Origin of the sequence: Streptomyces sp. NPDC012794 (genome assembly GCF_042901085.1) — a bacterium.
Classification (GTDB): Bacteria; Actinomycetota; Actinomycetes; order Streptomycetales; family Streptomycetaceae; genus Streptomyces.
This window is the reverse complement of record NZ_JBIBCI010000009.1, coordinates 57,672-115,128: the sequence shown is the minus strand read 5'-3', so window position 1 is coordinate 115,128 and position 57,457 is coordinate 57,672. Positions and strand designations below refer to the sequence as shown.

Here is a 57,457-nt window from a genome sequence, read left to right as displayed (position 1 = left end):
TCCGCCGCTTCGAGGCGCCGCGGCCCGCGTCCGCCGCCCCCGGCAGCGGGCCCGCCGCCGCGCTGGGCACCACCCTGTGCCTGCTGGGCGTCCTGGGCCTGTCCACGACCGGCCTCGGCGGCCTCCTGGAGGGGCACAGCGCCACCCTGATCGCCCTCCCGGTCACCGCGCCCGCCGCCATCGGCATGGCAGTGGGGGGCGCCTGGCTGGTGGAACGTTCCGCCTCCGTCCGGAGGGTTAGGCTGAGGGGCTGATCCACACCCTTTCCCTGGAGCGCGTCTGATGGCCGTCAATCTGGTCAATGTCGAGGCAGTCAGCAAGGTGTACGGCACCCGTACCCTGCTCGACGGCATCTCCCTCGGCGTGTCCGAGGGAGACCGGATCGGCGTCGTCGGCCGCAACGGCGACGGCAAGACCACCCTCATCCGGATGCTGGCCAAGCTGGAGGAGCCCGACTCCGGCCGGGTCACCCAGAACAGCGGCCTGCAGATGGGCGTGCTCACCCAGCACGACTCCCTCGACCCGTCCGCCACCGTCCGGCACGAGATCATCGGTGACATGGCCGACCACGAGTGGGCCGGCAACGCCAAGATCCGCGACGTCCTCACCGGTCTCTTCGGCGGCCTCGACCTGCCCGGCTTCGGCCAGGGCCTCGACACCGTCATCGGCCCGCTCTCCGGCGGCGAGCGCCGCCGCATCGCGCTCGCCAAGCTGCTCATCGCCGACCAGGACCTCCTCGTCCTCGACGAGCCCACCAACCACCTCGACGTCGAGGGCATCTCCTGGCTGGCCGGCCACCTCCAGGCCCGCCGCTCCGCCCTCGTCTGCGTCACCCACGACCGCTGGTTCCTCGACCAGGTCTGCACCCGCATGTGGGACGTGCAGCGCGGTTCCGTCTACGAGTACGAGGGCGGCTACAGCGACTACGTCTTCGCCCGCGCCGAGCGCGACCGGATCGCCGCCACCGAGGAGGCCAAGCGGCAGAACCTGATGCGCAAGGAGCTGGCTTGGCTGCGCCGCGGCGCCCCCGCCCGGACCTCCAAGCCGCGCTACCGCATCGAGGCCGCCAACGAGCTGATCGCCGACGTGCCGCCGCCGCGCGACAAGTCCGAGCTGATGAAGTTCGCCAACGCCCGCCTCGGCAAGACGGTCTTCGACCTGGAGGACGTCACCGTCCAGGCCGGTCCCAAGACCCTGCTCAAGCACCTCACCTGGCACCTGGGCCCGGGGGACCGCGTCGGCCTGGTCGGCGTCAACGGCGCCGGCAAGACCTCCCTGCTGCGGGCCCTGGCCGAGGCCGCCCGCACCCAGGGCGAGGTGCAGCCCGCCGAGGGCTCCGTGACGGTCGGCAAGACGGTGCGCCTGGCCTACCTCTCCCAGGAGGTCGGCGAGCTCGACCCGTCGCTGCGCGTCCTGGAGGCCGTCCAGCGCGTCCGCGACCGCGTCGACCTCGGCAAGGGCCGCGAAATGACGGCGGGGCAGCTGTGCGAGCAGTTCGGGTTCACCAAGGAGAAGCAGTGGACGCCGGTCGGGGACCTCTCCGGCGGTGAGCGGCGCCGGCTGCAGATCCTGCGCCTGCTGATGGACGAGCCGAACGTCCTCTTCCTCGACGAGCCCACCAACGACCTCGACATCGAGACCCTCACCCAGCTGGAGGACCTCCTCGACGGCTGGCCGGGCTCGATGATCGTGATCTCCCACGACCGGTTCTTCATCGAGCGCACCACCGACACGGTGATGGCCCTGCTCGGCGACGCCAGCCTGCGGATGCTGCCGCGCGGCCTGGACGAGTACCTGGAGCGCCGCCGGCGGATGATCGAGGCCGCCGCCCCGGCGCCGGCCCCGGCCGCCGCCGTCAAGTCGACGGCCTCGGGCGACTCGCGCGCCGCGAAGAAGGAGCTCCAGAAGATCGAGCGCCAGCTCAACAAGATGTCGGACCGCGAGACGAGCCTGCACGCGCAGATCGCCGAGCACTCCACCGACTACGACAAGGTCGCCAAGCTCGACGCGGAGCTGCGGGAACTGATCTCCGAGCGCGACGACTTGGAGATGCGCTGGCTGGAACTGGCCGAAGAGGCCTGAGTCCGGCGCCGCCCCGCGGCCCCCGGAAAACGCCGGCCGGGCGGATAACGGCCGTGTCACGGGCCGGTCCTCCCTTGGGAACAGGGGTGCGACCGGCCCGTTGAGTGTCGGCCACGGGTGATAGAAAGGGTCGGTTCTTCGTCGGTCCCCGGACCGCCCCCACCGCCCGAACCCGAAGGTATGCGCTGATGACCGAGCCGCCCCAGCCGCCGAACCAGCCGCCGTCCCCTTCCGGTTACGGTCACCTGCCCGGGCCGCCGCAGCAGGGCTACGGCTACCCGCCGCAGGGCGCCAACCCGTACGCGCAGCAGCCGCCGACGGTGCCGCAGCCGCTCGCCCAGCACGGCGGGTACGGCTTCCCGCCCGGGCCGGGCATGCCCCCCGGCCCGCCGGCGCCGGGCGGACCGGGCCGGCGCAAGGGCGCGGTCGTCGTCGCGGCGGCGGTCGCGGGTGTCCTCGTACTGGGCACCGGCGCCTACTTCGCCTTCCTGAGCGGTGACGACGGTTCCAAAACGCCCGTCGCGCAGGGCTCGACGCCCGCCGACCCCAAGCCCTCGGGCTCCCCGTCCGTGGACAAGGGCGACGGCAGCGGCAACGGCGGCGCGGAGCAGACCGACCTCAACGCGGGCCGCAAGCCCGGCGAGGACAAGGTCATGTGGTTCAAGACGGCCAAGCTCACCGGTCCCGGGGCCGGCATCCCGACGCAGGGGCAGTGGGTCGTGGGCGACACCGTCGTCAAGACGATCGACAAGTCCGTCGTGGGCTATGCCGTCACCGACGGCAAGGAGAAGTGGAAGATCGACGTCCGCGCCGAGATCTGCGGGCTCACCGACCAGACCACCGCCGAGGGCAAGACCGTCATCGTCGTCAAGGACGGCGGCGGATCCAACGCCGACTGCAACCAGATGAAGCTGATCGACCTCAAGGCGGGCAAGGAGGGCTGGACGAAGCCGGTCGACAAGGAGAACCTCTTCGACGGCGGCGGCGTCGACGTCGGGCTGGCCCTCACCGGCGACACCGTCGCCGTGAACCGGATGGCCGCCACCAGCGCCTACCGCGTCAGCACCGGCGAGAAGCTCTTCTCCGGCAGCGGCCCCGAGGGCTGCCAGCCCAGCCAGTACGCCGCCGGCAACGGCAAGATGCTCGGCATCGCCCTGTGCATGGACGCCGACAAGACCATCGAGGTGCAGGACGCCGACCCGGTCACCGGCAAGAAGACCTGGTCCTACCGGCTGCCCAAGGGCTGGCGCGTCACCGGCGTGTACTCCGTCTCCCCGATCGTCCTCGACATCGGCAACCGCGAGACCAAGGAGCGGGCCGTCATCGCCCTGACCCCGGACGGCAAGAAGCGCTCCAGCATGGCCGCCGAGGGGAACTTCCAGGTCAACTGCGGCGCCGGCAGCAGCGACAACCTCCAGGGCTGCGGCGCCTCCGCCGTCGACGGCGACACGCTCTACCTGAACACGCTGACGGACAAGGGCACCAACAACGAGGTCGTCGCCTTCGACCTCGCGACCGGCAAGGCCAAGTGGCGCCGCGCCGCCGGGGACCAGCGCATGTTCCACCCGCTCAAGGCGGCGAACGGACAGCTGACCGTCTACCGCGCCGGCCTGCGCGACGAGCCCGGCGAGATCCTCTCCGTGCCCGCCGCCGGCGGCGAGCCCAAGACGCTGCTGCGCATGCCGTCCGGTCCCGCAGCGAAGGTCGAGGGATCCTTCCTCTCCAACGGGCGGCGGGCCTTCGAGGACGGCCGGTTCATCACCTCCGCCGCCTCGCTGACCGGCAACGGCCAGGACGAGAGGCTCCTGATGGTCTTCGGCAAGTGAACGAGTCCACCGAGCGCCCCACCGAGAGGCAGTAGCAAGCGATGAGTACCCCGCCGCCCCCCAGCCAGCCGCCCTCCGGCGGTTTCGGCGGCCCCCCGCCGCCGCCCGGCCCCCCGCAGCCCCCGGCCCAGCCGCCCACGGTCCCGGCCCCCCAGGCCGGCTACGGCTACCCGCAGCCCCAGGCCCAGGCCGGCTACGGCCACCCGCAGCAGGCCCCGGCCCAGCCGCAGTACGCCGCCCCCGGCGGCGGGAACAACGACAAGCGCAACCAGCTGGCGATCGTCGGCGCGGCCCTGCTGGCCATGGCCCTCATCATCGGCGGCGGCTTCTGGTACGTCTCCGGCGACGACGGCGGAGCCCAGCCCACCGCGAACGGCGCCAGCGGCTCGCCCGAGGGCGACAAGGGCGGCCCCGCGGGCACCCCCGGCAGCGAGAAGGTCCCCTCCAACCCCAAGTCGAAGACGCTGGTCAACGTCCCCAGCCCGACCCCGCCCGACGTGGTCTCCGTCGACGGCTCCTGGCTGACCGACACCACCTACGCCAAGTCCGACGTGGCCAAGGTCGTCGGCTACAACCTGGTCGACGGCGGCAAGAAGTGGGAACTCCCGCTCCCCGCCAACGTCTGCGGCGCCACCAAGCACATCAGCGACAACAAGACCGCCATCCTCTTCGAGGAGGGCCTGGCGACCAACGAGAAGAAGTACCCCCAGTGCACCCAGGTCGGCGTCCTCGACCTGAACACCGGCAAGCTCCTCTGGTCCGCCACCGCCAAGTCCGCCACCGGCGGCGACAAGCCGGTCGCCTTCAGCGAGGTCACCATCAGCGGCCAGACCGTCGCCGCGGGCGGCCTGTACGGCGGCGCCGCCTGGAACCTCGCCGACGGCAAGTCCCTGTGGACCCCGAAGACCGACGGCGAAGGCTGCTACGACCTCGGCTACGCCGGCGGCGAGGCCCTCGCCGCCCTGCGCAAGTGCGGCCGCGGCTCCAGCCCGACCCTGTACGCGCAGGCCCTCGACCCCGCCACCGGCGCGCCGAAGTACCAGTACAAGCTGTCCGCGGGCATCGAGTGGGCCGGCATCATCTCCACCAAGCCGCTCATCGTCGCCGCCAACGTCGGCAACACCGCCAAGAACGCCACCAACGTCAGCGACCTCTTCGTCGTCGACGACGCGGGCCAGCTCAAGACCCGCATCGGGCTCGCCGGCGGCAGCTACGCCCCCAGGTGCCCCGCCACCGAGGTCGAGCAGTGTTCGAGCATGGTCGTCGGCAACGGCAAGGTCTACCTGCCGTCGTACGAGCACCAGGGCTCGGCCTCCGTCGGCCGGACCAACGAGATCGTCTCCTTCGACCTGGAGACCGGCAAGGCCACCAGCGACCGCGCCGACGCGGGCGAGCGGTACACCATGTTCCCGCTGCGCATGGACGGGTCGAACATCATCGCCTACAAGGTGCCCCCGTACGACGGAGGCGGCCAGGTCGTCAGCATCGACGGCAAGACGATGAAGGAGACCCTGCTGATGCAGAACCCGGTCGAGAAGGCGAGCCAGCGCATGGAGACCGGCTTCTCGAAGGACCACTCCGAGTACCGCTACCACAACGGGCGCCTGTTCATCTCCCGTACCACGGTGCGCAAGCCGTACTCGGAGAAGTCCACGCCCGAGTACCTCTTCGTCTCCTTCGCGGCGAACTGAGGCCGGGCCACGCCCCACGCCGAAAGCCCCCGGACGGTACCCACCGATCGGGGGCTTTCGCACGGTAACCGGCACGCCCCGTCGAACAAGCGTGTAGCTTGCCGGGTCAGATGGATCTGGGGTGGGAGCCTTGATGGGCGTACGGGTCGTGGTGGTCGACGAGCACCGGCTGCTGGCCGAGGCGCTCGCCTCGGCCCTGAAACTGCGCGGGCACCGCGTGCTCGCGGCGGCGGCACCGGCGGCCGGCGCCGCCGAGCTGGTCATCGGCCGTGCCCCGGAGGTGTGCCTGTTCGGCACCGCCACCCCGGCGGAGCCCGGCGTCTTCGAGCCGGTGGTGCGGATCAAGCGCGAGCGCCCGCAGATCGCCGTGGTGGTCCTGGGGCCCGTCCCGAGCCCGCGCGGGATAGCCGCCGCCTTCGCCGCCGGGGCCTCGGGATACGTCCGCCAGGACGAGCGCATCGAAGGCGTCGAGCGGGCCCTGGCGAAGGCCCGGTCCGGGGAGGTCGCGATCGCCCCGCAGCTGCTCCAGGGCGCCTTCGCGGAGCTCCTCAACCCCGCCGCGCAGCCCGACGACGAGGCCGGCCGGCTGCTGCGGCTGCTGACCCCGCGCGAGGCCGAGGTACTGGTCCGGGTCGCGGAGGGCGAGGACACCCGGCTCATCGCCGCCGGCATGGCCATCGCGCCGAGCACGGCCCGTACGCACGTGCAGCGGGTCCTGATGAAGCTCGGCGTGGGATCGAGGCTGGAGGCCGCCGCGCTGGCCGCCCGCACCGGGCTGCTGGACCGGGCCGCGCTGCCCGCCCGGCAGCGGCCGCAGGGGCCCGGGGAGCCGTCCGAGGGCTGAGCCCCGCCGCGTGGGGGCACCCGCCCGGCCCCCCGGGGCCACCCCTGCCCCGCCCGGCCGGACGCGGGCCGGTCCCGGCCGTCCGGGTACGGTATTCGAACGGCCGCGATTTCCCCGGAAGCGCGGAATCCGGTAAGCCAGTCACCAGGGCACGCGCATCCGCGTGCTTCCGCGAGATGTAGGAGTGCGAGTGAGCAAGTACCTGGTCACCGGCGGTGCCGGATACGTGGGCAGCGTCGTGGCCGCCCATCTGCTGGAGGCCGGACACGAGGTGGCCATCCTCGACAACCTCTCCACCGGCTTCGCCGAGGGCGTCCCCGCCGGCGCCACCCTGATCACCGGCCGGATCCAGGACGCCGCCGACCACCTGGACTCCTCCTACGACGCGGTGCTGCACTTCGCGGCCTCCTCGCAGGTCGGCGAGTCCGTCGTGAACCCCGGCAAGTACTGGGACAACAACGTCGGCGGCACCCTCGCCCTGCTGACCGCGATGCGCGAGGCCGGGGTGCGCCGGCTCGTCTTCTCCTCCACCGCCGCCACCTACGGGGAGCCGTCCGGCGGGGTGCTGACGGAGACCTCGGTGACCGCGCCGACCAACCCGTACGGGGCCTCGAAGCTGGCCGTCGACCACATGATCGCGGGGGAGTGCGCGGCGCACGGCCTCGCGGCGGTCTCGCTGCGCTACTTCAACGTGGCCGGCGCCTACCGGGAGTTCGGCGAGCGCCACGACCCCGAGACGCACCTGATCCCGCTGGTGCTCCAGGTCGCCCTCGGCGAGCGCGAGGCCATCTCGGTGTTCGGCGACGACTACCCGACCCCCGACGGGACCTGCGTCCGCGACTACATCCACGTCGCCGACCTGGCGGAGGCCCACCTGTCCGCGCTGCGCGTCGCGGCCGAGGGCGAGCACCTGGTGTGCAACCTCGGCAACGGCAGCGGCTTCTCGGTCCGCGAGGTGATCGAGACGGTCCGCAAGGTCACCGGCCGGGAGATCCCCGAGGTGGTCGCCCCGCGCCGCGCCGGAGACCCCGCGGTCCTCGTCGCCTCCGCCCGCACGGCGCACGAGCGCCTCGGCTGGACCCCCACCCGCTCGGACCTCACCAACATCGTGACCGACGCCTGGAACTTCGCCCGCGGGCAGCGCTCCTGACGCTTCGGCTCCTTCCGTGCGCCCCCCCCCGCAGCCCGACGGCGCGGGGGGCGCACGCGTAAGGGCCGGGCGCGGGCCGCAGGCGCCGCGCGCGGGCGCCCGGCGTGCGTACGCCGGGTGAAATGCACCCCGTGCAACTGCCCGCGGCACGCGCCCGTCGGGAATCCGCCTCCCCAGCCCTCCGGACAGACGAAATCAGGCCACCGGGAAGGCCGTTGCGGACCTCGCCGCCGGAAATCGGGGCGAAAAACTTCTGCTATTCGGCCAACCGCGAGACGCCGCCCCCTCTACGCTGATGCGTGACACCGGTGGGGGCCGGTGTTGTTTCAGGGGTCGAGACGCGCCGGGTACGGCGTTCGGTCCGGGGTAGTGCACAGATGTCGCGGCGGCGGCCGCGGGCCTGTGGCCCACCCGGCCGGGCGCCGTACCCGTAGTCGTCCGTTCCCCGACCCTTGGGGGTTTTGTGGTTCGTATCCGGGTCCTGGTGGTCGATGGCCACCGCATCTTCGCCGAGTCTCTGGCGGCCGCGCTCGCGGCCGAGCCGGACGTGGACGTGTCCGCGGCCGGCAGCGGTCCGGCGGCCTCGCGCTGCCTCGAGCGCGCGGTGGCCGAAGGCCGGCGCTACGACGTGCTCCTCGTCGACGCCGACCTCGGCGTCGGCGCGGCCGCGCCGCAGGCCGTTCCGGGCCAGCGGGAAGCGGGTTCCGGCCCGGCCCCGCCGGCCGACGGGATCGCCCTCGTCGCCGGGGTACGGGGCGCGCACCCCGGCGTGCGCACCGTGGTCCTCGCCGAACGCGACGATCCGCGCCGGGCCGCGCTCGCCCTGCAGGCGGGGGCGTCGGGGTGGGTGGCGAAGGACTGCTCGCTCCAGCGCCTGCTGGCCGTGATCCGCGGGGTGCTGCGCGAGGAGACCCACCTGCCGCCCGCGCTGCTCACCGGGGTGCTGCGGGAGCTGACGGCCGCCCGCAAGCACCGTACGGACAGCGAGCGGCTCGTGGAGTCCCTCACCCCGCGCGAGCACGAGGTGCTGCGCTGCATGGTGGCGGGCCTGGGCCGCAAGGACGTGGCCGCGCGGCTGTTCCTGTCCCCGCACACCGTGCGCACCCACATGCAGAACGTGCTGGGCAAGCTCGGGGTCCACTCCACCCTGGCCGCCGTGGCGCTGGCCCGGCGGGCCGGCGTACGTCCCGCGGAGCTAGCCGGGGATGTTGTCGAACGGAGCGGTCAACTGGCGTAGCAGCCCTGCGAGCTCGCCCCGCTGCGTCGTGGAGAGCTGGGCCAGGATGGCGCGTTCCTGGGCCAGCAGTCCCGCCAGGGACTGGTCGGCGCGGTCGCGCCCTTCGGGGGTCAGCCGGACCAGCACTCCGCGCCGGTCGCTGGGGTCGGGAAGCCGCTCGACGAGGCCCTTCTTGGCGAGCCGGTCGATGCGGTTGGTCATGGTGCCGGAGGTGACGAGCGTCTGCGTCAGCAACTGTCCGGGGGAGAGCTGATAGGGCGCGCCCGCGCGCCGCAGGGAGGTGAGCACGTCGAACTCCCACGGTTCCAGGCCGTGCTCGGAGAAGGCGAGCCTGCGGGCCCGGTCGAGGTGGCGCGCGAGCCGGCTGACGCGGCTGAGCACTTCGAGCGGTTCCACGTCGAGGTCAGGGCGCTCTCGCCGCCATGCCGCGACCAGTCGGTCGACCTCGTCCTCCATGCCGATCAGTGTACGGGGTCTGTCGACGTGAAGTCTCTTCGGATCAAGAATCTTGACATCGAGATATACTCCGGCCGAGCATGGGGCATGGACGTGGCCGGAACGGCTTCCGCTTCCGATCGCCCCACGAGTAGGGAGGCTCGAACATGCATTTCGATATCGCGCCGGCCGTGCGCACCCACACGCGCGACGGCTCCGCACCCGTCTGGGACCCCCAGCAGTACCTCCACCACGCCGGGCACCGCACGCGCCCTTTCCTCGACCTGATGAACCGCATACCCGAGCTCCCCTCCAGCGCCCCCCGCATCGCCGACCTCGGCTGCGGCCCCGGCAACGTCACCGCCCTCCTCGCCGACCGCTGGCCCGAGGCCCGCATCACCGGTTTCGACCTCTCCCCGCAGATGCTCCAGCGTGCCTCCGACGACTACGCGGGCCCCACCCCCGGCGGTGGCCGTATCGACTTCCGCCCCGCCGACCTCGCGGACTGGATGCCCGAGGAGACCTACGACCTGATCGTGTCCAACGCGGCCCTCCAGTGGGTGCCCAGCCACCCCGGCTCCTTCGCCGCCTGGATCAACGGCCTGCGCCCCGGCGGCACCTTCGCCTTCCAGATCCCCGGCAACTTCACCGCCCCCAGCCACCGGCTGCTCGCCGAACTGTGCGACACCCCGCGCTGGCACGACCGCCTCGCCGGGCTCGGGGCGCGCTACATCCACCTGCTCGAACCCGCCGAGTACCTCGCCCGGTTCACCGAGCTGGGCTGCGCCGTCGACGTCTGGGAGACCACGTACTCCCAGCTCCTCCAGGGCACCGACCCCGTCCTCGCCTGGGTCAAGGGCACCGCGCTGCGGCCCGTCCTCACCGCCCTCGGCGACGACCGGGAGGCCGTCGACCGCTTCATCGCCGAATACCGCGAGATCCTGCGCGCCGCCTACCCGCCGGGCCCCCGGGGCACCGTCTTCCCGTTCCGCCGGATCTTCGCCGTCGCCCACAAGGAGGCATGACCGTGCTGACCGCCGTCGACCACGTGCAGCTCGCCGCCCCGCCCGGATCCGAGGACACGCTGCGCGCGTACTACCAAGACGTCCTCGGCATGCGGGAGATCTCCAAACCGCCCGTCCTCGCCGCGCGCGGGGGCTGCTGGTTCGCGGCCGGAGGCGTACGGCTGCACCTCGGCGTGGAGGACCACTTCCGGCCCGCCCGCAAGGCCCACCCCGGGCTGAGGGTGACCGGGATCGAGGAGTACGCGGACAGATTCCGCGAACGCGGCGCCGACGTCGTCTGGGACGACAACCTGCCGGGCCACCGCCGCTTCTACTCCCACGACCCGGTCGGCAACCGGCTGGAGTTCCTGGAACCGCACGCCCCCGGGGCCGACGGGCCGCCGGCGGGCTGACGCCGGCCGACCCGGATCCGCACGGCCCGGGCCGGTACCGCCCCGCACGGGCCGGCACCGCCCCGCCCGGGCCGGCACCGCCCCGCACGGCCGCGGACCCGTACGACGCGACGGCGCCCCGTCACCGGAACGTCCGGTGACGGGGCGCCGTCGCACGTCGTTCGTACGCGCTCAGCTCTTGCGGTGTCCCACCAGCCGCGGCTTCGCCTCCAGGTTCTCCAGACCGTGCCAGGCCAGGTTCACCAGGTGCGCCGCCACCTCGGGCTTCTTGGGCCGCCGCGTCTCCAGCCACCACTGGCCCGTCAGCGCCACCATCCCGACCAGCGCCTGCGCGTACAGCGGGGCCAGCTTCGGATCGAAGCCCCGGGCCTTGAACTCCAGCCCCAGGATGTCCTCCACCTGCGTGGCGATGTCACTGATCAGCGACGCGAAGGTGCCCGTCGACTGCGCCACGGGCGAATCCCGCACCAGGATCCGGAAACCGTCCGTGTAGTTCTCGATGTAGTCCAGCAGCGCGAACGCCGCCTGCTCCAGCAGCTCCCGCGGATGCCCGGCCGTCAGCGCGCCCGTCACCCCGTCCAGCAGCTGGCGCATCTCACGGTCCACGACGACCGCGTACAGCCCCTCCTTGCCCCCGAAGTGTTCGTACACCACCGGCTTGGACACCCCGGCCTTGGCCGCGATCTCCTCCACCGACGTGCCCTCGAAACCCTTCGCGGCGAACAGGGTGCGGCCGATGTCCAGCAGTTGCTGACGCCGCTCGGCGCCCGTCATCCGGACCCGGCGGCCTCGCCTGGGTTTGTCGCTGCTGGAACTGCTGCCGTCGATCGCCACGTCCCCCATCATGCCGGGTTCGGCGTCTCTTCCTTGCGCCGGGCGTCGACCCTCGCCCCGGACGGCCACCGCACGTCGGAGGCCCACCCCAGCAGCTCGAACCAGCGGATCAGCCGCGCGCTGGAATCCACCTGACCGCGCAGCACGCCGTGCCGCGCCGACGTCGGGTCGGCGTGGTGCAGGTTGTGCCAGGACTCCCCGCACGACAGCACCGCCAGCCACCACACGTTGCCCGAGCGGTCCCGCGACTTGAACGGCCGCTTGCCCACCGCGTGACAGATCGAGTTGATCGACCACGTCACGTGGTGCAGCAGCGCCACGCGCACCAGCGAACCCCAGAAGAACGCCGTGAAGGCGCCCCACCAGGACATCGTCACCAGACCGCCCACCAGCGGCGGGATCGCCAGCGACACCACCGTCCAGAGGACGAAGTCGCGGCTGATCCGCCGGATCGCCGGGTCCTTCACCAGGTCGGGGGCGTACTTCTGCTGATCGGTCTGCTCCTCGTCGAACAGCCAGCCGATGTGCGCCCACCAGAGGCCCTTCATCAGCGCCGGCACCGTCTCGCCGAACCGCCACGGCGAATGCGGGTCGCCCTCGTGGTCGGAGTACTTGTGGTGCTTGCGGTGATCGGCCACCCACCGCACCAGCGGCCCCTCCACCGCCATGGAGCCCATGACGGCCAGCGCGATCCGCAGCGGCCGCTTCGCCTTGAAGGAGCCGTGCGTGAAGTACCGGTGGAAGCCGATGGTGATGCCGTGGCAGGCCAGGAAGTACATGAACACCATCAGGCCCAGGTCGAGCCACGTCACCCCCCAGCCCCAGGCCAGCGGCACCGCCGCCAGCAGCGCCAGGAATGGCACGGTGATGAAGAGAAGCAGAGCGATCTGCTCCGCGGAGCGCTTCCGTTCGCCACCGCGCGTCGCGGAGGGCGCGGAAGGCGCCGAGGAGTCCTCGATCAGTTCCGGGCTGAGGGTCATGGGGTCCCCTGGGGGGTGAGAAGGCGGCAGGCGCGGCGCGCGCCTGACCTACGGAGCCGTAACCTACGGCAACGTAAGTATGGCAAATACGGCGCGCCCGGCAACAGGACCCGCGCGACGGGCCCCCGGCCTGCCCAAAGGGCGGGCACCCTGCCCGGGCACGGGGACGGGACACCTATCCTGGTGTCGTCGGACAGCGCGGTCCGCACGGGCAGCCCGGGCTGCGCAGCACGACCGGCATGGCCGCGCACCCCCGGGAGCCCACAGCCCAGTAGCGCTCGAACACTGCAAGGAGCCGCACCTGTGAGCAGTGCTGACCAGGCCGCCCAGGCCCCCGTCACCCAGCCCGCCGATCCCGCCGCCGCGACACGGACGGCGGAGACGGCGAACGCGGAGCTGCGCGCGGACATCCGCCGCCTCGGCGACCTCCTCGGCGAGACCCTCGTCCGCCAGGAGGGCCGGGAACTCCTCGACCTCGTCGAACGGGTCCGCGCCCTGACGCGCACCGACGGCGAGGCCGCGGCGGCCCTCCTCGGCGACACGGACCTGGAGACGGCCGCCAAGCTGGTGCGCGCCTTCTCCACCTACTTCCACCTCGCCAACGTCACCGAGCAGGTGCACCGCGGCAAGGAGCTGCGCGCCCACCGCGCCGCCGAGGGCGGGCTCCTCGCCCGCACCGCCGACATGCTCAAGGACGCCGACCCCGAGCACCTGCGCGAGACGGTCAAGAACCTCAACGTCCGCCCCGTCTTCACCGCCCACCCCACCGAGGCCGCCCGCCGCAGCGTGCTGAACAAGCTCCGCCGCATCGCCGCCCTCCTGGAGGAGCCCGTCACCGGCGCCGGCGACCGCCGCCGCCACGACCTGCGGCTCGCCGAGAACATCGACCTCGTCTGGCAGACCGACGAGCTGCGCGTCGTGCGCCCGGAGCCCGCGGACGAGGCCCGCAACGCCATCTACTACCTCGACGAGCTCCACGCCGGCGCCGTCGGCGACGTCCTCGAGGACCTCGCCGCCGAGCTCCAGCGCGTCGGCGTCGAGCTGCCCGCCGGCACCCGCCCGCTCACCTTCGGCACCTGGATCGGCGGCGACCGCGACGGCAACCCCAACGTCACCCCCGACGTGACCCGCGACGTGCTGATCCTCCAGCACGAGCACGGCATCACCGACGCCCTCGAACTCGTCGACTTCCTGCGCGGACTCCTCTCCAACTCCATCCGCTACACCGGAGCCACCGAGGAACTCCTCACCTCCCTCCAGGCCGACCTGGAACGCCTCCCCGAGATCAGCCCCCGCTACAAGCGGCTGAACGCCGAGGAGCCGTACCGCCTCAAGGCCACCTGCATCCGTCAGAAGCTCCTCAACACCCGCGAGCGCCTCGCCAAGGGCATCCCCCACGAGGAAGGCCGCGACTACCTCGGCACCGCCGAGCTCCTCGCCGACCTCACCCTCATCCAGACCTCCCTGCGCGAACACCGCGGCGCCCTCTTCGCCGACGGCCGCATGGACCGCACCATCCGCACCCTGGCCGCCTTCGGCCTCCAGCTCGCCACCATGGACGTACGCGAGCACGCGGACGCCCACCACCACGCCCTCGGACAGCTCTTCGACCGCCTCGGCGAGGAGTCCTGGCGCTACGCCGACATGCCGCGCGACTACCGGCAGAAGCTCCTCGCCAAGGAACTGCGCTCCCGCCGCCCCCTCGCGCCCACCCCGGCCCCCCTGGACGCGGCGGGACAGAAGACCCTCGGCGTCTTCACCGCCATCAAGGACGCCTTCGAGAAGTTCGGCCCCGAGGTCATCGAGTCCTACATCATCTCGATGTGCCAGGGCGCCGACGACGTCTTCGCCGCCGCCGTCCTCGCCCGTGAGGCGGGCCTCCTCGACCTCCACGCCGGCTGGGCCAAGATCGGCATCGTCCCGCTGCTGGAGACCACCGACGAGCTGCGCGCCGCCGACGTCATCCTCGACGAGATGCTCGCCGACCCCTCCTACCGGCGCCTGGTCTCCCTGCGCGGCGACGTCCAGGAGGTCATGCTCGGCTACTCCGACTCCAGCAAGTTCGGCGGCATCACCACCAGCCAGTGGGAGATCCACCGCGCCCAGCGCCGGCTGCGCGACGTGGCCCACCGCCACGGCGTCCGCCTGCGCCTCTTCCACGGCCGCGGCGGCACCGTCGGCCGCGGCGGCGGCCCCTCGCACGACGCGATCCTCGCCCAGCCCTGGGGCACCCTGGAGGGCGAGATCAAGGTCACCGAGCAGGGCGAGGTCATCTCCGACAAGTACCTCGTCCCGTCCCTGGCCCGCGAGAACCTGGAGCTGACCGTCGCGGCCACCCTCCAGGCCTCCGCCCTCCACACGGCCCCCCGCCAGTCCGACGACGCCCTCGCCCGCTGGGACGCGGCCATGGACATCGTCTCGGACGCCGCCCACGGCGCCTACCGCGCACTCGTCGAGGACCCCGACCTGCCCGCGTACTTCTTCGCGGCCACCCCCGTCGACCAGCTCGCCGACCTCCACCTGGGCTCCCGGCCCTCCCGCCGCCCCGACTCCGGCGCCGGCCTCGACGGCCTGCGCGCCATCCCGTGGGTCTTCGGCTGGACCCAGTCCCGCCAGATCGTCCCCGGCTGGTACGGCGTCGGGTCCGGCCTCAAGGCCCTGCGCGAAGCGGGGCAGGACACCGTCCTCACCGAGATGGGCGAGCGCTGGCACTTCTTCCGCAACTTCCTGTCCAACGTCGAGATGACGCTGGCCAAGACCGACCTGCGGATCGCCCGCCACTACGTGGACACCCTCGTCCCGGACGAGCTCAAGCACGTCTTCGACCGCATCGAGGCCGAGCACGAACTCACCGTCCGCGAGGTCCTGCGCATCACGGGCGGGGAGAAGCTGCTGGACTCCCAGCCCGTCCTCCAGCAGACCTTCGCCGTCCGCGACGCCTACCTGGACCCCATTTCCTACCTCCAGGTCTCCCTGCTGGCCCGCCAGCGCCAGGCCGCGGCCCGGGGCGAGGAGCCCGACCCGCTGCTCGCCCGCGCCCTGCTGCTCACCGTCAACGGCGTCGCCGCCGGCCTGCGCAACACCGGCTGACCGGTCCCGTACGCGCAGAAGCCCCCGCCGGAACCGAACCGGCGGGGGCTTCTGCGCGTCACGGGAAGGCAGGGGGGACCAGGAGTCCGGCAGCTCAGGAGTTGTAGGCCGACTGGGCGCGCTCCAGGCCCTCCTGGACCAGGCACTCCACCGCGTCCGCCGACCGGTCCACGAACCAGTCCAGCTCCTTGCGCTCCGTCGACGAGAAGTCCTTCAGCACGAAGTCCGCGACCTGCATCCGGCCCGGCGGGCGCCCGATGCCGCACCGCACCCGGTGGTAGTCCGCACCCATCGCCTTCGTCATCGACTTCAGCCCGTTGTGGCCGTTGTCCCCGCCGCCCAGCTTCAGCCGCAGCGTCGCGTACTCGATGTCCAGCTCGTCGTGGACCGCCACGATCCGCTCCAGCGGAACCTTGTAGAAGTCCCGCAGCGCCGTCACCGGCCCACCGGACAGGTTCATGAACGACATCGGCTTCGCGATCACCACCCGCCGGTTCAGCGGTCCCGGCGGACCCATCCGGCCCTCGACCACCTGCGCCCGCGCCTTGTGCGCCTTGAACTTCCCGCCGATCCGCTCCGCCAGCAGGTCCGCCACCATGAAACCGATGTTGTGGCGGTTGCCGGCGTACTCCGCCCCCGGGTTACCGAGACCGACGATCAGCCACGGCGCCGCGTCGTCCGACATCAAAAACTCCTTAAGCCCGTGAACGAGAACGACCGCCGTCCCGCTCCAGTGGAGCCGGACGGCGGTCGGTCAGCAACTGCTGAGGGGGTGGGGCGAGACTCAGGCCTCGGTGCCCTCGGCGGCCTCGGCGGCCGGCTCCTCGGCCTGCGGGGAGACGACCTGCAGGACGGCGGTCTCACCGTCGACGGCCAGCGTGGTGCCGGCCGGCAGGACCAGGTCCTTGGCGTGGATGGCGGCACCGGCCTCGAGGCCCTCGATGGAGACGGTGACCTCGGTCGGGATGTGGGTGGCCTCGGCCTCGACCGTGATGGTCGACAGCAGGGTCTCCAGCAGGTTGCCGCCGGGGGCGAGGTCGCCCTCGGTCACCACGGCGACCTCGACCGTGACCTTCTCGCCCTTCTGGACGATCAGGAAGTCGACGTGCTGGATGTTGCGGCGCAGCGGGTGACGCTGGACGGCCTTGGGGATGACCAGCTCGGTGCCGGCACCCTCGATGTCCAGGGAGAGCAGCGCGTTCGGGGTCTTCAGCGCCATCATCAGCGCGTGGGCCTCGACGCCGACGTGCTGCGGGGCGGTGCCGTGGCCGTAGATGACGCCCGGGGTCAGGGCGTCACGACGGGACTGGCGGGCAGAGCCCTTGCCGAAGGTGTCGCGGAGCTTCGCGGAAAGCTTGATCTCGGACATGTTCACTCCTCGTGGGGTGACGAAAACGGACAGAGGTCACCCGGCCGAAACGGCCTGCTACGAAGAGCGCGTCGATAACGGAGCGTCCGTACCGGAAAACGGGTACGGCCTCCCTCGCCGAGCAACTCATCGAGTGTACCCGGCGGGGAGGCCGTGCCCAAAAGGATCTAGCGGGAGGTCAGAGCAGGACCCTCAGGCCTACTGCTGCTCCTCGAACAGGCTGGTCACCGAGCCGTCCTCGAAGACCTCGCGCACCGCGCGCGCCACCATCGGGGCGATCGACAGGACCGTGATCTTGTCGAGCTCCAGGTCCGAGGGGTCCGGCAGCGTGTTGGTGAAGATGAACTCGCTCACCTTCGAGTTCTTCAGGCGGTCGGCGGCCGGACCCGACAGGATGCCGTGCGTCGCCGTCACGATGACGTCCTCCGCGCCGTGCGCGAAGAGCGCCTCGGCCGCGGCGCAGATCGTGCCACCGGTGTCGATCATGTCGTCGACCAGCACGCAGACACGGCCCTTGACCTCGCCGACAACCTCGTGGACGGTCACCTGGTTGGCGACGTCCTTGTCGCGGCGCTTGTGCACGATCGCCAGCGGCGCGTCCAGACGGTCGCACCAGCGGTCGGCCACGCGCACGCGGCCGGCGTCCGGGGAGACGATCGTCAGCTTGGTGCGGTCCACCTTGGCGCCCACGTAGTCCGCGAGGACCGGCAGGGCCGACAGGTGGTCCACGGGGCCGTCGAAGAAGCCCTGGATCTGGTCGGTGTGCAGATCCACCGTCAGGATCCGGTCCGCGCCCGCGGTCTTCAGCAGGTCCGCGACCAGGCGCGCCGAGATCGGCTCGCGCCCCTTGTGCTTCTTGTCCTGGCGGGCGTACCCGTAGGAGGGGATGATCACGGTGATGGAGCGTGCCGACGCGCGCTTCAGCGCGTCGATCATGATCAGCTGCTCCATGATCCACTTATTGATCGGAGCCGTGTGGCTCTGGATCAGGAAGCAGTCCGCGCCACGAGCCGACTCCTGGAAACGGACGTAGATCTCGCCGTTCGCGAAGTCGAAAGCCTTGGTCGGCACGAGGCCGACACCGAGCTGGTGCGCGACCTCCTCGGCCAGCTCGGGGTGGGCGCGGCCGGAGAAGAGCATCAGCTTCTTCTCGCCGGTCGTCTTGATCCCGGTCACAGCACTGTCTCCTCAGACGTGTGAAAGCTGCTCGCCCCCGTGTGCGTCCGTCCCGCACACGGTGAGCCAGCCGAATTGCGTGCACCTATCACGGTACGCCGTCCCGGGCGTACCTGTTTCCGGTCAGTTCACCTCAATGGCTGCCGGAGTCCTTCTCCGCCGACGACTGCGCGGCGCTCGCGGCCGCGCTGCCGGGACGCTTGCGGGCCACCCAACCCTCGATATTCCGCTGCTGGCCACGGGCCACGGCCAGCGCGCCGGGCGGCACGTCCTTCGTGATCACCGAGCCGGCGGCCGTGTAGGCGCCGTCCCCGATGGTGACGGGAGCCACAAACATGTTGTCCGAACCCGTCTTGCAGTGTGAGCCCACCGTGGTGTGGTGCTTGTGCTCGCCGTCGTAGTTGACGAACACGCTCGCCGCGCCGATGTTCGTGTACTCGCCGATGGTCGCGTCACCCACGTACGAGAGGTGCGGCACCTTCGTGCCCTCGCCGATCGTCGCGTTCTTCATCTCCACGTACGTACCGGCCTTCGCCTTCCGGCCGAGATCCGTACCCGGCCGCAGGTACGCGAACGGACCGACCGTCGCCCCGTCGCCGATCACCGCGCCGTCGGCCACCGTGTTGTCGACCCGCGCGCCCGCGCCCACGCGGGTGTCCTTCAGGCGGGTGTTCGGGCCGACCTCAGCCCCCTCGCCGATGTGCGTCGTGCCGAGCAGCTGCGTACCCGGGTGGATCAGGGCGTCCTGCCCGAACGTCACCGTCACGTCCACGAACGTGCCGGCCGGGTCCACGACCGTCACGCCCGCGAGCATCGCCCGCTCCAGCAGACGGGCGTTCAGCAGCGCCCGCGCCTCGGCCAGCTGCACCCGGTTGTTGATCCCGAGGATCTGGCGGTGGTCGCTGCCGACCGCCGCGCCGACCCGGTGCCCCGCCTCGCGCAGGATGCCGAGCACGTCGGTGAGGTACTCCTCGCCCTGGCTGTTGTCGGTGCGGACCTTGCCGAGGGCGTCCGCGAGGAGCGCGCCGTCGAAGGCGAAGACCCCGGAGTTGATCTCCCTGATCGCGCGCTGCGCGTCGGTGGCGTCCTTGTGCTCGACGATCGCGGTCACGGCGCCGGTGGCCGGGTCGCGGACGATGCGGCCGTAGCCGGTGGAGTCGGGGACCTCGGCGGTGAGCACGGTGACGGCGTTGCCGTCGGCCTCGTGCGTGGCCGCGAGGGCGCGCAGCGTCTCGCCGGTGAGCAGGGGGGTGTCGCCGCAGACGACGATGACGGTCCCGTCGACCGCTCCGCCGAGCTCTTCCAGGGCCATGCGGACGGCGTGGCCGGTGCCGTTCTGCTCGTACTGGACGGCGGTGCGGACGCCGGCGTCGATGCCGGCCAGGTGCGCGGCGACCTGCTCGCGGGCGTGACCCACGACGACCACGAGGTGGGTCGGGTCCAGTTCGCGGGAGGCCGCGACCACGTGACCGACGAGCGAGCGCCCGCAGATCTCGTGCAGAACCTTGGGTGTGGCCGACTTCATGCGGGTGCCCTCACCCGCTGCGAGTACGACGACGGCTGCCGGGCGGGTTGCGCTCACGGGTGGGCCCTTCGGCTTCGGGGGTGGACCCGTGAAGGATAGCGGGGGGTCACGGCCCGGAAACGAGGCCGGGTCCCGACCGCTGGGCCGGGACCCGTACGTGATGTGCTCCCCTGCCAGGACTCGAACCCGGTCTTAAGGTACCAAAAACCTCAGTGCTGCCGATTACACCACAGGGGACAGCCAACCAACTCAAACCGGACATTCGATCTTCCCGGTTCGGGTGGGACGCCCCTACTATGCCGCACCGGGCCCCCTCGACGCGACGGTGGATACCGGCGCTTCGGCCGTCGTAAATCACCCGGCAGCCTCGGCAGTTCCTCCCCGTGTTCCTGCGGCGATTCTTCCGGGTGGTCCGGGGGCCGCGCTTCTTGATTTCCGACCGGCGGCGTGCTGCGGCCGCTGCGTACGCTGGACCGCATGACCAGTACGGGGGAAGAGCGCGAGGGGACGGGCCGGGACGGGCCCTGGTGGTGGAAGCGGCGGCGGGCGGCCGTGCTCGACGTGGGGCTGGGGGTGGCGTCGGCCGTCGAGTGCGCCTTCGAGGGGGTGCCCACGGCCCGCGAGGCCGGGGTGCCGATGTGGGCCGGGGTGCTGTTCGGGGCGCTGGCGGGATCCGTGCTGGTGCTGCGCAGGCGCTGGCCGATCGCGGTGGTGCTGGTCGGGATCGCCGTCACGCCGGCCACGATGGGCTTCCTGCTGGGCGTGGTGGGGCTGTACACGCTGGCCGCCTGCGAGGTGCCCCGGCGGATCCTCGCGACGCTGGCCGCGATGTCGCTGGCCGGGACGTTCGTGGTGACGTACGTGCAGACGCGCCGGGACGTGGAGGCCGACGGCACGCTCGTGATCGTGCTGTCCGTGTTCATGGCGGTGGCGCTGACCGTGCCGCCGGTCCTGCTCGGGCTGTATGTCGGGGCGCGGCGGCGGTTGATGGAGAGCCTGCAGGAGCGGGCGGACTCGCTGGAGCGGGAGCTGTCGCTGCTGGCGGACCGGGCCGAGGAGCGGGCCGAGTGGGCGCGCCAGGAGGAGCGGACGCGCATCGCGCGGGAGATGCACGACGTGGTGGCGCACCGGGTGTCGCTGATGGTCGTGCACGCGGCGGCGCTCCAGGCGGTGGCCGCGAAGGATCCGGTCAAGGCGGCGCGTAACGCGGCGCTGGTGGGTGACATGGGGCGCCAGGCGTTGACGGAGCTGCGGGAGATGCTCGGGGTGCTGCGGGCTCCGGAGAAGCAGCGGCCGGTGTCCGAGCCGCGGCCGGTGCTGCCGGCGGGCGGTGCGGAGGAGGGGCCGTCGCTGGGGGAGCTGGAGGCGCTGGTGGGGCAGTCCCGGGCGGCCGGGATGGTGGTGGAGGTCGAGGTGCGGGGCGAGGGGAGCGGTTACCGGCCCGAGGTGGAGCAGACGGCCTACCGGGTGGTGCAGGAGGCGCTGACCAACTGCCACAAGCACGCTCCGGGCGCGCGGGTCGTCGTACGGCTGGCGCACCGGGAGGGCGAGGTCGCGATGCAGGTGGAGAACGGGCCGTGCGAAGGGGAGACGCGGAGCGCCGATCTGCCCAGCGGGGGGAACGGGCTGCTCGGCATGCGGGAACGGGTGCTGGGGCTGGGCGGGGTGTTCGTGTCCGGGCCGACGGACGGGGGCGGGTTCAGGGTGTCGGCGGTGCTGCCGGCCCGGTAGGGGGCCGGCGGATCAGGCCGGGGCCCGGGCGCGGCGGACGGCGCCCGGCGGCCGGGGCCGTCAGCCGGTGGTGAGGCGGGCGGGCTGGAGGCCGGTGAGCAGGAGGGTGAGGGCTTCGTCGAGTCCGGCGCCGAGGTACCAGTCACCGGTGTGGTCGATGAGGTAGACGCGGCCCTCGCGGTCGATGGCGAGGTGGGAGCCGCCGTCGGTGCCGGCGCCGAGCGGGCACAGCTCGGTGGACAGGGCGCGTCCGAGGTCGGCGAAGGTACGGGCGAGGTGGAGGCCGGTCAGCGGGTCCACGTGCACGGGTGTGGGCGCTATCTGCCGGCCGGGGCCCGGGGCGGTGAGGGTGAGGCCGCCGAACTCGGCCCAGGCCTCGACGGCGGCGGGGAAGACGGTGTGCCGGTGGCCCGCCGGGGTGGTGTGGTCGCGCAGGGAGTCGGCCCAGTACTCGGCCTGCTTGATGTCCCAGCGGCCCGGTTCCCATCCGGCGGTGCGCAGGGCGGAGTCCACGGGGCCGGGGAACCGGGTGGCCGAGGAGCGGTCGTAGGAGGCGGAGGACGCGGTCATGGCGGCTACTCGGGGTGGGTGAGGTCGACGGGGCGTACGCCGAAGTGGCTGAGGAGTGCGTCGCAGGAGCGGCAGGGCGGTGCGTAGGTGCCGTGGAGGGGGTCGCCGTCCTCGCGGATGCGGCGGGCGGTGATGCGGGCGTGCTTGAGGGAGCGGCGGGCTTCGCTCGCCGAGAGGGGCTTGCGGGAGGCGCGCTTGCTGCGGGCGCCCTCGACGGCGGCGAGGTGGCGGGAGAGCAGGATGGCCTCGGGGCAGCGGCCGGTGAAGCGTTCCCGCTGGCCGCTGGTGAGGGTGTCGAGGAAGTCCTGGACGAGGGGGTGGAGGGCGGGCGGCCGCTCGCCCTTGGCGGCGGTGCCCGTGAGGGTTTCCCCGCGGACGGAGAGCGCGGCGGCGACGGTGGGCAGGATGCCGTCGCGGCGGAAGCGGAGCACGGGCGGGGTGTGGGTGTCGCCCGCGCTGCTCCAGCGCAGCCGGGGATCGCCGACGGGGCCGGCCCCGGCCGGCTGCGGGCGGCCGGTGCGGGCTACCGCGTTTTGTGCGGTCGCGGTCTGTGTGGTCGCGGTCTGCATGGTTGCTCTTCCCTCCCGTGGCGGCGGTGCTGGTCGCTGTCGCGCACGCCCCCGTGCTGCGGGACAGCCTGTCAAATGTCACCTGTCGCACGGAAGCGGGGTCGAATATTCGTATCAATTCGGATGTTCCCGCCCCCGGGGCGCGTGCGTGGCTCGGGGGCGGGTGAGGGTCTTGCCGGAACACATAGGCTGTGGTGAACCAGCCAGATCCAGCAGGGGGCTACCGCCATGACGACAGGTCGGCTCGGGCAGCAGGCCGCGCCACCCAACGCCGCTTACTCGGGGCAGGTCGTGCATTTCCCGGACCCGGTCCGGGCCGCTCGGCATCCCCACGGAGTGCGGATGGATGGCAACGGTCATCCCGACTTCTCGCGCTACGCGCGCGCCGCCGTCGAGATCGCCGAGCCCCCGGAGGGCTTCGGCGTGGACGAGCTGCGCCTGACGGACGTCGTGTCCGCGAACGCGGCGATGCGCGCGGCGGGCCATCCGCTGTGGGACACGGTGGGTCCGGTGGCGACTCCGCACGGCTGGACCTGGCACCACGTGGCCGGCTCCCGCCGGATGGAGCTGGTCCCCGTCGAGGTGAAGGCGCTGCTGAGGCACCACGCGGGCCTGGCGACGGCTCCCGTCGACCACGACAAGCGCGGCGCACGGCCCCTCCAGGAGGCGCGCCCGGCGCACCTGGGGCTGCCGAAGGCCCTGGTGTCGGTGTCGGAGTCGCAGGTGCAGGGGGTCGAGGAGGACCTCGGCTACCGGCTCCCGGAGGCCTACCGCTCGTTCCTCAAGGCGGCGGGCGGCTGCGCACCCGTGGGCGCGGGGCTGCTGGTGGAGCTGGGGCTGCTGGTGGACCAGCCGTTCTTCACGGTGCGTGAGGAGGCGGCGGTCAACGACCTCGTGTACGTGAACAAGTGTCTGCGGGACCACCTGACGAAGGACTACCTGTGTGTGGCCTTCGTACAGGGCGGGCTGCTCGCGGTGAAGGTGAAGGGCGAGGGAGTGGGCTCCGTCTGGTTCTCCCCGTACGACGACGCGCGGGACCGGGACGGCTGGTCGGTGCAGGAGCGGGTGGAGCGTCTGCTGCTTCCGTGCGGTGCCGATTTCGATGCCTTCCTGGAGCGCTTGGCGGGTAACCCGCCGGAGCTGGAGACGGTGGCCGGTCTGATGGTGGACGGCGGATTCGCGCGTTCGGTTGCAGTGTCCGGCGCCGGCATGGGTGAGGGGTGAGGGGCGCCGTGGTGACGTTCGCGCAGGCGCAGGAGCGCGCCGAGGAGTGGATCAACGGGGACGTGCCCGCGTACCAGCACCGCGAGGTGCGCGTACGGGAGTTCGGGCTCGGCTTCGTGGTGTGGGCCGAGGACCGGGCGGCCGGTCCGGTGTCCGGTGGTGGGCGGCAGCGGCTGGTCATCGCGCGGGACAGCGGTGAGGTGACGCTGTGGCCGGGGCTGCCGGTGGGCGAGGTGATCCGGCGGTACGAGGAGGAGTACGGGGCGGCTGCCGCGTCGGCGGCCGCGGAGGCTTCGGTTCCGCCGCCGCGGATCGACTCGGAGCAGACCTCGTTCATGCTGACCCCGCCGCAGTGGCTGCAGGAGGCGGCGGACCGGGCGGGGATTCCGCCGGCGGGTGCGGGTGCCTCGGGTGCGGCTTCGGGTTCCGCTTCGGGTGCTTCCGGTGCGGCTGCTGCTGAGGCTCCGGTTCCGTTGAGCCGCGGCGGCGAGGTGCCCTACGAGCCGACCGCGAACGACGGGGTCCCGGCCGGGTCCACGCCGTGGGCGGGGACCGATGTCAACTCCGGTGCCGACGACGGTTCCGTACCGCTGCCCGCGACGGTGTTCGCGCCGCCGCTGTCGGGATCCGACCTGGACGACGCGCCCTCGGCCCCCAGGGTGGCCCCGGAGGCGAAGACCACGCTGATGGCGGGCGGCAGCCAGCTGCCGAAGACGACCGTGGCCCCGGCGCTGGCGGTTCCGGAGTCGGCCGCGGACATCGCCGACGCGCCGACGAGCAGGGCCCGTGTTTCCGCGCCGGCCGGCGCCGCGGCGCCGGCGCCGCGGCAACCGCAGCCGCAGCAGCCGCCGCAGGCCCCGCCGGCGCCTCCGGTCGGGGCGCCCGGGGGTCCTGGTGTGCCCGGTGCGCCCGGCGGCGGGGCGCAGTACGCCGCCACGATGCTGGCCGCGCCCGGTGGGCCGCCGGCTCCTCCGGGGACGCCGCCGGCACCTCCCGGTCCGCCTGGTGCTCCTGCGGCTCCGGGTGCGCCGGGTTCGCTGGGCGGGGGGCTGGACCATGCCGCCACGATGCTGGCCGGTCCCGCCGTCGTGCAGCCGCCGGGCCCGCCGGCGCCTCCTGGTCCGCCGGGCGCGCCGACTCCGCCCGCGCCTCCCGCGCCTCCCGGTGCTCCCGGGGGCGGGGCGCACCATGCCGCGACCATGCTGGCGGCGCCCGGTGGGCCGCCGGCGCCTCCCGGTCCGCCTGGGGCTCCTGGTGCGCCGGGTGCTCCTGCGGCTCCGGGTGCGCCGGGTTCGCTGGGCGGGGGGCTGGACCATGCCGCCACGATGCTGGCCGGTCCCGCCGTCGTACAGCCGCCCGGTCCGCCGGGTCCGCCCGCCGCTCCCGGTGCCCCTGGTGCTCCCGGTGCTCCCGGGGCTCCCGGGGGCGGGGCGCACCATGCCGCCACCATGCTGGCCGGTCCCGGTGTGCCGCAGCCGCCCGGCCCGCCCGGCGCGCCTCCCGGCCCGCCGCCCGGTCCCGTGGGGCAGCCGCAGGCCCCGTCCGGCGCGCCCACGGTCGGCCCCGGCTACCAGGCGGTGCTGCGCTACCGTGCGCCCGACGGCTCCGAGCAGCAGCTGATCCGCCGCTCGGCGCCCGGTACCCCGCACCCCGAGTGGCAGATCCTCTACGAGCTGCGCGCGATGAACGTGCCGCCGCAGCAGGTGCTGGAGCTGCACACCGAGCTGGCCTCCTGCGAGCTGCCGGGCGGTTACTGCGCCCGGATGATCAGGGAGACCTGGCCCCAGGTGCGGATCACGAGCGTGGCCCCGTACGGCACCGACCACGCGGGCCGTCAGCAGGGCATGCGCCACCTGCTCACCCATCAGGGTGAGCTGCACCAGGTGGCGGACGGACCCGCGCGCCCCGCGCCGGTCCGGGCGCCGCTGCCGCAGGTCCCGCTCCAGCCGGCGATCCCGATGGACGCGATCGCGCAGGAGCTGGCGGGGGCCTTCGGGCCGCAGGGGGTGTTCCGTTTCGACCAGCGGGCGGTGTCCCGGCAGGGCGTACCGGAGATCGTGGCGCAGACCCTGATGTGGGCGGGCCTGCCGATCGACTTCGGACCGTTCTTCTGGGCGCAGGCGGTGCCCGGCCAGCCGGTGCCGACGCTCGCCGAGATGGCCGCGCAGCGGGGGGTGCAGCCGGCGTCGGACGCGGGCTCGTACCTGGTCGTGGGCAGCGACTTCGGCAAGGCGCTGTGCGTGCAGTACGGGACCGCGCACATAGTGGCGGTGCCGGTCGAGGCCGGTCCCGGCGGGGCGCCCGTGCCGCCGCAGTTCGTGAACTCGAGCCTGCCGCAGTTCGCGCGGTCGCTGGCGATGCTGGGTCACATGTGGCGGTTGCGCCAGCATCTGACGCCGGAGCAGGCCGGGCGCTGGACCGTCGATTTCCAGGCGAATCTGGCCGGCCTCGACAGCGCGGCGCTGGCTTCGCCGGAGAGCTGGTGGTCGGTGCTGCTGGAGCAGATGTGGGACGGACTGCTCTGACCGGATGACGGCAGGCGTGGCCGGGCCGGGTCCCCTCGTGCGGGGGACCCGGCCCGGCCATTCCGGCTTCTGCGAGCAAATGGCGCATCCTTGACAGCAATCCCCGCGAGAGAGGCGCTCCAGGATGACTGCACCCTTTGCGACCGTGCGCGGTCGCGGCTACCGGACGGACGAGGTCGACCGGTATCTCGCGCGGCTGTCCGGCGCCCGGGACGAGGCCTGGGAGCGGGTGGCGCGGCTGACCGTGCTGGCCCGTCAGATGGAGGCGGAGGCCGAGCGGTTGCGTGCGGCGGTGGCCGCGCTGGCTCCGCAGACGTACGACGAGCTGAGCGAGCGCGCGCGGCGGATCCTGCAGTTGGCGCAGGAGGAGGCGCGGGCCCTGCGGGAGGACGCGCGGGCGGACGCGCTGGAGGCGGCGGGCGCGGCCGAGGCGCATGCCGACCGGGTTGCGGAGCTGGCGCGGCACGACGCGGAGGCGGTGCGCGAGCAGACCGAGGTACGGGCGCGGCAGGGGCTGCTGCGGGCGCAGCGGGAGGCGGACGCGATCCGGGCGGAGGCGCGGGACGACGCGGCGGGGTGGCGGGCCGAGGCGCAGGCCGCGCTGACGGAGGCGGCACGCCGGGCGCAGGCGCTGCTCGCGGAGCTCGAACAGGAGCAGGCGGAGCGGTGGGACGCGGCGGGGCGGGAGCTGGCGGCGCGGGCGGAGGAACTGGACGCGCGGTACGCGGAGCTGGAGCGGAACGCGCAGGCGCGGCTGGCGGAGGCGAGGCGGGGGTACGCGGAGGCGGAGGAGTCGGCGCGGCACGGGCAGGAGGACGCGGAGGCGCGGGCGGAGGAGCTGATCGCGCAGGCGCGGGTCGCCGAGGAGCGGACGGGGCGGGAGACGGAACGGATCCTGCGGGAGCACGCGGAGGCGGAGGAGGAGATGCGGGCCCACATGAGCCACGTCCGGTCCAGCCTGGCGGCGCTGACGGGGCGGGCGGCGGCGGAGGGGTAGCCGTTGCCCTGGCCGGGCCGTTGCCCTGGCCGGGCGGTTCGGGGGTGGGCGGGGTTGCCCTGTCGGGCGGGTGCCCGGCCGGCCGGCCGTCTCGTCGGTTCGGGAGGCGGTGTTCTGGCTGGTCAAGTGGCTTGTCAGTGGGCGGGGTTAGCCTCGCCGGATGAGTTCCTCGCTGAGTGTCTACCTGCTGGATCTGAACGCCACCCATGCCCTCGTCGGCTCCCGCGACGACGCGCTGCTGGAGATCGTCCGGGAGCGGTTCGCCGACGACCTCGCGCGGGCCGACGACTGGTTCGACACCGAGATCGAGCGCGGCGCGCCCACCGCCTGCGAAGCGCTGCGCGCGGTGGTGTACGGGGGTCCGTTCAGTACGGACCAGGAGCACGCCTTCCAGTACGCCTACGCCTACAAGCGGCTGTGCGGCCTCACCGGTTCCTTCCTCGACAACTCCGCCTTCTGCCCGTACCGGGGTGACTGGCTGGCGATGGTCGACGCGGGGCTGCGGGCACTGGGGATCGACGCCGTCTCCGTCGAGGACTTCGACTTCGCGGACCTGCCGGGCGGGCTGCCGTACACGTACACGCCGGGTTGCGGCGAGTGGACGTACGAGCAGTGCGTGAAGGCGCTCGAGCAGTTCGAGGAGACCAAGCGGCGGGGGCACGTCCCGCTGCTGGAGCGGGCGGTGGCGGAGGCGGTCGAGGACGTGCTGGGCTGGTTGCGGCAGGCCGGGGGGCGGCCCGGGTTCGGGGTCGTGGGCTTCCGGTCCTAGGAGCGGGGCTGGGGGCAGGGTGGGTGAACCTCGGGGCGCGCTCCGGTTGAGGAAACGTTTCGGCGTCGCGTCGCGCTCTTACGCTCCCTCCCGGATGCCACCGGACCCGCATCCGCCCGTGGAACAGAAGAACGGAATCCCCTCATGCGTCTTCGCACCACCGCCGTAGCCCTCGTCGGAGCCCTCACCCTCGTCCTGCCGACCGCCGGATCCGCCCTCGCGGACGACGGCGGGGCCTTCAACTACACCTTCCTCCAGGACGGTGCCAGCACGAGCGGTCAGGTGAGCGACCTGACCGAAGGCAGGTGCCACGTGCTGGCCGTGACCGACGGCGCCTCGATCGAGGAGGTCGTCAACGAGACCGACATGGTGGCCCTGCTCTTCGACAACCAGCACTGCAAGGGCCGGCCCGTCGCGACGGCGGGCCCCGGGGAGATGGCGGGCGACTTCAAGGCCGTCGCGGTCCGCTTCGAGTCCGCCGAGCAGGAGCAGAAGCGCGAGGACGCCGCCGAGGCCCCCGCTCAGGCGCCGGCCGAGAGCGACGAGAGCGAAGCCGGTGACGAGGAGGACGACGACTACATCGAGTCCACCTTCCGCCGGCTGGGCTGATCCCCCTGGCGAACGAGGGGCCCGGCACCCGAGGGTGCCGGGCCCCCGTCATGCCGCCGGCGTGGAGCCCTCGTAGCGGTACGGGTCGCTCCGCAGGCCGCGCGAGACGGCCACCACCGTGAACGGGGGCTTCGCCGTCGCCGGGAGCGGCGCCGTGAGGGTGCCCGTCGCCGGATCCCGGGTCACCTGGAGCGGGGTGTCGTCCACCGTGAGGCGGGGTTCGGTGAAGCCGCCGCCCTCGACGCCGAGCAGCCCGTCGGGGGAGACGGTGACGTCGGTGATCACCGGGTTGGGGCGGGTGGCCACCTTGTTCACCAGGTAGGCCCCCGCCGGAGCGCCGGTCAGCGCCCAGATCTCCGAGGGAAGTCCGGGGAGCCCGCCGCCGACGTCGGCGAGGAAGAAGAGGACGACGTAGAGCATCGTGACCGCGCTCAGGGCCACGTACTGGAGGTCCATGAGGTCGGTCCGGCCGCTGTCGTTCGCGATCAGGTCCCGCAGCGGGCGCCGGCCTCCGGGGGTGGGCCGGGGGGCGGGCTTGGCCATGCTGCCGTTCTCCAACCGGAGGCCGACGACCGCCTTGGCGGCGACCAGGGCCACGTACGGGCCTCCGAGCAGGGGCAGGTACACCGAGGTCAGCGGGGACAGCGGTCCACCGGAGCCGGTGCCGCGGAAGTACCCGATGCCACCGCCGGCCGTCAGCCCGTACGCGAGGACCGTGAGCAGCAGCCAGACCAGGACCACCGTCCAGGCGAGCGCCATGGTGGTGGAGGTGGAGAGCCGGCCGTCGCGGCCCGTGACGAAGCCCGGCCGGCGGCGCAGGCGCAGGGCCACCGGGACGGTCAGGGCGGCCAGTAAGGCGAGCGCGAAGAGTGCGGATGTCATGTCGTCCCCCCGGAAACGGTCCTGGGCAAGAGGGTCACCCACTGCGACCGGACATGACAAGTTCTACTCGTGCTCCGGCAGGACCGGGAACCTGCGCGGTGCCACCAGCAGCAGCACCAGCAGCGCCGCCACCCCGGCGGCCGTCGCGCCGAGGAAGATGTGCTCCACCGCGGCCGCCACCGCCCCCCGCAGGTGTTCCGAGGCGGCCGGCGCCAGGCCGCCCGGCTCCGCCAGGGCCCGCGATACGTCGTCGAGGCGCTCCGGCAGTCCCGGCAGCGGCGTCTGCGCCAGCCGGGCGGCGACGGTCGCGTTGGCCACCGCGCCCAGCAGCGCGGCCCCCACGCTCTGCCCGACGGTGCGGCAGAACAGCACCGAGGCCGTCGTGGTCCCCCGCTCGGCCCAGCCCACCGTCGACTGCACCCCGACCACCAGCGGCAGCTGGAAGAGCCCGAGGGCGGCGCCCAGCAGCAGCATGACCAGCGCGGGCTGCCACGGCCGCGCGGGGTGGGGGAGCAGGGTGAAGGCGAACAGGATCACCGAGGCCAGCCCCATCCCCAGGGCGGCGGTGTCGCGGAAGCCGATGCGCCGGTACACGTGCTGGCAGAAGGCGGCCGACAGCGGCCAGCTCAGGGTCATCAGGGCGGTCAGGAGCCCGGCTCCGACCGGGCCGAGCCCGAGTACGGACTGCGCGTACGTCGGCATGAACACCATCGGGGCGACCATCAGCAGCCCCAGCGCCCCCATCGCCAGGTTCACCGCGGCGATGGTGCGCCGGCGCCACACCCAGCCGGGCAGGATCGGTTCCTCGGCCCGGCGCTCCACCCGGACCACCACCGCGGCCAGGACCGCGCTCGCGCCGAGCAGGGCCAGTGAGGGCGCCGACAGCCAGGGCCAGGCCACTCCGCCCTGCACCAGCGCGAAGAGCAGCAGCCCGCCGCAGGCGAAGACGGCGAGCGCCCCGGCCCAGTCCACCGGGCCCCGGCGGCCGGGGGAGCGTACGGGTTCCACGAGGTGGCGGGCGGTCAGCCAGAGGGCCAGTCCGGCCAGCGGCACGTTGATCAGGAAGGTCCAGCGCCAGCCCGCGTACGCGGCGAGCAGTCCGCCGAGGGCCGGGCCGAGCAGGGCGGAGCTCGCCCACACGGTGGTCATCCGGGCCTGGATGCGGGGACGCTCGCGCAGCGGGTAGAGGTCGGCGGCCAGGGTCTGCACGGTGCTCTGCAGGGCTCCGCCGCCCAGCCCCTGGACGATCCGGAAGGCGATGAGGGCGGCCATGTTCCAGGCGGACGCGCACAGCAGGGAGCCGGCGAGGAACAGGGCGGTACCGAAGAGCAGGACGGGCTTGCGGCCGAAGGTGTCGCTGAGCCTGCCGTAGAGGGGGAGGGTGACGGTGACGGCGAGGAGGTAGCCGGAGAACAGCCAGGAGAAGACGGAGAACCCGCCGAGGTCGCCGACGATCTGCGGGACGGCGGTGGAGACGATGGTGCTGTCGAGCGCGACCAGGGCCATGCTCAGCATCAGCGAGACCACCACCCGGGCGGGCGGCCGCCCGCGCGCGGCGCCGTCGGGTCCGGAGCCCTCCCGGGAGCCGGCCGCCGCGCCCTGCCCCGAGCTCCGCCCCGAGGCCGGTCCGGGTCCGGGGCGGCCTGCGGAAACCTTTCCTCTGGTCGGGCCGATGGGCTGCCCCGCCCCTTCCGCGGCGGCTTCCGCGCCGTTTTCTCCTGCTTCCACCACGTTCCCCTCGTCTGCGGGGAACACCATCTCACCGGGCCGCGCCGGGCGGTATCCCCGTCTCGCGGCCGCCGGATCCGTCGGTGTCCCCTACCCCGGGTCCCCCGCAGGGTGGACAACCCCTAGGGGTAGCTCAGCATTTGGGCCCACGGGACGTTCGTCCCGGCGGAGGAGGCCGAAGGTCCCGCGAGGCCCTTAACTGGTTCATACGAGCGGGGGCCGCCGGGGGGCGGGGTGGGGTTAACCCCCCGGCGGATACGGCGATGGGCACCAGCGCGCCGGACACCTCCCGCACCGCAGACTTCGACGGCGACTCCGCGCCCACCAGCGCAGACGCGCCGGAACGCGCGGAAACGGCGCAACCGCACCGCACACGCGGAGCACACGAACACCAACAGGGGAGACAGCACCGTGACTACGGCGATGACCGAGACCAGGCAGGGGAGCGGCGGGGGACAGAACTCCGTCGCGGCCCGGGCGCGCCAGGTCGTCAAGGCCTACGGCTCAGGCGAGACCCGCGTCGTCGCCCTCGACCGCGTGGACGTGGACATCCACCGCGGGCAGTTCACCGCGATCATGGGCCCTTCCGGCTCCGGCAAGTCCACGCTGATGCACTGCCTCGCGGGGCTGGACACGGTGACCAGCGGGCACATCCACCTCGAGGACACCGAGATCACCGGCCTCAAGGACAAGAAGCTCACGCAGCTGCGGCGCGACAAGATCGGCTTCATCTTCCAGGCCTTCAACCTGCTGCCGACGCTCAACGCCCTGGAGAACATCACCCTCCCCATGGACATCGCGGGCCGCAAGCCGGACCCGCAGTGGCTGGACCGGGTCGTCCAGACGGTCGGCCTCGCCGGCCGCCTCAAGCACCGCCCGACCGAGCTCTCCGGCGGCCAGCAGCAGCGCGTCGCGGTCGCCCGCGCCCTCGCCGCCCGCCCCGCGATCATCTTCGGCGACGAGCCGACCGGAAACCTGGACTCCCGCGCCGGCGCCGAGGTACTGGGCTTCCTGCGCCAGTCGGTCGACCAGCTGGGCCAGACCATCGTGATGGTCACCCACGACCCGGTCGCCGCCTCCTACGCGGACCGCGTCATCTTCCTCGCCGACGGCCGCATCGTCGACGAGATGTACGCGCCCACCGCCGACCAGGTCCTGGACCGCATGAAGGACTTCGACGCGCGCGGGCGGACCTCGTGACCGTCATGAAGACCGCGCGGCGCAACTTCTTCGCGCACAAGGGCCGGATGGCGCTCTCCGCCGTCGCCGTGCTGCTCTCGGTCGCCTTCGTCTGCGGGACCCTGGTGTTCACGGACACCATGAACACCACCTTCGACAAGCTGTTCGCCGTCACCAGCTCCGACGTCACCATCACCCCCAAGGAAGCCGAGGACGGGGAGGAGATCTCCAGCCGCGGCAAGCCGGAGGGGCTGCCCGGCTCGGCGCTGGAGAAGGCGCGCGGCGCCGAGGGCGTCAAGTCCGCCGAGGGCAGCGTCGTCTCGCTGGCCGTCACGGTCGTGAACTCCAAGAACGAGAACATGGGGTCGACGACCGGAGCCCCGACCGTCGCGGCCAGCTGGAACGACAACGAGCTCAAGTCGATGAAGATCACCTCCGGCCACGCCCCGCGCGGTCCCACCGAGGTGATGGTCGACGCCGACACCGCCGGCAAGCACCGCCTGAAGCTCGGGGACGAGCTGCGCACCATCGCCGTCACCGGTGACTTCCGGGCGAAGATCAGCGGTATCGCCACCTTCACCGTGACCAACCCGGGCGCGGCCGTCGTCTACTTCGACACCGCCACCGCCCAGGAGAAGCTGCTCGGCGCCCCGGGCACCTTCACCCACATCAACCTCACCGCCAAGGACGGCGTGAGCGACGAGCAGCTGAAGAAGAACGTGGCGGCCGCGGTCGGCGCGGACACCTACAAGCTGCAGACCGCCAAGGAAGCCACCGCCGCCGGCAAGAAGGACATGGGCTTCCTCGACGTCATGAAGTACGTGATGCTCGGCTTCGCCGGCATCGCCTTCCTCGTCGGCATCTTCCTGATCTTCAACACCTTCTCCATGCTGGTGGCCCAGCGCACCCGTGAGATCGGCCTGATGCGCGCCATCGGCTCCGACCGGGGCCAGATCAACCGTTCCGTCCTCCTCGAGGCCTTCCTGCTGGGCGTCATCGGCTCCCTCACCGGAGTCGCGGCGGGCGTGGGCCTGGCCGTGGGCCTGATGAAGCTCATGGGCGGGCTCGGCATGCAGCTGTCCACCGGCGACCTGACGGTCAAGTGGACGACCCCCGTCGTCGGTCTGGTGCTGGGCACCGTCGTCACCGTGGTCGCCGCCTACGTCCCGGCCCGCCGGGCCGGCAAGGTCTCCCCGATGGCAGCCCTGCGCGACGCCGGAACCCCCGGCGACAAGAAGGCCGGTGTGGTCCGCGCGGTCCTCGGCCTGGTCCTCACCGGGACCGGCGTGGCGGCGCTCTTCCTCGCCGCGGCCGCCGAGAAGGCCTCCGAGGGCTCGCTGTGGCTGGCCGTCGGAGTGCTGTTCAGCCTCATCGGCTTCATCGTGATCGGCCCGCTGCTGGCCGGCGTGGTGGTCCGGGCGCTCGCCGCGCCCGTGCTGCGGCCCTTCGGTTCCGTCGGCCGGCTCGCCGAGCGCAACGCGCTGCGCAACCCGCGCCGTACCGGTGCCACCGCCGCCGCGCTGATGATCGGACTGGCGCTGGTCGCCTGTCTGTCGGTGGTCGGCTCGTCCATGGTGGCCTCCGCCACCGACGAGCTCGACCGTACCGTCGGGGCCGACTACATCGTCTCCTCGCAGACCGGCCAGCCGATGATGCCGCAGGCCGAGCAGGCGATGCGGGCCACCAAGGGCCTGGGCCACGTCACCGCGTACCGCGAGGTCGAGGCGAAGATCACCGCCCCGGACGGCACCTCCGCCCGGGACCGTCTCAGCGCCACCGACCCGACGTACGCCCAGGACGTGCGCCGCAAGATGCGCGCGGGCGAGCACGAGGACGCGTACGCGCCCGGTTCCATGGCGGTCGGCTCGGCGTACGCCGACAAGCACCGCGTCAAGGTCGGCGACGAGCTGACCGTCGCCTTCGACGGCGGCAAGACCGTCCGGCTGAAGGTCGCCGCGATCACCCTGGACGAGGGCAACCTCGACAAGGGCGTCAAGTACATCAGCACCGCGACCGCCGAGGCCAACGTCCCGGCCGACCGGCTGGCACGCCCGTTCATGCTGCTGGCCAAGGCCGAGAAGGGGCAGGCCGACAACGCGTACACCTCGCTCAAGGCGGCCATGGCCGAGTACCCGCAGTACAAGGTGCTCAACCAGACCGACTACAAGCAGGACCTCAAGGACCAGGTCGGGCAGCTGCTCAACATGGTCTACGGGCTGCTCGCCCTCGCGATCATCGTCGCGGTGCTGGGTGTCGTGAACACCCTGGCCCTCTCGGTGGTCGAGCGGACCCGCGAGATCGGCCTGATGCGCGCCATCGGCCTCTCCCGCCGCCAGCTGCGCCGCATGATCCGCCTGGAGTCGGTGGTCATCGCCCTCTTCGGCGCCCTGCTGGGCCTCGGACTGGGCATGGGCTGGGGCGCCACCGCCCAGCAGCTCCTCGCCCTCCAGGGGCTGGAGGTGCTGGAGATCCCGTGGCCGACCATCATCGGCGTGTTCGCCGGCTCGGCCCTGGTGGGCCTGTTCGCCGCACTGGTTCCGGCCTTCCGGGCGGGGCGGATGAACGTTCTGAACGCGATCGCCAGCGAGTAGCCGGGCGGTCGTACGGGGGAGCAGTACGGGGGAACGCGCCGGCCCCGGACCGTCCGAGGGGACGGTCCGGGGCCGGCGTCGTGCGTTCGGGGCCTCAGAGGATCCGCTGGAGCAGTACGTACCCGCCCGCCTCGCCCGCCGGCGCGAAGCGCGACCCCGGATGGAGCCACTCGGCGTAGGCGACGGGGTCGCCGGCCCAGCCGGAGGAGTTGTCGAAGACCAGGAAGGCCGGCAGCACCCCCTTGGTGTTGCCGATCCAGAACACCTGGCAGCGCGAGGTCAGCCGGGTCAGCGGTCCGTTGTCCGCCTCCACCCGCACCCCGTCCGGGATCTTCGCCAGCAGCCGCTCGACGGCGGTCACCCGCTCGGGCTTCTCGTACGCGGAGCGCTCACCGAGCCGGGCCAGCGGCATGCTGGTCGCGCTCAGCGCGAGGGCGGCCGCGAGCACGGCGCCGGGCAGCTGGGCGGCGTACGCGCGCACCCGCGGGCGGCCGCTGTGCCGGGCGATGTCGAGGGCGTCGGCCAGGGCCAGGGCGAGGACCGGCATCAGGACCGCGCTGTAGTGGTAGCCGGTGGACCAGTAGTGCGGGTCCCCCGACAGGAACCGCCAGCCCAGGGTCGGTACGGCCACCAGCAGCAGCGGGGAGCGCAGCGCGAGGAGCCCGGTGGTGGGGACCAGGACCCAGCCGAGGGTGGTCAGCTTCGTCCCGAGGCCGCGCAGCGGGCCGCCGCCGTCCTCCCCGAGCTTCTCCCAGTAGGCGTAGCCGTCGGTGGCGAAGGCGGGGATCACCACGGTGAAGACCAGGGCCGCGGCGGCCACCCCCGCCGCGGCGACGGCCACCGCGAGGCGCGCGGCCCGCGGATCGGCGTGCCGGGCCCGCCAGGCGACGACGAGGGCCAGGACCGCCAGGGTGACCCCGAGGTCCTCCTTGACCAGCAGCAGCGGCAGCCCCCAGCCGAGGGCGGCCCGCCAGCGGCGCGCGAGCAGCGCTTCCAGGGCGAAGGCCAGCAGCGGTACGGCGAAGCAGATCTCGTGGAAGTCGAACTCGACGGCCCGCTGGATCCCCCAGGACAGCCCGTACGCCGCCCCGAGCGCGAGTCCGCGCGCCCGCCCGAGGAGCTTCGCCGAGGCGCGGGTCACGGGCAGCGCGGACAGCGCGAGCAGGGCCGCCTGCACCACCAGGAGGGTGAGGGGTGTCGGGAAGAGCCGGTAGAGCGGGGCGATCAGGGCGATGACGGGGCTGAAGTGGTCGCCGAGGACGTGGAAGCCCGGGCCCTTCAGGTCCACCACGGGCGCCTGGAGCCAGGCGTAGCCCCTGACTGCCTGCTCGAATATCCCGAGGTCCCAGGAGGCCTCCTCCATGCGCCGGTAGCGGGTCACCGAGAGCACGCAGTACGCGAGGAACAGGGCGGCGGTGAGCGCGTACGGCGCCCGGGGCCCGGCCCGCCCGGCCGGCCCGCCGGCGCCCGGGATGCTTCCGGATATCGGCATCCCGACAGATTCTCATCCCCGACCGGAATGCCTCCCTCCGCCCCCGGCGCATACGGCTGCGTCCCACCGCGCGGGCGGCTCCGGCCCGTCCCTCCGGCCCCGCGCGGGCGGCTCCGGCCCGGCTCCTCACGCGGGCGGGGCCGGAATGGCCCGCGCGGCCGAGGGGGCGGCGTCATAGGGTGGGAACCCCCGGCCCGTTCACGTGTCGGGCCCTTCGCGTTGCCCCCCGAGGCCCCTCGCCTCCCACCGGATGGAAAGCCTGTCTCATGAGCCTGCACGGACTGCTCGACGCCGTCACCCGGGACCCCGCCCTCGCCGAGGCGGTCACCGCGGCCGGGGACGGCAACCGCATGCACGTGGACCTCGTCGGCCCGCCCGCCGCCCGGCCCTTCGCGATCGCCGCCCTGGCCGCCCGTACCGAGCGGACCGTGCTCGCGGTCACCGCCACCGGGCGGGAGGCGGAGGACCTCGCCGCCGCGCTGCGCTCCCTGCTGCCCCCCGACGAGGTCGTCGACTACCCGGCCTGGGAGACGCTGCCGCACGAACGGCTCAGCCCGCGCAGCGACACCGTCGGCCGCCGCATCGCGGTGCTGCGCCGGCTCGCGCACCCGAGCAAGGACGACCCGGCGGCCGGGCCCGTCTCGGTGGTCGTGGCCCCCATCCGCTCCGTGCTCCAGCCGCAGGTCAAGGGGCTCGGGGACCTGGTGCCGGTGAGCCTGCGGCAGGGGGACACCACCGACCTCGGCGGGGTCACCGAGGCCCTCGCGGCGGCCGCGTACGCCCGCGTCGAGCTGGTCGAGAAGCGCGGCGAGTTCGCCGTCCGCGGCGGCATCCTCGACGTGTTCCCGCCCACCGAGGAGCACCCGCTGCGCGTGGAGTTCTGGGGCGACGAGGTCGAGGAGATCCGTTACTTCAAGGTCGCCGACCAGCGCTCCCTGGAGATCGCCGAGCACGGCCTGTGGGCCCCGCCCTGCCGGGAGCTGCTGCTCACCCCCGAGGTGCGCGAGCGGGCCGCGGCGCTGGCCGAGGAGCACCCCGAGCTGGGTGAGCTGCTCAACAAGATCGCCGAGGGGATCGCGGTCGAGGGCATGGAGTCCCTCGCCCCCGTCCTCGTCGACGACATGGAGCTGCTGATCGACGTCCTGCCGGCCGGGGCGATGGCCGTGGTCTGCGACCCGGAGCGGGTCCGCACCCGGGCCGCCGACCTGGTGGCGACCTCGCAGGAGTTCCTGATGGCCTCGTGGGCGGCCACCGCCGGCGGCGGCGAGGCCCCCATCGACGTCGGCGCGGCCTCGCTGCGCGGGATCGCGGACGTACGCGAGCACGCGCGCGAGCTCGGCATGATGTGGTGGTCGGTGTCCCCCTTCGCGGCCGACGAGACGCTGACACACGCCGCTGACGCGGCGGGGGTGGGCGGTGACGTCCTCAAGCTGGGCATGCGCGCCCCCGAGGCCTACCGGGGCGACACCGCCCGCGCGCTCGCCGACACCAAGGGCTGGATCGCCGACGGCTGGCGCACCGTCTACCTCACCGAGGGCCACGGCCCGGCCGCCCGTACCGTCGAGGTGCTCGGCGGAGAGGGCATCGCGGCCCGGCTGGAGGCGCGGCTGCCGGCGCTGGAGCCCTCGATCGTCCACGTCGCCTGCGGTTCCCTCGACAACGGCTTCGTCGACCCGGCGCTGAAGCTGGCCGTCCTCACCGAGACCGACCTGACCGGGCAGCGCACCGCCACCAAGGACCTCGGCAGGATGCCGACCCGGCGCCGCAAGTCCATCGACCCCCTGACCCTGGAGGTCGGCGACTACATCGTGCACGAACAGCACGGTGTCGGCCGCTACCTCGAGATGGTGCAGCGCACGGTGCAGGGAGCCACCCGCGAGTACCTGCTCGTCGAGTACGCGCCCGCCAAGCGCGGCCAGCCCGGCGACCGCCTGTACATCCCCACCGACCAGCTGGAGCAGGTCACCAAGTACGTGGGCGGCGAGGCCCCGACCCTGCACCGGCTCGGCGGCGCCGACTGGACGAAGACCAAGGCGCGGGCGAAGAAGGCGGTCAAGGAGATCGCCGCCGACCTCATCAAGCTGTACAGCGCGCGCATGGCGGCCCCGGGCCACACCTTCGGCCCCGACACCCCTTGGCAGCGCGAGCTGGAGGACGCCTTCCCGTACGCGGAGACGCCCGACCAGCTCACCACCATCGCCGAGGTCAAGGAGGACATGGAGAAGTCCGTGCCCATGGACCGCCTGATCTGCGGCGACGTCGGCTACGGCAAGACGGAGATCGCGGTCCGGGCGGCCTTCAAGGCGGTGCAGGACGGCAAGCAGGTGGCGGTCCTGGTCCCCACCACCCTGCTCGTGCAGCAGCACTTCGGCACCTTCTCCGAGCGGTACAGCCAGTTCCCGGTCAATGTGAAGGCGCTGTCCCGCTTCCAGTCCGACACCGAGTCCAAGGCCACCCTGGAGGGGCTCAAGGAGGGCTCGGTGGACGTGGTCATCGGCACGCACCGGCTGTTCTCGCAGGAGACGAAGTTCAAGGACCTCGGCCTGGTCATCGTCGACGAGGAGCAGCGGTTCGGCGTCGAGCACAAGGAGCAGCTGAAGAAGCTGCGCGCCAACGTGGACGTGCTGACCATGTCCGCGACCCCGATCCCGCGCACCCTGGAGATGGCGGTGACCGGCATCCGCGAGATGTCGACGATCACCACCCCGCCGGAGGAGCGCCACCCGGTCCTCACCTTCGTCGGCCCGTACGAGGAGAAGCAGATCGGCGCGGCCATCCGGCGCGAGCTGCTGCGCGAGGGGCAGTGCTTCTACATCCACAACCGGGTCGAGTCCATCGACCGGGCGGCCGCGAAGCTGAGGGAGATCGTGCCCGAGGCGCGGATCGCCACGGCCCACGGCCAGATGTCGGAACAGGCCCTGGAGCAGGTGGTGGTGGACTTCTGGGAGAAGAAGTTCGACGTCCTGGTCTCCACCACGATCGTCGAATCCGGCATCGACATCTCCAACGCCAACACCCTCATCGTGGAGCGCGGCGACAACTTCGGCCTCTCCCAGCTGCACCAGCTGCGCGGCCGTGTGGGACGCGGCCGCGAGCGCGGGTACGCGTACTTCCTGTACCCGCCGGAGAAGCCGCTGACGGAGACGGCCCACGAGCGTCTGGCCACCATCGCCCAGCACACCGAGATGGGCGCCGGCATGTACGTGGCGATGAAGGACCTGGAGATCCGCGGGGCGGGCAACCTGCTCGGCGGCGAGCAGTCCGGGCACATCGCGGGCGTCGGTTTCGACCTGTACATCCGGATGGTCGGCGAGGCGGTGGCCGATTACCGGGCGGCCGTCGAGGGCGGCGGAGCCGAGGAGGAACCGCCGCTGGAGGTGAAGATCGAGCTGCCGGTCGACGCGCACGTCCCGCACGACTACGCACCCGGCGAGCGGCTGCGCCTCCAGGCGTACCGGTCCATCGCGGCGGCGAACTCGGAGGCCGACATCAAGGCCGTACGGGAGGAACTCACCGACCGCTACGGCAAGCTGCCGGAGCCGGTGGAGAACCTGCTGCTGGTGGCGGGCCTGCGGATGCTGGCGCGGGCGTGCGGGGTCGGGGACATCACCCTCCAGGGCCCGAACATCCGCTTCGGACCAGTGGAGTTGCGCGAGTCGCAGGAGCTGCGCCTGAAGCGCCTGTACCCGGGGACGGTCCTCAAGCCGGCCACCTCCCAGGTGCTCGTCCCGCGCCCTAAGACGGCGAGGGTCGGCGGCAAGCCGCTGGTCGGCCGTGAACTGCTCGGCTGGACCGGGGAGTTCCTCACCACGATCCTCGGGTCGTAGCCCGGCGGCCCGAATCCCGGGCCCGGTGGGTGTCGCACGTGACCGCCCGCGCGCCGTGCGCGCGCGGTCACGTGTCTTCCGGCTCCCGGCGGGGGCGGGGGAGCGGGCCGCAAGGGCCGGTGGCCGACGCTCCTCCCATGTACCTTTTGCGACGGTATGCCGGTTTCCGGAGCCCGCATATCATCGACCGGTGATCACACCGACGGAGCTCCGGGCCGCCGCGACGGCGGACTTCCCCGCCCTGTTCCTGCGCCCCTGGCGGCAGGAGGACGTCCCCGCGCTCGTGGAGGCGTACGCCGATCCCGTCCTGCGGCACCGGACCGCCGACCCCGTGTGCGGGGAGGCGGACGGGCGGCGCTGGGTGGAGGGCCAGTGCCGGGACCGGGAGGCGGGGCTGCGGTTCGGCTTCGCGGTACTGGAGGGCGAGACGGGCCCCCTGGTGGGCGGCGTCGTCCTCAAACGGCCCGCACCCGGCGGCCCTTCGGCCGAGGTCGGCTACTGGACCGCCGCCCACGCCCGGGGCCGGGGTGTCGCCCCCCGCGCGCTGGGGGCCCTGACCGACTGGGCGTTCGAGACCTTCGCGGGCCGCGGACTGGAACGCCTCGACCTCCTGCACCAGGAGGACAACGAGGCCTCCTGCCGCGTCGCGCGCAAGTGCGGCTACCTCTTGCGCGGCACCCTCCCGGCGGCCCCGCCCGAGTACCCGCTGAGCGGCCACCTGCACGTCAGGCCCGCGACCCGGGCCTGAGCTCCGGCGGCGGCCGTCAGACCGCTTCGCCCGCCGGGCCGCCGACCTTGGAGAGGTCCAGGACGTCGGAGTCCTTCGGGGACGTGGTGTCGACCGGGACGTCGAAGGCCGAGAACAGGGCCTCGGCGGTGCTGTCGCCGCTGACGGTCGACTTCAGGATGTACGGCGTGCCCTGCGTGGCGACCCAGTCCGTCTGGGTGCCCTGCCGGGACGGGAAGGCGATCGCCAGCGCGGGCTTGCCGCCTATGGTGCCGGTCTGGCCCTTGCGGGCGAGCGGGCTGGACTTGCCGAGGTCGCCCGTCAGCTTGGCGAGGTCGCAGCTGTTGGTCATGGAGGCGGCGCGGGGGTCGGAGGAGGGGATCTTCACCCAGCGGTCGGCGAGCATGCTGACCATCTGGTCCGTCTGCTTCTGCGGGGTGTGCTTCTGCTTGGCCGCGCCCCGCCAGTAGGTGGCGTCGCCGCGGAAGTGGACGAGCTCGGCGGACTTGATGATGTCCAGCTTGCCCATGCCGTCGAGGCGGACGGCGCCGTTGCAGTTGCCCTTCTTGTCGAGGGAGAGGTCGATCCGCATCGGCTTGCCCTGGTACTGCACGCTGGCCGCGACGTGCAGCGCCTCCGCCTTGCGCGTGGCCTCGCCGGCCCGGGTGAGGATCTCCGAGCCCGCCAGTTCGGTGAGCGCGGGCCCGCCCTGGGCGCCCGCCGGACCCGAGGGCGAGGCGGTGGCGGACGGGGAGGGCGACTGCGCGGCGCGGGCCCGGCCGGCGATGTCGGAGGCGCGGCCCTCACCGGGCACGCACGCCGTCAGCCCGCCGCCGATCAGGGCCGCCGCGGCGAGCGCCGACACGGTGCTCTTCGTACGGCCACGGCCGTGATTCGGGCTGCGCATCGTGGTTCCCCCCGTGGAGCGGTGACTAGGACTCGGGTCCGAGCCTAGGCGGTGCCTGTGACACGGCACCCGACGGGGCCGTGGCGGGCCGTACGCCGGTGTACTCGACCGACCCGGAGTCCGGACCGCCCCGCGCGTGCTTGACGAGGTACGGCGCGGCGTCCAGCAGTACGTGGTCGGTGATCTCGGTCCCGTCGGGCGCCTTCGACGTGAACACCGCGACCGGTTTGCCGTTCTGGCGGGTGTCCTGCTCTCGGCGGATGCCGGCCGGCTCCCCAGGGAACGCCTCCTCGGGCCGGGCCGCCCCGCACAGGGCGACGAGGTGCGCGACCGAGGGGTCCGCCGGTCTGACGTCGATCCAGCCCTGGTCGCCGTCCGGCGACTTGACGGGTCCGTCCCTGAACTGGTCGCGGAGGAAGCCGGCGTCGCCCCTGAAGGAGAGCCTGCCGTCCGCCATCAGGATCTCGCCCGACCCCGACCCCGACCCCGACCCGGCCCCGGTGACCGTGACCTTGCCCCAGCACCCGCCGTCGCCCTCGAAGGTCAGCTCCGCGCTGATGCGGCGGTCGCCGGCCGTGCGCGTGACGAGCGCGTTCTTGCTGCCGGTCCTGCCGGTCTCCTCGTACGCGGCGCGCAGGACGGCGGCCGGGTCCTTGCCCGCGAGCGGGTCGGGGGCGGGGGAGGGAGGCGACGCGTTCGCCGCGCCGGGCCCCGGGACGCAGCCGGTGACGGTCAGCAGGGCCGCGCAGGCGAGTGCGGCGGCGGCCGCGGGCATGGTGGTGCGCATGGGTCGGTCCCCCCGGGATCGGCGTTCAGGAGCCCGGACGCTATCCGGCCGCGCTGGAGCCGGGACTTCTTCCAGGTCGCGCGGCCCGTGGCCGCGGCCACGGGCGGGACGCCGGGGGGAGCGGCGCGTACGGGTCCGCACGACGGACCGCCGGGCGGTGGCGTCCGGCCCGGACAACCGTGCTGCGACCCTGCAACGGTTGGCTCCATCCCCTCACGGACGGCCGGAAACGCTGTATACGCTTCGAGCCGTCACCTTTCCGCACGGCCCGTCAGGAGCACCGATGCACGGCCCCGGCATCCCGCCGCAGCAAGGCCCCCACGGCCACCGGCCCACCTCCGGGGCCGCGATGACGCTGCGCGTGCTGTTCACGGCGCTCCCCGTCCTCAGCTGCGGATTCTTCTCCTGGGGTGCGCTGCTGCGGCTCGCGATCCTCACCCGCAAGCCCCGCGACTGGGCGCTGCTGGTGCTCACCCTGGTGCTGTCGGTCGTGTGGATCACCTTCATCGAGCTCGACCCGACGGCCGACACCAGCGGCTGGCAGAGCGATCTCGGTGCGGGTGGCTCGATCTTCACCGGCTTCGCGGTCTGCGTCTACTACCTCGTCTCCGACATCAGGCACCACGAGGCCAAGGCCCTGGCCCCGGCGCCCTGGTACCCGCCCGCGCCGCAGCCCCCGTACGCGCAGCACCACCAGCCCCAGCCGCCGCACCAGACCACTCCGGGCTACGGCTACCCGCCGGACGGGCCCCCCGGAGCCCGGCCGCCGGTGCCCCCGCAGCAGCCCGCGCCGCCCCGCATCGGGCAGGTCCGCGCCGAACTCGACGAGCTCAGCGAGCTGCTGCGCAAGCAGACCCCGGCCCGGCCCCCGCAGCCCGGCGGCCCCTACCAGGACCCGAACACCACGGCGATCCAGGACCCCCAGCAGTGACCGAGTGCGAACGCCTCATCGGCGAGCGCTACCAGCTCGCCACCGTCCTCGGCCAGGGCGGCATGGGCCAGGTATGGACGGCCTACGACCGCCGCCTGGACCGCCGCGTCGCCGTCAAGCTGCTGCGGCCCGACAAGGTGGCCGGCCCCGGCACCGTCGCCGAGGAGTTGCGCCGCCGCTTCGTGCGCGAGTGCCGGGTCACCGCACAGGTCGACCACCCCGGCCTGGTCACCGTCCACGACGCGGGCAGCGACGGCGACGAGCTGTACCTCGTCATGGGCTACGTCGAGGGCTCCGACCTCGCCGACCACCTCGCCGCACACGACCCCTACCCCTGGCCCTGGGCGGTCGCGGTGGTGGCGCAGCTGTGCGCGGTGCTCTCCGCCGTGCACGCGGTGCCGATCGTCCACCGCGACCTGAAGCCGCGCAACGTGATGATCCGCCCGGACGGGACGGTCCTCGTCCTCGACCTCGGCGTCGCCTCCGTGATGGACACCGACACCACCCGCCTCACCAGCACCGGAACCCCGATCGGCAGCCCCGCCTACATGGCCCCCGAACAGGCCATGGGCGGCGCCGTCGGCCCGTACACCGACCTGTACGCCCTCGGCGTCCTGCTGTACGAACTCCTCAGCGGCGGCGTCCCCTTCGCCGGGACCACCGCCCTCGGCGTCCTGCACCGCCACCTCTACGAGCCCCCGGCGCCGGTGCGCCCGCTGCGCCCCGAGATCCCCGCCGAGCTGGAGGCGGTCCTGCTGCGCCTCCTCGCCAAGGACCCGCAGGACCGCCCCGCCTCCGCGCAGGAGGTCTACGAGGCCCTCGCGCCGCTGCTCCCGGTCCCCGGCAGCCGCCTGCCGGCCGGCCCCCTCGACCCCACCCGCCCCTTCCTGCGCCCCCAGGCCCCCTGGCCCGACCGGGCGGCCGCCGTCCCGCCGCGCCCGGCCGCGCCCCCGGCGCCGCCCCGCCCCGACGTCCCGGGCGCGGTGGACGAGGCCCGCAAACTGCTCGACGAGGGCCGGCTGACCCAGGCCGTGGACATCCTCGGTGACATCCTCCCGGCGGCCGCCGCCGAGCACGGCGAGCACTCCCCGGTGGTCCGCAGCCTGCGCAAGCAGTACGCGGCCACGCTGATGGACGACGGCCAGTACCGCCGGGCCCTGCCGGAACTGCGGCGTCTGGCGGCCCAGTTCCCCGCCGGGGACCCGCAGTCGCTGCGCTTCCGCTACGACGCCGCGCAGTGCCTGGAGCAGCTGGGCGAACCGGCGGCGGCCCTGGCGGAGTACCGCTCGCTGCTGCCCCTGTTCGAGAACCACTACGCCAACCCGGACCCGGGCCTGCCGCTGGAGGTCCGCCGCCGGATAGCGCACCTGCTGCTCTCCCTCGGCGACCGGCCGGCGGCCCACGACACCCTGGTCCGCCTGCTCTACGACGCGGACCGCGTCCACGGCCCGGCGCACCCCCTGCCGGTGGAGATCCGGCGCACCCTGCAATGGCTGGGCCAGGTGCGCTGACCGCCGCGAGCGGCACGCCGGGCCGGGAGGCGGGTGCGAGCTACACCGCGGCGCCCCGCTGACGGCGCCGGAGCACCGCCGTCCCCAGCACCACCAGGACGGACACCCCCGCGACACCCGCCCCCGCCGCCAGTCCCGGCGGGCTGAACTCGCAGCTCACGGTGGTGGTGCGGCCGTCCAGCGGGACCGCGAGCAGGCCGAGGCGGGACCGCGCCGGGCGCCCGTTGCAGCTCCAGCCGGCGATCGCCGGGGCCGCGACCACCGCCGTCCCGGCGCTGCCCGGGGGCAGGGTGGCGCTCAGCCCCGAGGAGGAGACCCGTACACCGGTGGCGGCCTTCGCCCGCAGAGCGGTGACCGCCGCCCCCAGCCGGGCCCCGTCCAGGCAGGACAGCGCCCAGCGGGCGGGCGCGGGCCGGTCGAAGACGAGCTTCGAGGCGGGCCCGCGCGAGAGCCCGAGGGACTGGAGCGCCGCCCGGTTCTTCGGGGGGTTGCCGTTCAGCTTGAAGGGGCGGCCGCCGGCGAGGCGGGCCGTGGCGTTGTACTCCGGGGCCCACAGGAAGGCCTCGGTGCCGGCCCGGCAGATCCCGGGCGCGACCGGGTCCTCGTACACCCGCGCGCCCAGCAGCAGTTCCTGGTTGGCGAAGGGGGACTCGCCGTACGCCACGGGCGCTTCCGCCGGGCGGACGGTGACCAGCGGCAGGGCCTCGGCGCGGGTGACGGTGCCGTCCGGCGCGAGCCGCGCGCCGACCGCGAACACCGCGTCCGTCACCGGGTTGTCCAGGCTCTGCACGCTGCGCCCGCGCGAGGTCCAGCCCGCGCCGAGCGCCGTCATCGTGCGCGTGAACACGTCCGGGGTGTGGCTGCTGTAGTACGCCCCGCCCTCCCCGCCCAGCAGCATCGGGTCGTTGCCCGTCAGCGCCGGCCGGCCCGCGTCGGTCCGGTACGCCGGCCAGCCCCCGGCGCCGGCCAGGGCGCGGGCGCGCGCGGTGTGCGCCCGGTCCCAGGAGGGGTAGTCGTCCAGCCCGGCCAGCTTGCGCAGGTCGCCGTACGCCGTCGTCGCCGCGGCCTGCGCCACCAGCACCACCGTCAGCACGCCCGCCGCCACCGGCAGCAGCCGCCGGTGGCCGAGCGCCCGCCAGGCCCAGGCGCTCAGCGCCAGCCCGCCCGCGAAGAGCGCGTACCCCCACGCCGTCGGCAGGGCGCTGCCGCCCGCCCACAGCACGGCCGCCGTGAGCAGGCCGGCGCCCGCCGCGAGCGCCCGTACGCCGGGCACGCCGGCGGCGAGACCCGTCCAGGCGGCGATCACCGCGATGCCGGCCAGCACGAAGGTCTGCCGGTACGCGCTGCCGTTCGGGGTCGCGAAGAGGTGCCAGGCCAGATGGGTCGGCTCCCATTGGAGGGACAGCGCCACCACCGCCACCAGCCCCGCCCACCACCGGCGGGTGCGGGCCGGCAGCGCCCGGTGGAACGGCAGGGCCGCCAGGAGCAGCAGCGTCCCGGTGCCCACGAACACGGCGGGGGAGTTGAAGGAGTACGTCGCCGGCAGCAGCCGCGCGAACAGGTCCGACCACGGCACCGGGCCGAACTCCCTGGACCAGCCCGGGTACGCCTGCTTCGAGCTGAGGAACAGCGGCAGCAGCACCGGCGCCGCGAGCCCGATCCCGAGCACGGTGGTCACCACCGCCCGCCCGATCACCCGGGCCCGCTCGCGCGGCCCTTCCCGGGTCAGCACCACCCGCACCACCAGCACCAGCGCCGCGCCCAGCGTGGCCATGTACGCGGTGTAGAAGTTGGCCGTCCAGCCCACCGCCACGACCAGCACGCCCAGCACGGGGCGCCGCGAACGCAGCGCCCACTCGCCGGTCAGGCACAGCAGCGGGAAGGCCACCAGCCCGTCCAGCCACATCGGGTTGTACGCGGCCTCGATCACCGACCAGCCGCACAGCGCGTACGAGGCCCCCAGCAGCCCCGCCGCCCACCAGGGCCCGCTCCGCTGGGTGCGCAGCAGCCAGGCCATGGCCGCCGCCGCGGCCGCCGTCTTGAGCACGGTCACCACGTACACCGCGAGGTCGATGTCCTCGCGCGGGAACAGCGCCACCAGCACGGCGAACGGGCTCGTCAGGTACGTGCCGAAGTCGGGCAGGAAGCTGGTGCCGTAGCCGGACTGCCAGTTGAGGAGGAGACCGCCCTCGGCCCGCCCGTGCAGCAGGTCCCACAGGTGCGCGTGGAACGGCACGAACTGGTTCCCGAGGTCGTTGACGCTGCGGTGGCGCGGTCCGTACGGGAACACCCGCGCGACGGCGTCCCCGCCGCACACGGCCACCGCCGTGACGAGCGAGGCCACCACCGCCCCGAGCGCCCCCGGCCCGCGCCCGGAGCGCCGCGGCGCCCGCGCATCGGGACGGTACGGGATCCGGGGCTGGGCGAGACGCGATATCGGCATGGTGCTCCGACGATCTCAGGAAGGGCGGGCCCCGCGGCGACCGGGGGGCGAACTCGCACCCCGACACCACCGGAATCGTTGGTCGAACCGGTGGCTCGGGCCACCCTGACTGCATACCATCGATCACCGCACGGCCCTTGTGCACCGACGCACAATCTCCCGGCCCTGGAGGCTCTCTTGCACCGTCGCACAGCGCTCTCCGTCTCCGCCGCCCTGCTCGTGGCGGCTCCCCTGCTCACCGCTTGCTCGGGCGGGACCCGGCCCGGCACCGCGGCCGTCGTCGGGGGTGAGCGCATCACCACCTCGACCCTCCAGGCCCAGGTCGCCGACGTGCGCACCGCCCAGAACCGGTCCGAGGAGGGGGCGCAGCTGATCGGCGCCACCGCCGGGCTGGAACGGCTGAAGCTGAACAAGATGATCCAGAGCGCCGTCCTGGAGCGGGCCGCGAAGGACGCCGGGCTGAGCGTCAGTCCCAAGGAGGTCGAGGACGTCCGCAAGGCGCAGCTCCAGCAGCTGGGCGGCGAGGAGGAGCTCCGGGACGCGGCGCTCCAGCAGGCGCAGCTGGCCCCGGGCCAGATCGAGGCGGACACCCGCTTCAAGCTGCTGCGCGACAAGCTCTTCGCGCACTACGGGAGCCAGGACAAGGCCGTGGCCAAGCTGGCGGAGGCGGCGAAGGCCCTGCACATCGAGGTGAACCCGCGCTACGGACGCTGGGACTCGCAGCAGATCCTGCTCGGCGACCAGGAGACGCCGTGGATCACCCAGCGGACCCGCCCCGAGCAGGCGGCACCCGCCGGAGCGTGACGGCCGCGGGCGGAGGTAGGTTCGGAGTGTGACCGACACCGCCGCCCCCGCCGCCGCCGAGCCCACCGGCCGGATCGTCCTGCTGACCGCCAGCCACCGGGTCGCCCCCGGGCTGCTGTCCTGGCCGGCCTGGCAGACCCTGCACGCCGCGGACCGGGTGCTGTGCGCCGACCCGGGTCACCCGCAGCTGCCGTACCTGCGCGAGGCGGGGGTCGAGGTGGCGCACGAGGTCCCGGACGCGCACGGGCTGGTCGAGGCCTGCGCCGGGGGCCGCACCGTCGTGGTGCTGCCCGGCGGCGAGGGCGACCAGCGGCTGACGGACGGGCTGGCCCGGCTGGCCGGCTCGGGCCGGGTCGCCATGCCCGACCTGGAGCTGCTGCCCGGCTCCTACGACCTGCCGGGCGCGCGGCTGCTGGACCTGGTGCAGGTCATGGACCGGGTGCGCCGCGAGTGCCCCTGGACCTCGCGCCAGACCCACGAGGGCCTGGTGAAGTACGCCATCGAGGAGGCGTACGAGCTGGTCGAGGCGATCGAGGACGGCGACCGGGACGCACTGCGCGAAGAGCTCGGCGACGTCCTGCTCCAGGTGGTCTTCCACGCGCGCATCGCCGAGGAGGAGGGCGGCGGCGAGGACGGCGCGGAGGCCTTCTCCATCGACGACGTCGCGGGCGACCTCGTCGACAAGCTGATCCGGCGCCACCCCCACGTGTTCGGGGACGCCACCGCGGAGTCCCCGGACGACGTCCGCGCCCACTGGCAGGCCACGAAGGCGGTCGAGAAGCAGCGGGACTCGGTCACCGACGGGATCCCGCTGGGCCAGCCCGGCCTGGCGCTCGCGGCCAAGCTCGCGGGGCGGGCCCGTACGGGCGGGGTGGCCGTGGAGCTGCCCCGGGGCGAGGGCGTCGGGTACGAGCTGCTGGAGCTGGCGGCGCGCGCCGAGGCGTCGGGGACCGACCCCGAGACGGCGCTGCGCGCGGCGGCCCGCGTCTACCGGGACGCGATCCGGGCGGCCGAGGGAGCCGGCGAGTAGCCCGTCGGCATCGGGCCGCCGGCGGTTTGCCCGCCGGCGTCGGCCCGCCGCCCGGGGTCAGTACGGGCGGGGGGCACGGCCCGACGGGTCGTGCCAGTGCGGGGCCGGGCGGTGCAGGAACCATTCGCCGAAGCCCAGCGGCCGGGTGCCGGGGGCGCCGCCGAGGGGGAGCGCGTCGTGGAAGAGCCGGTCGGGGCGGGCCCCGAGCTCCTCCAGGAGGTGGACGGTCTCCTCGATGAACCGCGCCGGCCCGCTGAGGTAGACGTCCTGCTCCCGCCACAGGCCGCGGTGGCCGAGCGCGGTCGCCAGCCGGGCGGTGGCCTGGTTGCGGTGCTGTCCGGGGGCGGGGGTGATGTAGGTGGCGCCGAGCCAGGGGCAGGCGGCGGCGTGCCCGTCGATCAGGGGCCGGTCGTAGAGGTGCGCGGAGTCCCGGGCGACCACGAAGAGCCGTACGTCGTGGTCGGGAGGGTGCTGGACGAGTTCCTCCAGCAGGGCCCGTACGGGCGCCCAGCCGGTGCCGGCGGCGATGAGGGTGAGGGGGCGGTCCTCGCGGCGCAGGGTGAGCCGGCCGCCGGGGGCGCCGAGCCTCAGCACCTCGCCGGGCAGGACGTCGCGGACCAGGGCGGTGCTGAGCCGGCCGCCGTCGATCCGGCTGACGTGCAGGTCGACGGTGCCGTCGGGGCGGGGGGCGTTGCCGAGGGAGTACGTGCGCCAGGTCACCGGGACGCGGTCGCTGCTCACGCTCACGTACTGGCCCGGCCGGTAGGGCAGCGGGACGCGCGGGGCGAGGGTCAGTACGCCGATGTCCTCTCCGTACCGGAGGTGGCGCACGACCTCGGCGTCCCACCAGGGGGGTTCGTCGCTCTCGGCGGCGCCGGCGGTCATCGCGTCGGCGATGCGCCGGTAGGCCTCGGACCAGGCCTTCTCGACGGCCGGGGACCAGGCGGCGCCGGAGGTCTCGGCGAGGGCGGCGAGCAGGCTGGTGCCGACGGCGGCGTAGTGCCCGGGGCCGACGAGGAACTTGCGGTGGTCGCGTCCGAGGTCGCGTAGATAGGGGAGCAGGGTCTCGCTCTCCAGGTGGTCGACGACATGGGTCAGGGCGGCGAAGAGCCGGTCGCGCTGGCGCTCCATGTCCTCGGAGGAGGCCGGGAAGAGTTCGCGGAGCCCGGGGTTGTGCCAGAAGAGGTGGGAGTAGAAGTACTTGACCGCGTGTTCGGCCCGTCTCTCCACCACCGCGAAACTGCTCTTCAAGATCCTCACGTCCACAGGACCGACAGTAGGAGCGCCGCGGAACCCGGCGTCAAGTGATCTCCGATCTGCGGACAGCCGCGACGAAGCGGTCATATGGGATGGCCGGTGGTGGGCCGGGATACGGTCGACGGGTGCACGATCAGACCCCCGCCGCCCCGTCCGACCCGTCCCGCCCCCAGGGGCCGACGCTCTTCGACTGGGAGTTCGCGACCGACCCCTACCCCGCCTACGCCTGGCTGCGCGAGCACTCCCCGGTGCACCGCACCAAGCTCCCCAGCGGGGTGGAGGCCTGGCTGGTGACCCGGTACGCGGACGCCCGCCAGGCCCTCGCCGACCAGCGGCTGAGCAAGAACCCGGCGCACCACGCGGAGCCGGCGCACGCCAAGGGCAAGACCGGGATCCCGGGGGAGCGCAAGGCGGAGCTGATGACGCACCTTTTGAACATCGACCCGCCGGACCACACCCGGCTGCGGCGGCTGGTGTCGAAGGCGTTCACCCCGCGCCGCGTGGCCGAGTTCGCCCCGCGCGTGCAGGAGCTGACCGACGACCTCATCGACCGGATCGTGGCGAGGGCGCGGGCCGAGGGGAAGGGGGAGGCGGACCTCATCCACGAGTTCGCCTTCCCCCTCCCCATCTACGCCATCTGCGAGATGCTCGGCGTACCGCGGGAGGACCAGGACGACTTCCGGGACTGGGCCGGGATGATGATCCGGCACGGGGGCGGACCGCGCGGCGGCGTGGCCCGCTCCGTGAAGCGGATGCGCACCTATCTCGGGGAACTCATCCACCGCAAGCGGGATGATCTGGGCAATGACCTCATCTCCGATCTGATCCGGGCAAGTGACCACGGAGACCATCTGACGGAGGCCGAGGCCACGGCGATGGCCTTCATCCTGCTCTTCGCGGGCTTCGAGACGACCGTGAACCTCATCGGCAACGGCATCCACTCCCTCTTCATGAACCCGGACCAGCGCGAGCGCCTCCAGGCCTCCCTCGCGGCCGGGGAGAGCGCGCTGCTGGAGACCGGCGTCGAGGAACTGCTGCGCTACGACGGCCCCGTGGAGCTCGCCACCTGGCGGTTCGCCACCCGGCCGCTGACCCTCGGAGGCCAGGAGATCGCGGCCGGGGACCCGGTGCTCGTGGTCCTCGCGGCGGCCGACCGCGATCCGGAGCGGTTCGACGGGCCGGACACCCTCGACCTCGCCCGGAGTGACAATCAGCACCTCGGATACGGCCACGGGATCCATTACTGCCTCGGCGCTCCGCTCGCCCGTCTCGAAGGCCAGACGGCACTCGGGACTTTGCTGAAGCGTCTGCCGGATCTGGAACTTGCCGTTCCCCCCACGGACCTGCGCTGGCGCGGCGGGCTCATCATGCGTGGCCTGCGCACCCTCCCGGTCCGGTTTACAGTCCCGAACGCCTGAGGGCGCGCGCGAAGCGGAACTGACCGGAAGTCAGTCCACTCCCGAACTTGTGACATCCGTTCGAAGGCGGCTAGGTTCTGCCGTTACCCCGCCGTTATACGAAAGGTGCAGTCTCATGCTTCCCGGGAACGGCCGCCACAGACGCCCCCGCCAGGTACCCGCGATCGTCGTCACCGCAGGAGTCACCGGCTCCGCGCTGGCCATGCCGCTGCTCGCCGCCACCGGCGCGAGCGCGGCCGACACCGCCACGTGGGACAAGGTCGCCGACTGCGAGAGCGGCGGCACCTGGAGCGCGAACTCCGGCAGCGGCGCCTACGGCGGGCTGCAGTTCACGCTGGAGCAGTGGAAGAACGCGGGCGGGCTCGCCTACGCGGAGCGCCCGGACCTCGCCAGCCGCTCCCAGCAGATCGCGGTCGCCGAGCGGGTGCTGGCCTCCCAGGGCCCCCAGGCGTGGCCGCTGTGCTCCGCCTCGGCCGGGCTGACCCAGCAGGGGCCGACGCCCGAGGTGGACCCGGGCGACAACAAGAACCCGGGGCCCGTCGCGCCCACCCCGACCCGGCCGGACGAATCGGTGCCGGTCACCGGCAAGGGCAAGCCCTCCACGGACTTCGGGGCCCCGACCCCGGCGCCGAACAGCCCGTCCACCGGCCCGAGCGTGCTGCCGGACTACCCGCTCGGCCCCTCCAGCGGACTGCCCGTCATGCCCGAGCCGGACTTCACCGTCCAGCCCACCACGCCCCCGGTCTCCCCGACCGCCCCGGGCACCCCCGTCGCCCCGGTCTCCCCGACCGCGCCGGGCACCCCGACCTCCCCGGCCGGCCCGACGGCCCCGGCCGTCCCGGGCCTCACGCCGACGGCCCCGGCCGTCCCGGGCGCGCCGTCCGGCACGCCGTCGGCCACCCCGTCCGCCGAGGCGGGCGACGGCGGGGGCAAGCACCGCGGTCCGGCCGCCGTCGAGCTCCCGGCGGCGCCTGGCGCGGCGTCAGCCGCCCCCGGCGATCCCACGTACACCGTGAAGCCGGGCGACAGCCTCGCGGCCATCGCGGACGCCAAGGGGCTCAAGGGGGGCTGGAACGAGCTCTACAAGGCCAACGAGCAGGTCATCGGCGGGGACGCGGACCTCATCAAGCCGGGCCAGAACCTGGATCTAACCAAGGAATAGGGGCAGTTCGGGCATCCAATAAGACTTGAATGTCCGTTATCGGTAAATGAGACATGCATCTCTTCCGGTCAACTGGCGTGTCTCGTTCCGGAACTTCCGCAAACCCCGCTCCGACCTGCGCAAACGCGCCTTTGAGGAACGCAAGTAGGCCGGTTTCTCCCCAAAATCACACGTTGAACATCGGGGAGAGACCTGTCTACCTTCTGAATCGCTCGCCACCGCGGGCTCCTTCGACCGCATCGCCGAATCCTGCCGGCGGACGGAGGGAACAGTCGTCGCGCAAGCGCCGAAGGCAGGAGCGGGGGAACCAAGGTAGGCGCCGGGAGAGGCCGTTGTGATGCGGCCGCGTACCGGCTAGGGGTGAAGACACGCGCCGCGCCGCGTGACCGGGCAACTCATCCGCCCGAACCCGACAGCTCACCTCGAAGGCGTCGGTGAGGAGAAATCCATGCTGCTTTCCGGCAAGGGCAAGCACCGCCGCGGCTCCAAGGCCGTCCGCATCGTCACGCTCGCCGGTGTCGCCGGTGTCGCCGTCGCGGCCCCGCTGATGGCCGCGGGCACCGCCAGCGCCGCCACCGCGTCCGAGTGGGACAAGGTCGCCGCCTGCGAGTCCGGCGGCAACTGGTCCATCAACACCGGCAACGGCTACTACGGCGGTCTGCAGTTCTCGGCCTCCACCTGGGCGGCGTACGGCGGCAAGGCCTACGCCTCGCAGGCCAACCAGGCCAGCAAGGCCCAGCAGATAGCCATCGCCGAGAAGGTCCTCAAGGGCCAGGGCAAGGGCGCCTGGCCGCACTGCGGCGTCGGCCTGTCCAACTCCGCGTACAGCGGCGGCGGCACGGCCACCCCGGCCAAGCCGAAGCCCGCCACCAAGCCCGCCCCGGCCAAGCCGGCCCCGGCCAAGCCCGCCCCGGCGAAGCCGTCCAAGCCGAAGGCCGACACCGAGACCAAGGGCTCCGGCTCCGGCTCGGGCAACTGGACCCCGGCCAAGCCGTCGACCCCGAAGACCGAGGCCCCGAAGACGGGCAACGGCTCCTACGTGGTCAAGGAGGGCGACACTCTCGGCACCATCGCCGACGCCCACAAGGTCAAGGGCGGCTGGGAGAAGCTCTTCGAGCTCAACAAGGACACCGTGTCCGACGCCGACCTGATCTTCCCGGGCCAGAAGCTGAAGCTCGCCTGAACGTCCGCGTAACACTCGCGGCACCCCGCAGCATCCCCACCGCCCGGCGCGTATCCACCCACGCGCCGGGCGGCGGCATGTCGTGCGCCGGTACCCGCATACCGGAACCGGACCTCCGGCTTCCGATGCCGCTCCCGCCGCGGAACGCGCGGGAGCACGGGCCCTATGTCCCGGAAGGCGGGCATTCGGCACCTTTTTCGTCCCAGGACCCGGGCGGTCGGGCAGCCCACCGCCCCGAGCCGGTTAGGCTCTAGTCGGCGGGGCCGTCCCACGGCCCCACGCCACCGCACACCCAGCGTCACATCCCAGAAGGAGATGCTCGTGCCGTCCATCGACGTCGTCGTAGCCCGGGAAATCCTGGACTCCCGAGGCAACCCCACGGTCGAGGTCGAGGTGGGCCTCGACGACGGCAGCACCGGCCGTGCTGCCGTTCCGTCCGGCGCCTCCACCGGTGCCTTCGAGGCCATCGAGCTCCGTGACGGTGACCCCAACCGTTACATGGGCAAGGGCGTGGAGAAGGCCGTCCTCGCCGTCATCGAGCAGATCGGCCCGGAGCTCGTCGGCTACGACGCCACCGAGCAGCGCCTGATCGACCAGGCCATGTTCGACCTCGACGCCACCGACAACAAGGGCTCGCTCGGCGCCAACGCCATCCTCGGCGTCTCCCTGGCCGTCGCGCACGCCGCGTCCGAGGCCTCGGACCTGCCGCTGTTCCGCTACCTCGGCGGCCCGAACGCGCACCTGCTGCCCGTTCCGATGATGAACATCCTCAACGGTGGGTCGCACGCCGACTCCAACGTCGACATCCAGGAGTTCATGATCGCCCCGATCGGCGCGGAGTCCTTCTCCGAGGCGCTGCGCTGGGGTGCCGAGGTCTACCACACCCTCAAGAAGGTTTTGCACACCAAGGGCCTGTCCACCGGCCTGGGCGACGAGGGCGGCTTCGCCCCGAACCTGGAGTCCAACCGCGCCGCGCTCGACCTCATCATCGAGGCCGTCAAGCAGGCCGGCTACACGCCGGGCAAGGACATCGCGCTCGCGCTCGACGTCGCCGCGTCCGAGTTCTACAAGGACGGCAAGTACGAGTTCGAGGGCCAGTCCCGCTCGGCCGCCGAGATGACGGACTACTACGCCGAGCTCGTCGACGCGTACCCGCTGGTCTCCATCGAGGACCCGCTGTTCGAGGACGACTGGGCCGGCTGGAAGACCATCACCGACCGCCTGGGCTCCAAGGTCCAGATCGTCGGCGACGACCTCTTCGTCACCAACCCCGAGCGCCTCGCCCGCGGCATCGAGGAGGGCTCCGCCAACGCCCTGCTCGTGAAGGTGAACCAGATCGGTTCCCTGACCGAGACCCTCGACGCCGTCGAGATGGCCCAGCGCAACGGCTTCAAGTGCATGATGTCGCACCGTTCCGGCGAGACCGAGGACGTAACCATCGCCGACCTCGCCGTCGCCGTGAACTGCGGTCAGATCAAGACCGGCGCCCCGGCCCGCTCGGACCGCGTCGCCAAGTACAACCAGCTGCTGCGCATCGAGGAGATCCTCGACGACGCCGCCGTGTACGCCGGCCGCAGCGCCTTCCCGCGCTTCAAGGGCTGACACGCCTTCAGGGCGGAACCCCTCGGGGACACCCCTGGGGCTCAAGCCTCCGTACGTCCCCGCACTCGGTCCCGTACCGTGTGCGGGGACGTATTGCGTAGTGCGCGCACAGGGGAGGCGGGGCCATGACCGGGAACCGGGACCGGTTCTCCACCTTCTCGACGGCGACCCGGCTCAGGCAGCTCGGCGAACGGACCGCGGCCCACGTCTACCGCTCGCAGTCCCGCCGGCACATCCGCCGCAGCCGGCTCACCGGCCGGGCGGCGCTGCTGGTGCTCGTCCTCTGTACGCTGGTCGTCGCCCTCGCGTATCCGATGCGCCAGTACGTCTCCCAGCGCTCGGAGATCAAGGACCAGCAGCGGGCCGCCGACACCGCGCGCAAGCGCCTCGAACAGCTCCGCGACGAGAAGGCCCGCTGGCAGGACCCCGCCTACGCGGAGCAGCAGGCGCGCAAGCACCTGCACTTCCTGCGCCCGGGGGAGATCGGCTACATCATGAGCGACCCCGGGGCCGCGGCCCCGGAGCACCGCCGCGGCGGTCAGGACGGTTCCGACCGGCCCTGGTACTCCAACGTCTGGGACGGCGTCGACAAGGCCGACCGCCCCGGCGAATGACCCACCCATCACGTACGACCGAACGAAGAGACTTCCTCCAGGCATGCAGACGCCCCCGCCCCAGACCGACCGGACCGAGCCGACCGACGCGGACATCGAGGCGTTCGAGCAGCAGCTCGGCCGCCCGCCGCGCGGGCTCCGCGCCATCGCGCACCGCTGCCCCTGCGGCCAGCCGGACGTCGTCGAGACCGCACCCCGGCTGCCCGACGGCACCCCCTTCCCCACGCTGTACTACCTGACGTGCCCGCGCGCGGCCTCCGCGATCGGCACGCTGGAGGCCAACGGCGTGATGAAGGAGATGCAGGCCCGGCTCGCCGAGGACCCGGAGCTCGCCGCCGCCTACCAGAAGGCGCACGAGGACTACATCCAGCGCCGTGACGCCATCGAGGTGCTCCAGGGCTTCCCGAGCGCCGGCGGCATGCCGGACCGGGTCAAGTGCCTGCACGTGCTGGTGGGCCACTCGCTGGCCGCCGGTCCCGGGGTGAACCCGTTCGGCGACGAGGCGCTGGCCATGCTGCCGGAGTGGTGGGCCAAGGGCGCGTGCGTCACCCCGTGCGGGGAGAAGAAGGCGGAGGGGGCCGAGTGACCCGGGTCGCGGCCATCGACTGCGGCACGAACTCCATCCGCCTCCTCGTCGCCGACTGCACGGTGTCCGCCGGCGCCTCGGGCGAGGGGGCCGTCAAGGAGCTGGTCGAGCTCGACCGCCGGATGACCATCGTCCGGCTCGGCCAG

Annotated in this window: 47 protein-coding genes, 1 tRNA gene and 1 riboswitch (2 of these 49 only partly in view); of the genes, 31 read left to right on the top strand and 17 right to left on the bottom strand. The window is 73.1% G+C overall.

What is annotated here, in order from left to right; genetic code table 11:
• The 7 genes from ACFY7H_RS18660 to ACFY7H_RS18630 all read left to right on the top strand — a co-directional run.
• Positions 1-254 carry the 3' portion of an acyltransferase gene (locus tag ACFY7H_RS18660; protein WP_388939254.1) on the top strand. It extends 1,069 nt beyond the left edge of the window, so 254 of the gene's 1,323 nt are visible here — the last part of the coding sequence; its start codon lies off the left edge, out of view; the stop codon is at positions 252-254.
• A gap of 28 nt (positions 255-282) precedes the next feature.
• Positions 283-2,082, top strand: a complete 1,800-nt coding sequence (locus ACFY7H_RS18655) for an ABC-F family ATP-binding cassette domain-containing protein (RefSeq protein ID WP_388939252.1) — start codon at positions 283-285, stop codon at positions 2,080-2,082.
• Positions 2,083-2,270: 188 nt separating this feature from the next.
• A complete protein-coding gene (locus ACFY7H_RS18650) occupies positions 2,271-3,908 on the top strand; it encodes a PQQ-binding-like beta-propeller repeat protein (protein WP_388939250.1) in 1,638 nt (545 codons plus the stop codon).
• A gap of 41 nt (positions 3,909-3,949) precedes the next feature.
• Entirely contained in the window at positions 3,950-5,599 is a 1,650-nt protein-coding gene (locus ACFY7H_RS18645) for a PQQ-binding-like beta-propeller repeat protein (protein ID WP_388939249.1), read from the top strand.
• A gap of 133 nt (positions 5,600-5,732) precedes the next feature.
• Positions 5,733-6,443, top strand: a complete 711-nt coding sequence (locus tag ACFY7H_RS18640) for a response regulator transcription factor (RefSeq protein ID WP_388939565.1) — start codon at positions 5,733-5,735, stop codon at positions 6,441-6,443.
• A 190-nt stretch (positions 6,444-6,633) separates the two neighbouring features.
• The gene (gene galE / locus ACFY7H_RS18635) at positions 6,634-7,593 is read left to right on the top strand and encodes a UDP-glucose 4-epimerase GalE (protein WP_388939248.1); all 960 of its coding nucleotides are present in this window, start codon (positions 6,634-6,636) and stop codon (positions 7,591-7,593) included.
• 463 nt (positions 7,594-8,056) lie between these two features.
• Positions 8,057-8,830 (top strand): LuxR C-terminal-related transcriptional regulator, encoded by a 774-nt coding sequence (locus tag ACFY7H_RS18630; RefSeq protein ID WP_388939247.1) that lies wholly within the window; start codon positions 8,057-8,059, stop codon positions 8,828-8,830.
• On the opposite strand, the gene ACFY7H_RS18625 is transcribed toward ACFY7H_RS18630, so the two are convergent.
• Positions 8,789-9,286 carry a MarR family winged helix-turn-helix transcriptional regulator gene (locus ACFY7H_RS18625; protein WP_125603002.1) on the bottom strand — a complete coding sequence of 166 codons (498 nt, stop codon included), beginning with the start codon at positions 9,284-9,286 and terminating at the stop codon, positions 8,789-8,791. The genes ACFY7H_RS18630 and ACFY7H_RS18625 overlap by 42 nt on opposite strands.
• Before the next feature lie 146 nt (positions 9,287-9,432).
• Here ACFY7H_RS18625 and ACFY7H_RS18620 point away from each other — a divergent pair, with 146 nt between their 5' ends.
• Positions 9,433-10,290 carry a trans-aconitate 2-methyltransferase gene (locus ACFY7H_RS18620; protein WP_388939246.1) on the top strand — a complete coding sequence of 286 codons (858 nt, stop codon included), beginning with the start codon at positions 9,433-9,435 and terminating at the stop codon, positions 10,288-10,290.
• Positions 10,287-10,682, top strand: a complete 396-nt coding sequence (locus ACFY7H_RS18615) for a VOC family protein (protein WP_388939244.1) — start codon at positions 10,287-10,289, stop codon at positions 10,680-10,682. Before ACFY7H_RS18620 ends, ACFY7H_RS18615 begins: the two co-directional genes overlap by 4 nt.
• Before the next feature lie 171 nt (positions 10,683-10,853).
• On the opposite strand, the gene ACFY7H_RS18610 is transcribed toward ACFY7H_RS18615, so the two are convergent.
• Both ACFY7H_RS18610 and ACFY7H_RS18605 read right to left on the bottom strand, forming a co-directional pair.
• Positions 10,854-11,528 (bottom strand): TetR family transcriptional regulator, encoded by a 675-nt coding sequence (locus ACFY7H_RS18610; protein WP_388939242.1) that lies wholly within the window; start codon positions 11,526-11,528, stop codon positions 10,854-10,856.
• Positions 11,525-12,496: an acyl-CoA desaturase gene (locus ACFY7H_RS18605; protein ID WP_388939241.1), complete on the bottom strand. Its 972-nt coding sequence runs from the start codon at positions 12,494-12,496 to the stop codon at positions 11,525-11,527. The genes ACFY7H_RS18610 and ACFY7H_RS18605 overlap by 4 nt, the downstream gene beginning before the upstream one ends.
• 396 nt (positions 12,497-12,892) lie before the next feature.
• Between ACFY7H_RS18605 and ppc the strand changes: the two genes are divergently transcribed.
• Entirely contained in the window at positions 12,893-15,586 is a 2,694-nt protein-coding gene (gene ppc / locus ACFY7H_RS18600; RefSeq protein WP_388939563.1) for a phosphoenolpyruvate carboxylase, read from the top strand.
• A 94-nt stretch (positions 15,587-15,680) separates the two neighbouring features.
• Here ppc and pth read toward each other — a convergent pair whose 3' ends face one another.
• The 5 genes from pth to ACFY7H_RS18575 form a co-directional block, all read right to left on the bottom strand.
• Complete coding sequence (gene pth, locus ACFY7H_RS18595; RefSeq protein ID WP_388939239.1) at positions 15,681-16,271, bottom strand: aminoacyl-tRNA hydrolase; 591 nt, start codon at positions 16,269-16,271, stop codon at positions 15,681-15,683.
• Positions 16,272-16,370: 99 nt separating this feature from the next.
• Positions 16,371-16,955 (bottom strand): 50S ribosomal protein L25/general stress protein Ctc, encoded by a 585-nt coding sequence (locus ACFY7H_RS18590; protein ID WP_388939237.1) that lies wholly within the window; start codon positions 16,953-16,955, stop codon positions 16,371-16,373.
• A gap of 198 nt (positions 16,956-17,153) precedes the next feature.
• Positions 17,154-18,131, bottom strand: a complete 978-nt coding sequence (locus ACFY7H_RS18585; protein ID WP_361600702.1) for a ribose-phosphate diphosphokinase — start codon at positions 18,129-18,131, stop codon at positions 17,154-17,156.
• A gap of 133 nt (positions 18,132-18,264) precedes the next feature.
• On the bottom strand, positions 18,265-19,713 hold the full coding sequence (gene glmU, locus ACFY7H_RS18580) for a bifunctional UDP-N-acetylglucosamine diphosphorylase/glucosamine-1-phosphate N-acetyltransferase GlmU (protein ID WP_388939235.1): 1,449 nt from the start codon (positions 19,711-19,713) through the stop codon (positions 18,265-18,267).
• Positions 19,714-19,821: 108 nt separating this feature from the next.
• Positions 19,822-19,893: transfer RNA gene (locus tag ACFY7H_RS18575), tRNA-Gln, on the bottom strand.
• Positions 19,894-20,133: 240 nt separating this feature from the next.
• Here ACFY7H_RS18575 and ACFY7H_RS18570 point away from each other — a divergent pair.
• Complete coding sequence (locus tag ACFY7H_RS18570) at positions 20,134-21,387, top strand: histidine kinase (RefSeq protein ID WP_388939234.1); 1,254 nt, start codon at positions 20,134-20,136, stop codon at positions 21,385-21,387.
• 60 nt (positions 21,388-21,447) lie between these two features.
• Here ACFY7H_RS18570 and ACFY7H_RS18565 read toward each other — a convergent pair whose 3' ends face one another.
• Positions 21,448-21,957 (bottom strand): SUKH-3 domain-containing protein, encoded by a 510-nt coding sequence (locus ACFY7H_RS18565; RefSeq protein WP_388939233.1) that lies wholly within the window; start codon positions 21,955-21,957, stop codon positions 21,448-21,450.
• Positions 21,958-21,962: 5 nt separating this feature from the next.
• Entirely contained in the window at positions 21,963-22,526 is a 564-nt protein-coding gene (locus ACFY7H_RS18560; RefSeq protein ID WP_388939231.1) for a YwqJ-related putative deaminase, read from the bottom strand.
• 228 nt (positions 22,527-22,754) lie between these two features.
• On the opposite strand from ACFY7H_RS18560, the gene ACFY7H_RS18555 reads away from it, so the two are divergent.
• The 5 genes from ACFY7H_RS18555 (at position 22,755) to ACFY7H_RS18535 (ending at position 28,650) form a co-directional block, all read left to right on the top strand.
• Complete coding sequence (locus tag ACFY7H_RS18555; RefSeq protein ID WP_388939230.1) at positions 22,755-23,750, top strand: SMI1/KNR4 family protein; 996 nt, start codon at positions 22,755-22,757, stop codon at positions 23,748-23,750.
• Between the two features lie 8 nt (positions 23,751-23,758).
• Positions 23,759-26,275, top strand: a complete 2,517-nt coding sequence (locus ACFY7H_RS18550; protein WP_388939228.1) for an SUKH-4 family immunity protein — start codon at positions 23,759-23,761, stop codon at positions 26,273-26,275.
• Between the two features lie 124 nt (positions 26,276-26,399).
• Complete coding sequence (locus ACFY7H_RS18545) at positions 26,400-27,272, top strand: DivIVA domain-containing protein (RefSeq protein WP_388939226.1); 873 nt, start codon at positions 26,400-26,402, stop codon at positions 27,270-27,272.
• Between the two features lie 160 nt (positions 27,273-27,432).
• Positions 27,433-28,041 (top strand): hypothetical protein, encoded by a 609-nt coding sequence (locus ACFY7H_RS18540; protein ID WP_388939225.1) that lies wholly within the window; start codon positions 27,433-27,435, stop codon positions 28,039-28,041.
• Between the two features lie 144 nt (positions 28,042-28,185).
• Positions 28,186-28,650 carry a hypothetical protein gene (locus ACFY7H_RS18535; protein WP_388939223.1) on the top strand — a complete coding sequence of 155 codons (465 nt, stop codon included), beginning with the start codon at positions 28,186-28,188 and terminating at the stop codon, positions 28,648-28,650.
• A 48-nt stretch (positions 28,651-28,698) separates the two neighbouring features.
• Here ACFY7H_RS18535 and ACFY7H_RS18530 read toward each other — a convergent pair whose 3' ends face one another.
• Both ACFY7H_RS18530 and ACFY7H_RS18525 read right to left on the bottom strand, forming a co-directional pair.
• On the bottom strand, positions 28,699-29,532 hold the full coding sequence (locus tag ACFY7H_RS18530) for a hypothetical protein (protein WP_388939222.1): 834 nt from the start codon (positions 29,530-29,532) through the stop codon (positions 28,699-28,701).
• A gap of 63 nt (positions 29,533-29,595) precedes the next feature.
• Positions 29,596-31,047, bottom strand: a complete 1,452-nt coding sequence (locus ACFY7H_RS18525; RefSeq protein WP_388939561.1) for an MFS transporter — start codon at positions 31,045-31,047, stop codon at positions 29,596-29,598.
• 636 nt (positions 31,048-31,683) lie between these two features.
• On the opposite strand from ACFY7H_RS18525, the gene ACFY7H_RS18520 reads away from it, so the two are divergent.
• Both ACFY7H_RS18520 and ACFY7H_RS18515 read left to right on the top strand, forming a co-directional pair.
• Complete coding sequence (locus ACFY7H_RS18520; protein ID WP_388939220.1) at positions 31,684-32,460, top strand: ABC transporter ATP-binding protein; 777 nt, start codon at positions 31,684-31,686, stop codon at positions 32,458-32,460.
• Positions 32,457-35,030, top strand: coding sequence for an ABC transporter permease (locus ACFY7H_RS18515; protein WP_388939219.1), 2,574 nt, complete (start codon positions 32,457-32,459; stop codon positions 35,028-35,030). The genes ACFY7H_RS18520 and ACFY7H_RS18515 overlap by 4 nt, the downstream gene beginning before the upstream one ends.
• A 94-nt stretch (positions 35,031-35,124) precedes the next feature.
• Here ACFY7H_RS18515 and ACFY7H_RS18510 read toward each other — a convergent pair whose 3' ends face one another.
• Positions 35,125-36,522 (bottom strand): DUF2079 domain-containing protein, encoded by a 1,398-nt coding sequence (locus tag ACFY7H_RS18510; RefSeq protein ID WP_388939217.1) that lies wholly within the window; start codon positions 36,520-36,522, stop codon positions 35,125-35,127.
• Between the two features lie 266 nt (positions 36,523-36,788).
• Between ACFY7H_RS18510 and mfd the strand changes: the two genes are divergently transcribed.
• Together mfd and ACFY7H_RS18500 are read left to right on the top strand one after the other, a co-directional pair.
• Positions 36,789-40,349, top strand: a complete 3,561-nt coding sequence (gene mfd / locus ACFY7H_RS18505; RefSeq protein WP_388939215.1) for a transcription-repair coupling factor — start codon at positions 36,789-36,791, stop codon at positions 40,347-40,349.
• 190 nt (positions 40,350-40,539) lie between these two features.
• Positions 40,540-41,097 (top strand): GNAT family N-acetyltransferase, encoded by a 558-nt coding sequence (locus ACFY7H_RS18500; protein ID WP_388939214.1) that lies wholly within the window; start codon positions 40,540-40,542, stop codon positions 41,095-41,097.
• A gap of 16 nt (positions 41,098-41,113) precedes the next feature.
• Here ACFY7H_RS18500 and ACFY7H_RS18495 read toward each other — a convergent pair whose 3' ends face one another.
• Together ACFY7H_RS18495 and ACFY7H_RS18490 are read right to left on the bottom strand one after the other, a co-directional pair.
• Positions 41,114-41,983: a hypothetical protein gene (locus ACFY7H_RS18495; protein WP_388939212.1), complete on the bottom strand. Its 870-nt coding sequence runs from the start codon at positions 41,981-41,983 to the stop codon at positions 41,114-41,116.
• Between the two features lie 25 nt (positions 41,984-42,008).
• A complete protein-coding gene (locus ACFY7H_RS18490) occupies positions 42,009-42,770 on the bottom strand; it encodes a hypothetical protein (RefSeq protein ID WP_388939210.1) in 762 nt (253 codons plus the stop codon).
• 283 nt (positions 42,771-43,053) lie between these two features.
• Between ACFY7H_RS18490 and ACFY7H_RS18485 the strand changes: the two genes are divergently transcribed.
• Together ACFY7H_RS18485 and ACFY7H_RS18480 are read left to right on the top strand one after the other, a co-directional pair.
• Positions 43,054-43,701: a hypothetical protein gene (locus tag ACFY7H_RS18485; protein ID WP_388939208.1), complete on the top strand. Its 648-nt coding sequence runs from the start codon at positions 43,054-43,056 to the stop codon at positions 43,699-43,701.
• Positions 43,698-45,212, top strand: a complete 1,515-nt coding sequence (locus tag ACFY7H_RS18480) for a protein kinase (RefSeq protein ID WP_388939206.1) — start codon at positions 43,698-43,700, stop codon at positions 45,210-45,212. Before ACFY7H_RS18485 ends, ACFY7H_RS18480 begins: the two co-directional genes overlap by 4 nt.
• Before the next feature lie 40 nt (positions 45,213-45,252).
• On the opposite strand, the gene ACFY7H_RS18475 is transcribed toward ACFY7H_RS18480, so the two are convergent.
• A complete protein-coding gene (locus ACFY7H_RS18475) occupies positions 45,253-47,655 on the bottom strand; it encodes a YfhO family protein (RefSeq protein ID WP_388939205.1) in 2,403 nt (800 codons plus the stop codon).
• Positions 47,656-47,832: 177 nt separating this feature from the next.
• Here ACFY7H_RS18475 and ACFY7H_RS18470 point away from each other — a divergent pair, with 177 nt between their 5' ends.
• Together ACFY7H_RS18470 and ACFY7H_RS18465 are read left to right on the top strand one after the other, a co-directional pair.
• On the top strand, positions 47,833-48,459 hold the full coding sequence (locus tag ACFY7H_RS18470) for a SurA N-terminal domain-containing protein (RefSeq protein ID WP_388939203.1): 627 nt from the start codon (positions 47,833-47,835) through the stop codon (positions 48,457-48,459).
• 28 nt (positions 48,460-48,487) lie between these two features.
• A complete protein-coding gene (locus ACFY7H_RS18465; RefSeq protein ID WP_388939201.1) occupies positions 48,488-49,489 on the top strand; it encodes a nucleoside triphosphate pyrophosphohydrolase in 1,002 nt (333 codons plus the stop codon).
• Between the two features lie 57 nt (positions 49,490-49,546).
• Here the strand turns inward: ACFY7H_RS18465 and ACFY7H_RS18460 are convergent, their stop codons facing one another.
• On the bottom strand, positions 49,547-50,749 hold the full coding sequence (locus ACFY7H_RS18460; RefSeq protein ID WP_388939199.1) for a globin domain-containing protein: 1,203 nt from the start codon (positions 50,747-50,749) through the stop codon (positions 49,547-49,549).
• A 122-nt stretch (positions 50,750-50,871) separates the two neighbouring features.
• On the opposite strand from ACFY7H_RS18460, the gene ACFY7H_RS18455 reads away from it, so the two are divergent.
• From ACFY7H_RS18455 to ACFY7H_RS18425, 7 genes are all read left to right on the top strand, one after another.
• Positions 50,872-52,164 (top strand): cytochrome P450, encoded by a 1,293-nt coding sequence (locus ACFY7H_RS18455; RefSeq protein WP_388939197.1) that lies wholly within the window; start codon positions 50,872-50,874, stop codon positions 52,162-52,164.
• A gap of 115 nt (positions 52,165-52,279) precedes the next feature.
• Positions 52,280-53,326: a transglycosylase family protein gene (locus tag ACFY7H_RS18450; RefSeq protein WP_388939195.1), complete on the top strand. Its 1,047-nt coding sequence runs from the start codon at positions 52,280-52,282 to the stop codon at positions 53,324-53,326.
• Between the two features lie 274 nt (positions 53,327-53,600).
• A riboswitch (cyclic di-AMP (ydaO/yuaA leader) is annotated at positions 53,601-53,772 on the top strand.
• Between the two features lie 2 nt (positions 53,773-53,774).
• Positions 53,775-54,509, top strand: coding sequence for a transglycosylase family protein (locus ACFY7H_RS18445; RefSeq protein WP_388939193.1), 735 nt, complete (start codon positions 53,775-53,777; stop codon positions 54,507-54,509).
• Positions 54,510-54,824: 315 nt separating this feature from the next.
• Complete coding sequence (gene eno, locus ACFY7H_RS18440) at positions 54,825-56,111, top strand: phosphopyruvate hydratase (protein WP_388939192.1); 1,287 nt, start codon at positions 54,825-54,827, stop codon at positions 56,109-56,111.
• A 125-nt stretch (positions 56,112-56,236) separates the two neighbouring features.
• Positions 56,237-56,725 (top strand): septum formation initiator family protein, encoded by a 489-nt coding sequence (locus ACFY7H_RS18435; protein WP_388939190.1) that lies wholly within the window; start codon positions 56,237-56,239, stop codon positions 56,723-56,725.
• A 43-nt stretch (positions 56,726-56,768) separates the two neighbouring features.
• Positions 56,769-57,311: a DUF501 domain-containing protein gene (locus ACFY7H_RS18430; protein WP_388939188.1), complete on the top strand. Its 543-nt coding sequence runs from the start codon at positions 56,769-56,771 to the stop codon at positions 57,309-57,311.
• A protein-coding gene (locus tag ACFY7H_RS18425) for an exopolyphosphatase (RefSeq protein ID WP_388939187.1) crosses the window boundary here: on the top strand, positions 57,308-57,457 show its start. It continues 846 nt past the right edge of the window; 150 of the gene's 996 nt are visible here — the first part of the coding sequence; it begins with the start codon at positions 57,308-57,310; the stop codon falls past the right edge of the window. The genes ACFY7H_RS18430 and ACFY7H_RS18425 overlap by 4 nt, the downstream gene beginning before the upstream one ends.

Bases quoted from the DNA above. Each gene is read 5' to 3' on its own strand.
- ACFY7H_RS18655 (WP_388939252.1), top strand. From the start codon at position 283: ATGGCCGTCAATCTGGTCAATGTCGAGGCAGTCAGCAAGGTGTACGGC.
- ACFY7H_RS18650 (WP_388939250.1), top strand. From the start codon at position 2,271: ATGACCGAGCCGCCCCAGCCGCCGAACCAGCCGCCGTCCCCTTCCGGT.
- ACFY7H_RS18645 (WP_388939249.1), top strand. From the start codon at position 3,950: ATGAGTACCCCGCCGCCCCCCAGCCAGCCGCCCTCCGGCGGTTTCGGC.
- ACFY7H_RS18640 (WP_388939565.1), top strand. From the start codon at position 5,733: ATGGGCGTACGGGTCGTGGTGGTCGACGAGCACCGGCTGCTGGCCGAG.
- ACFY7H_RS18625 (WP_125603002.1), bottom strand. From the start codon at position 9,286: ATGGAGGACGAGGTCGACCGACTGGTCGCGGCATGGCGGCGAGAGCGC.
- ACFY7H_RS18620 (WP_388939246.1), top strand. From the start codon at position 9,433: ATGCATTTCGATATCGCGCCGGCCGTGCGCACCCACACGCGCGACGGC.
- ACFY7H_RS18615 (WP_388939244.1), top strand. From the start codon at position 10,287: ATGACCGTGCTGACCGCCGTCGACCACGTGCAGCTCGCCGCCCCGCCC.
- ACFY7H_RS18610 (WP_388939242.1), bottom strand. From the start codon at position 11,528: ATGATGGGGGACGTGGCGATCGACGGCAGCAGTTCCAGCAGCGACAAA.
- ACFY7H_RS18605 (WP_388939241.1), bottom strand. From the start codon at position 12,496: ATGACCCTCAGCCCGGAACTGATCGAGGACTCCTCGGCGCCTTCCGCG.
- pth (WP_388939239.1), bottom strand. From the start codon at position 16,271: ATGTCGGACGACGCGGCGCCGTGGCTGATCGTCGGTCTCGGTAACCCG.
- ACFY7H_RS18590 (WP_388939237.1), bottom strand. From the start codon at position 16,955: ATGTCCGAGATCAAGCTTTCCGCGAAGCTCCGCGACACCTTCGGCAAG.
- ACFY7H_RS18570 (WP_388939234.1), top strand. From the start codon at position 20,134: ATGACCAGTACGGGGGAAGAGCGCGAGGGGACGGGCCGGGACGGGCCC.
- ACFY7H_RS18565 (WP_388939233.1), bottom strand. From the start codon at position 21,957: ATGACCGCGTCCTCCGCCTCCTACGACCGCTCCTCGGCCACCCGGTTC.
- ACFY7H_RS18560 (WP_388939231.1), bottom strand. From the start codon at position 22,526: ATGCAGACCGCGACCACACAGACCGCGACCGCACAAAACGCGGTAGCC.
- ACFY7H_RS18555 (WP_388939230.1), top strand. From the start codon at position 22,755: ATGACGACAGGTCGGCTCGGGCAGCAGGCCGCGCCACCCAACGCCGCT.
- ACFY7H_RS18545 (WP_388939226.1), top strand. From the start codon at position 26,400: ATGACTGCACCCTTTGCGACCGTGCGCGGTCGCGGCTACCGGACGGAC.
- ACFY7H_RS18540 (WP_388939225.1), top strand. From the start codon at position 27,433: ATGAGTTCCTCGCTGAGTGTCTACCTGCTGGATCTGAACGCCACCCAT.
- ACFY7H_RS18535 (WP_388939223.1), top strand. From the start codon at position 28,186: ATGCGTCTTCGCACCACCGCCGTAGCCCTCGTCGGAGCCCTCACCCTC.
- ACFY7H_RS18530 (WP_388939222.1), bottom strand. From the start codon at position 29,532: ATGACATCCGCACTCTTCGCGCTCGCCTTACTGGCCGCCCTGACCGTC.
- ACFY7H_RS18525 (WP_388939561.1), bottom strand. From the start codon at position 31,047: ATGCTGAGCATGGCCCTGGTCGCGCTCGACAGCACCATCGTCTCCACC.
- ACFY7H_RS18520 (WP_388939220.1), top strand. From the start codon at position 31,684: ATGACCGAGACCAGGCAGGGGAGCGGCGGGGGACAGAACTCCGTCGCG.
- ACFY7H_RS18510 (WP_388939217.1), bottom strand. From the start codon at position 36,522: ATGCCGATATCCGGAAGCATCCCGGGCGCCGGCGGGCCGGCCGGGCGG.
- mfd (WP_388939215.1), top strand. From the start codon at position 36,789: ATGAGCCTGCACGGACTGCTCGACGCCGTCACCCGGGACCCCGCCCTC.
- ACFY7H_RS18495 (WP_388939212.1), bottom strand. From the start codon at position 41,983: ATGCGCAGCCCGAATCACGGCCGTGGCCGTACGAAGAGCACCGTGTCG.
- ACFY7H_RS18490 (WP_388939210.1), bottom strand. From the start codon at position 42,770: ATGCGCACCACCATGCCCGCGGCCGCCGCCGCACTCGCCTGCGCGGCC.
- ACFY7H_RS18485 (WP_388939208.1), top strand. From the start codon at position 43,054: ATGCACGGCCCCGGCATCCCGCCGCAGCAAGGCCCCCACGGCCACCGG.
- ACFY7H_RS18475 (WP_388939205.1), bottom strand. From the start codon at position 47,655: ATGCCGATATCGCGTCTCGCCCAGCCCCGGATCCCGTACCGTCCCGAT.
- ACFY7H_RS18450 (WP_388939195.1), top strand. From the start codon at position 52,280: ATGCTTCCCGGGAACGGCCGCCACAGACGCCCCCGCCAGGTACCCGCG.
- ACFY7H_RS18445 (WP_388939193.1), top strand. From the start codon at position 53,775: ATGCTGCTTTCCGGCAAGGGCAAGCACCGCCGCGGCTCCAAGGCCGTC.
- eno (WP_388939192.1), top strand. From the start codon at position 54,825: ATGCTCGTGCCGTCCATCGACGTCGTCGTAGCCCGGGAAATCCTGGAC.
- ACFY7H_RS18435 (WP_388939190.1), top strand. From the start codon at position 56,237: ATGACCGGGAACCGGGACCGGTTCTCCACCTTCTCGACGGCGACCCGG.
- ACFY7H_RS18430 (WP_388939188.1), top strand. From the start codon at position 56,769: ATGCAGACGCCCCCGCCCCAGACCGACCGGACCGAGCCGACCGACGCG.